The sequence below is a fragment of the Ruegeria sp. CDSA241 genome, assembly GCF_059611265.1.
Window position 1 is genome coordinate 56,033 of sequence record NZ_JBXWPF010000010.1, and the last position, 56,339, is coordinate 112,371.

Below are 56,339 nucleotides of genomic sequence, written 5' to 3' on the forward strand. Positions count from 1 at the left end.
AGGTTCTGGACCACGGTTTTGTGCGCGTGATCGACTATATGGGTGATGACGCTGCGATTTGTCAGGCCGCACGCGTGTCCTATGGCAAGGGCACCAAATCAGTGCAAAATGACGAAGGGTTGATCCGCTATCTGATGCGGCACTGGCACTCGACCCCGTTTGAGATGTGCGAGATAAAGTTGCACGTCAAGTTACCGGTTTTTGTCGCGCGACAGTGGATTCGGCACCGGACAGCGAATGTGAATGAATATTCGGCGCGCTATTCGATTTTGGACCGTGAATTCTATATCCCGGCACCCGAGCACGTGTCCGCGCAGTCCGAGATCAACAATCAGGGTCGCGGCGATACGTTGCAGGGCGAAGAAGCCGCGCGCGTCCTTGAGATTTTGAAAGCTGACAGCGCGCGTTGTTATGACAATTACGAGGCGATGATGGGTCAGGACGGGCAGCAAGGGCTTGCGCGTGAACTGGCGCGGATGAACCTTCCGGCGAATATCTACACGCAATGGTACTGGAAGGTTGACCTGCACAACCTGTTCCACTTCCTGCGTCTGCGCGCGGATCCTCATGCCCAATACGAAATTCGTGTTTACGCCGATGCCATGTGCAAGATCGTCGCTGATTGGGTGCCGGCCGCCTATAAGGCGTTTGAAGATTACCGCCTGGGTGCGGTCAATCTTTCCGCGCAGATGGTCGACAGCCTGCGTCGGATGTTGGCCGGAGAGACGGTCACGCAGGAAAACTCGGGCATGACCGGGCGGGAATGGCGTGAGTTCGAGGCGATCATCAAGGAAAGTTGAGTGCGCTTGCGGTCTGTCTATACGGGGCGTCATGAAATGGTTGCGATCGTTTCATGACACTTTCAGTTTTGATCAAAACCGGTTGTCTGACCCTGTTCCTGCCTCGCGTGGCACAGGCCGAGTCCCCCCATCGTCGATGGTGATTTGCGAACCCACGGCTACATGCACCAAAAACTTGCGCTCCAGTTCACCTCTGACCGGGCAAGAGCCGGGATGTGCGATCCTGAACAACTGATGGAAGTGTGGACTAGATAATCCGGCAACTGGACGATAGTGGTCACCTGTGCGACCAGTACGTCCTGAATCGTGCCATGTGGAAAAATTGAACCACGCGCCCCGAAAGCAGCAGGGCGCGAGAATAGGCACATCACTTTCGATGGCCAACGGCCTGAAATTGGCCGTTGTCCTGATTTTCGTACCCGCAGTAACGGGATTTTACAGTGGCTTCAAATCTGAAGCCATTTGTCGGCCGTCACGTCCGTCTTCCAGTTCGTAAGCGACCTTCTGATTGTCAGCGAGTCCGGTAAGACCAGATCTTTCAACGGCCGAGATGTGAACAAATACATCCTTGCCGCCTTCATCAGGGGCAATAAACCCATAGCCTTTGGTGGTATTGAACCATTTCACGGTGCCAGTTGGCATTTCCCGTGTCTCCTTCTACTTGCACGTTGTCCCACAAAATTGGTGGGGGTAGCGATTGACGTAACCGCAACACATCACCGTCTCGTCCACACGACACGGCCCGAATTACGTGTTTCGTCTTTTTCAACATTGCACGGTGAAGTAAAAAATCAAGAAATACCGGAATACACTGGCGAATTTGCCCATTATCAAGATCGAAACAGGAGCAGCCTGAAAATGCGCGTATATGGATTGAAGACTTGCGATACTTGCCGTAAGGCTTTGAAATTGCTTGAGGATTCGGATTTTATCGATGTTCGCGCGCAAGGTGTGCCGGATGCGGTACTGGCGCAGGCCCTAAAACGTTTCGGCGAGGCTTTGCTCAATACCAGGTCGACAACGTGGCGCGGGTTGGATGCAGAGCAGCGCAAAAAAGAGCCGCTGGAACTCTTGCAGGAACACCCAACCTTAATGAAGCGACCGCTTGTTGAGAAAGACGGTGCACTTTATCTGGGCTGGACGGCTGAAACGCAGGCAGCCCTTGGCGTTGGCTGAGTGGGTACTTATGTGGTTGGTCGCAAGCTAGAGGGTTCTAAATGCGTAACGCAGCGATGATTTTAGGGGTAGTTGCCGGTCTGATCGGCATGTTGGTCGGGTTTGTTGGCTATGGATATGTCGAGTTGATCGACAGGTTTGGCGAAATCGACGGGATTGCCGAGCAGGTGGACAATGCGCAGTTGATCCGAACCGCGGCGATCCTTGCGCCTTTATTGGCTATTGCGGGCGGGGCGATGGCACATGCCCGCGCTCTGATTGGTGGCGTGTTGCTGCTGATTTCTGCGGCTGGGATGTATTATGCGTTCGGGTTCAATGTGTTCACCATGTTCCCGGTCGCCTTTGCCGCCGTGGCGGGTCTCCTTGGGCTGGCCGCGGGTAAACCGGACGAGCCCAAGGCACATTTCTGAGTTACTTCAGGCGCAGGATGCGATCGATCGAGATCGGGCCTGCGCCGTTTATCGCGATGACCAGAAACAGGAAAGTCCACATCACGCGCTGATCCATCAAAGTAAGTGCGTTGTCGAACAGGCCTCCCAGTTTGACGCCATGACCGGTCACGTCGACAATGGTCTGGACCCAAACAAACCCAATCATCCCAAGGGCTGCCACCCGGGTCAGCAGGCCGATCAGCAACAAGGCTGGCAGGACAAATTCGGCGGCTGTTCCCAGAAAGATTACGACGCGTTGGAAAAAAGTCATCTGGGTTACGTCATAAAGTACGGCCTCTGCCGCTTTGGGGAAAATCTGCCCAAACGCCCCCGCTGACGGAGAGAAAATCGATCCGTCGATTTTCAGGGTGGCTGAGTTCCAGTAGTAGACAAGCAACACGGCAACAAAGACAAGACGCGCCAGGGTTGGTGTCAGCCAGTTGGCCGAGCTGTCGATCCGTCCCAGGACGTTGTTATGAAGAGAGATCAGGGCAGTCATGTTGCCAACCTTTCAATAGTCACAGAAGTGATAGCGCCGCCCTGTAACAGCAGCGCCAGAGTGGCCCCAAGATCAAAATCCGGGGTGGTTTCGGTAGTGTTTTCAAATGCCTGTCCGATTGTGTTTCCGGCCTGCATAGCGGCGATCCAACCCGCCCCGCCTTGCGGCAGGGCCTGAGGAACAGGATCATATTCGCGGCGCGTGATCAGGGTATCTTCAGCACCAGCTTGGGGTTTCGGTGCGCCGTCTTCGGTATTGAACCGCCATATCGAAAAGATGGGCCAGTCCGAGCGCAAGATCTGCATCGAAGGTGCGAATTCCAATCGGGCCCGGAAAAGATCTTCGGGTGGCACGGCTAATGCGTCGTCCGGCGCTGGCACGCTGTCCTCCGCGTGGTAAGATCGGCGAAGGGCCAGTTCCAGTCGCGCCACATCGGGCAGGTACCCGATATGCGACAGCTGATCCATCCCGGCCAGGAAATCCGGAAACGCTTCGCCATAGAACATCATCAACGGCGAGGTTGGTGGGTGGCTGCGCAGAAAAAGCCCGGCCAACCCGTCCATGTTTTGCGAACCCAGCAACTTGGCGATAACCGGGAAGGCCTTATGCATGGCTTCGGTCAGCGAAACGGCAACATTGTTGCGATAAACACTGAAACGCCGTCCCGCCGGCTGATCCGACGCGTCTACAAGGCCCTCAGGCACCGACATGGCTGGATCCAGCAAAGCCAGGTGAAACTCTTCTTGCGACACGCTCATGCTGGAATGCGGTCCAGTGCCGCTTGGGCGCGATCGGCTTCGGCACGCAAGACAGGCCAATCAGGGACGTCGGTATCCCATTCCACAAGAACAGGTTTTGGTCCCGATTGTTCAAGCACATAGTTCAGGAGCGCCCAAACCGGATCAACTACTTCTCGCCCGTGGCTATCGATCAGCAAGGGAAGCCCGTGGTCGTCTTCATCCTCATCATGCCCGCCAAGGTGGATCTCACCAACCTTGTCCAGCGGATAGGCGTCGATATAGCTCTGCGGTGAGAAGTCGAGATTTGTCGCCGATACGAAAACGTTGTTCACATCCAGCAAGAGCCCGCATCCGGTGCGGCCCGAAATTTCGCGCAGGAAGTCGGGTTCGGACCACGTGCTTTCATCAAACGCCAGATAGCTTGACGGGTTTTCAAGCAGCATCTGTCGCCTAACGACATTCTGAACTTGGTCGATATGATCGCAAATCCGTGCAAGGGTTGCGTCGGTATAGGGCAGGGGCAACAGATCATTCAGGAAGTGGCTGTCATGTGTCGACCAGGCCAGATGTTCGGAAAAGCTGGCGGGGTTGAGCCAGCCGACAAGGTGTTTCAAGCGGGCCAAGTGGTCGGTATCCAGCGGGCCTTCACCGCCGATGGACAGGCCAACGCCGTGGACGGAAATCGGGAAGTGTTCCGACAAGCGCCGCAGCTGTGCCAGCGGGCGGCCACCATCGCCCATGTAATTCTCGGCGTGGATTTCCAGCCATGCGACCGGTTGCGGGTGATCCAGAATCTGCTGGAAATGCTGAGGCTTATAGCCGACGCCTGGTGCCGCAGGCAGCCTGTTCGATCGGATTGTGCTGTCCAGCATCTGGTAACCTCGCGGTCTTGAAAAAAGAGGCGGGCGATTCTTGCCCGCCCCTCAGATTTGGCAAAAACTCAGGCTTATGCCGGCAGGTCGCGCTCCAGCGGCTCGAGCGATCCCTTGCGGGCAGCGCCGTCAGCTGACTGAGGCAGGTCGATATCGGCGCAGGTGCCGGCATCTACCAGTGTCCAGGCATTGCCCTGATAATCAACAGTCGAGGTGCCCGCGCACGTGGTGCCAGGACCGGCGGCACAATCGTTCTGACCGGCCAGAGAAACGCCATAGCACTTTTCTTTGGCTTGTGCGGATGCGGTTGTGGCCATGCCTGAAACGGCTGCGGCTACGGCGCTTGCGATGACAAGGGATTTAGCGGTGTTCGACATCTCGGTTATCCTTTTGATGACTGCGTATGTCTGTGTTCGACAATGACAAAGGTAATGGGTTGCAGGTCACAGTTGAATTCACGAGCCTGTGTCTCACGAGCCCGTCAATGACTGTCATGACATCTTGCAAACTAATAGTTTGTTTTAGAAGAGATAAAACGCAAATGTTTCAATCCGACCCCTCAGAGGGGGCCGGATTTTGTGCAATTTGCCGCTGATTGTTACAGCAGGTCGGGCGGCGTAGCGGCCCGCGACAGTTCATTTGTTACAGCCTCAAGCGGCTGCACTTGTGTCTGTTTCTCACCAAGACGACGGACACTGACCGTGCGGTCCTCAACTTCACGGTGACCGACGGCCAGAATGACCGGAACTTTGCCGACCGAGTGTTCACGTACCTTATAGTTGATCTTTTCGTTGCGGATGTCCGCCTCGGCTCGGATACCTGCGGCCTTGAGTGTCTCAACCACTTCCTGCACGTAACCGTCAGCCTCGGAGGTGATCGAAGCGACCACGACCTGACGCGGGGCCAGCCAGAAGGGCAATTTGCCCGCGTGTTCTTCGATCAGGATGCCGATGAACCGTTCGAACGAACCCAGCGTTGCACGATGCAGCATGAAGGGGCGGTGCTTCGATCCGTCCGCGCCAATGAAATTGGCGTCCAGCCGCTCGGGCAGGTTGGGGTCCACCTGAAGGGTGCCGCATTGCCAAGTACGGCCGATCGCGTCGGTCAGGGTGAATTCAAGCTTGGGTCCGTAGAAGGCGCCTTCGCCTTCGAGAAGCTCATAGTCGTATCCTGCGGCCTTGCAGGCGTCACCCAGGGCTTTTTCGACCAGATCCCAGCTTTCATCCGACCCGATGCGTTTTTCCGGGCGCGTCGAGAGCTTGATGGTCCAATCATGGAAACCGAGATCGGCATAGACCTTCGACAGAAACGCGATGAATTTTGCGGTTTCAGATTCGATCTGATCTTCGGCGCAGAAAATATGCCCATCGTCCTGGGTAAAGCCGCGCACCCGCATGATACCATGCAGCGCGCCAGAGGGTTCGTACCGCGCGCAAGACCCGAACTCGGCCATGCGCAGAGGCAGATCGCGATAGGATTTCAGACCCTGATTGAACACCTGCACGTGGCAGGGACAATTCATCGGCTTCAGGGCGTTCACGGCCTTTTCACGGGCATGTTCCTCGTCGACTTCGACGATGAACATGTTTTCCTGATACTTGTCCCAGTGGCCCGAGGCTTCCCACAATTTGCGGTCAACAACCTGCGGTGTGTTGACTTCGACATAGCCGTCACGTTCCTGCATGCGGCGCATATAGTCCTGCAGGGTGGTATAGATCTTCCAGCCATTCGGATGCCAGAAGATCTGGCCCGGAGCCTCTTCCTGCATGTGGAACAGGTTCATTTCGCGGCCCAGCTTGCGGTGGTCACGCTTGGCAGCCTCTTCCAGCATGTGCAGGTGCGCTTTCAGCTTTTCCTTGCCGGTAAAAGCCACGCCATAGATGCGTTGCAGCATCGCACGGTCGCTGTCACCGCGCCAATAGGCGCCGGCGATGGACATCAGCTTGAACGCATCGCCCGGAACCTGGCCGGTATGCTGAAGATGCGGGCCACGGCACAGGTCCTGCCAGTCGCCATGCCAGTACATGCGCAATGGCTCGTCGCCCGGTATGGCGTCGATCAGTTCGACCTTATAGGGCTCGTTGTTTTCGGTGTAGAAATCAATCGCGCGCTGACGGTCCCAGACCTCGGTGGTCACGGTGTCGCGTTTGTTGATGATTTCCTTCATCTTTTTCTCAATCGCGCCGAGGTCTTCGGGCGTAAATGGCTCGGCCCGGTCGAAATCGTAGTACCAGCCGTTTTCGATGACGGGGCCGATGGTGACTTTGGTATCGGGCCAGATCTCCTGCACGGCGCGGGCCATGATATGAGCCAGGTCGTGGCGGATCAGTTCGTTTGCCTGATCTTCATCTTTCATGGTGTGCAGGGCGATTTCGGCATCAGATTCAATGGGCCATTGCAGATCCCAATGCTGGCCATTCACCGTGGCTGAGATGGCCTTTTTGGCCAGTGAGGTCGAGATGTCGGCGGCCACCTGCGCAGGGGTTACACCCACGTCATAGGATCGTGCATTGCCGTCAGGAAAAGTGAGAGAGATTGACTGTGCGTCCAAGGCCATGGCTGGCTCTCCTCGTCGGTTTGGCGCCCACTGAACGCCCGGTTGCGGGTTATGTTGTGTTCGCTTCATTTGTCAGGTGGGGGTGAACCTGTCAAGGGCCGGCGCGAGGGGCCGGCCCCTCGCGCTCCCAGAGGTATTTTTGGCCAGATGAAGGGGGATCTGGGAATTGCACTTGGGGGTGGGGCGTGCATGATATCGGAAAAAGAAAAGAGGGTGTCATGGCAGCGACGAATTTTCTGGAAACGGCGCAGGGACGGCGGCTGGCCTATCACAAAAGCGAGGGCACCGGGCCGACCATCGTGTTTCTGGGCGGGCTCAAATCCGATATGGAAGGCACCAAGGCGGTGCATTTGGAGGCCTGGGCGAAGGGGCGTGGCCATTCATTTCTGCGGTTCGACTATTCAGGTCACGGTGAAAGCGGGGGCAAGTTCGAAGAAGGATGCATTGGTGACTGGCATGAGGATACGCTGGCCGCGATCACGGAATTGACGGATGGGCCGCTGATTGTTGTCGGCTCGTCCATGGGGGGGTGGCAGGCGCTGCTGTTGGCCAAAGCGCTGCCAGATCGGATTCAGGGAATGGTGACCATCGCTGCTGCGCCGGATTTTACCGAGGACGGGTATTGGGCTTCATTCTCGAAAAACCAGAAACAGGCACTGGAAACTGTTGGCCATGTCGAGCTGCCTTCGGACTATATGGAGCCTTACATCGTGACCAAACGGATGATCGAAGATGGTCGCCAACATTTGGTCCTGCGCAAGCCTCTGCATATGCCTTTTCCCGTGCGGTTTTTGCAAGGTACCGAAGACACAGCGGTTTCAATCGGAACAGCAGTGCGCCTGATTGAACATGCGTTCGGGCCCGATATGCGCCTGTCATTGATCAAGCACGCCGATCATCGCTTTTCGGATGGCCCATGCCTTGGGTTGATCGAACAAGCCGTTCTCGATGTGATGGCAGCCCAATAATGCGGATATTGGGTCGCGTTTTTCTGACATTGATCGTTGCGTTTGGCCTGATCTATTGGTTTGGCCCGCGTGAGAAGGTTGATCTGGCCCCAACATTTGACGCGCGCAAATTCGGTGAAGGGGTGCAGGTCTATTTCGAAAGTGTGGAATCTGCATTCGCCGACATCATTCCGGGGGTCGAAAAGCGAGTTATTTGGCAAGAGGGCTATAAAGAGCAGCGAACACCTGTTTCGATTCTATATCTGCACGGGTTTTCTGCATCATCCGAAGAGATCCGACCGGTTCCCGATCTGCTCGCCGAAACGTTGGGCGCCAATCTGGTCTACACGCGGCTGCAGGGTCATGGTCGCGGGGGGGATGCAATGGGTGAGGCGACGGCCTCGGGTTGGATGCAGGATCTTGCCGAAGGGCTGGCTGCTGCACGGGCGGTTGGGGAAAAGGTCGTGGTGATTTCGACATCAACCGGCGGCACGTTGGCAGCTGCGGCCGCACTGAATGAAGAGCTGAGCCAAAACGTTGCGGGGATCGTATTTGTTTCTCCGAATTTCGGCGTTAAAGCGGCCGGCGCATGGATACCCGGATTGCCTTGGGCGCGCATCTGGTTGCCCCTGATTATGGGTGAAACCCGGGGCGTCGCAGGGGTGAACCCGGAAATGAACAAATTCTGGTCGGCGGTCTACCCTTGGCAGGCCGTGGTGCCGATGACAGTGCTGGTGGATGTGGTCTATGCGCTGGATTTTTCAGACGCAAGGGTTCCCGCGTTGTTCTGGTTCTCGAATGAAGATCAGGTCGTGCGTGCCGACCTGACCCACGAGATTGCCAAAGCATGGGGCGCCCCTGCGTCGGTTGTGCTGGTAACAATGGGGCCCGGGGACGATCCTAATTCCCATGTGATCGCCGGGCGGTTGATGTCTCCGGGGCAGACCGACGATGTGGTGGCTGGTATTCTGAGATGGCTGAATACCTTGGGGATCGAGTGAGGAAGAAACAATGCGTAGACCAGGCAGTATGTGGAGCCTTGAAACCCTCGGTCGTGTGCGTCTGTCCCGTCATTTTTTCATGCGCGATTTTCTGTATTCGGAAATAGGCAATTTTCACGAAAAGCAGAATTTTCCTGACGATCCCGACCTTGCCATCGAAACCGGAAAGGCGCTTTGCGAAACCCTGCTGGACCCGCTTGAGGAGACCTTTGGCCGGATTGCCGTACGATCCGGCTATCGCTCGGCATCATTGAACCGTTTCGGTAATGAAAACCGGCTGAATTGCGCGCGAAATGATAACCCGCTGGAATGTCACATCTGGGATCGCGCGGTGGGTGATGATCGGATTGCCGGTGCATCGATCGTGATCCCATGGTTTGCGGATCAATATGAGGCGGGGCGGGATTGGCGGGATTTGGCGTGGTGGATGCACGACCATCTGGAATATTCCGAAATCTGGTTCTTTCCAAAACTCTGTGCTTTCAATCTGGTCTGGAGGCCTGTGCCTCATAAGCGCATCGACAGCTATATCGCGCCGCGGGGCTGCCTTCTGCGCCCAGGAGGCACGCCTGGCGAGGGTGAACTTGAGCGGCAAAGACGATATGCGGACTTCCCCGCTTTTCGCGGTATCCGCTACCCCTGAACTTTAACTTGCCGAACCATACAAAACCTCTCATCCTGAAACTAATGACGACGATTTGAGTGACTTTTCCAAAGGAGGCGTTGTTTGATCGAGCCGTTGGTTCTTTTGCCCGGTTTGATGTGTGATGCGCGGGTATTTGAGCATCAGATGCGCGCCCTGTCACGTGATCGCGCCGTGACGGTCGCTTCGGTTTCGACTGCTGAACGGATTGAAGAGATCGCGCGGGGCCTATTGGTTCAGTTGCCACAACGCTTTGCATTGGCGGGCCTAAGCCTGGGCGCCGTAGTCGCTTTGGAAATTGTCCGATATGCACCCGAGAGGGTGTCGCGCTTGTGTCTGATGGCTTCGGATGCGCATTCGGAATCGCCCCAGACCGCAGCCGCGCGGGAGGAGCTGTTGGTCGCCGCCAAGATGGGTCGGTTAGAGGAAGTGATGCGTCGGCTGATTGGATCGGATTCGCTGGCCCCGGGGCCTCGACGTATTCCCATTCTTGCTGATGTCATCTCGATGGCGTTGGATTTGGGCCCGCAGGTGTTCGAGCGTCAGATTCGTGCGCTGCAGCGTCGCCCGGATCAGCAGGGCAACCTGCACCGGATCACGGCCCCGACTTTGGTGCTATGTGGGGCGCATGACACGGTTGTTCCGGTGCGAAGGCATGCGTTCATGGCGGACCTGATCCCAAATGCAGAACTGCACGTCATCAAGGATGCAGGACATTTGCCTACGTTGGAATCGCCTGAAAATGTCACCGAGGCGCTGAAGACCTGGCTCAGCGTGAAGCCTGCGCTGGATTACGCGTAGAGCGCTTTACGCTGTTCTTTGCTGAGAATGACCGGGGTTGAGATCGTCTGGCCCGTATTCTGATCAAAGAACGGGGTGTCCCTCCAGCTGCCAGAAAGCCGGGATTTTAGTACCCGCGTAACAATCCCGGCGACAGCGTAACCCAGTCGCTTGTGTTTGTGTTTTCCATCGGCCTGGGGAATGAACCCTTGGGTCGTAACCGGCCCTAAACAGTCCGGGTCGGAAACTCGTTTCACATCAAAGCCCGCAAACGGAAATTTTGGAGTATTTGATGTCGTCGCCAGCGGCGCATTGCAGCAGCTGGCATACCAGCGCAGCATCCCCTTGGGGCCAAGGCGCATCGCGGCCAGGTGTTCGATGCCGCCGTCGATCCTTATTTCTTCAGGGGCCATTTGGAAAATCTCCACCGGTTCCGGCGCAGGGTCCGGTTGCCCGAAAGATATCTGCGCGGCCCGGCAATCACGGCAAAAGCAGACTACATGCGTTCCGTACTGAACGCCTCTGGCTGTAATGCTGCCAAAGAGTTTTCCACAGTTGCAGGCGAAAGCCGTCTGTTTGGCGACTTTCTTTCCCATCGGCGTTAGGCCACTTTGTTGCGGTTGGCCGCTTTGCGCGAGGGTTTGCGGGCGTTGGCGTTCATAAATTCGATCACCAATGGGCGGATATTGTCGCGCCAGCTACGGCCGGCGAAGATGCCATAGTGACCTGCGCCAGGTTCGACATGGCTGGCTTTTTTCGAGTCCGGCAGCCCTGTACACAGCTCGAGCGCAGCAATGCACTGGCCAGGGGCCGAGATGTCGTCATTCGCACCTTCGACTGTTTTGACTGCAACGTTTGTAATTTTGCCGATATCCACCTTGTGCCCCGCAACAACAAACTCGTTGCGCGCGATTTCGCGGTTTTTGAAGACGCGTTCGACGGTCGAAAGGTAGAACTCGGCGGTCATGTCCATGACGGCGAGATATTCATCATAGAATCTGTTATGGGCATCGTGATCCGAAGCCTCGTCCCGCATAACCCTCTGGATCTGCTCGGAAAACGCCTGAGAATGCCGGTCCGAATTCATCGACATGAACGAGGCCAACTGCAGCAGGCCGGGATACACCATGCGCCCGACGCCCTTATACTTGAAGCCGACGCGCTGAATCATGGTTTCTTCCAGCTGCCCCATTGTCACGCGACGGCCAAAATCGGTCACGTCGGTTGGTGTGGCATCCGGGTCAACAGGTCCGCCGATCAATGTCAGCGTACTGGGTTGGGCTTTGGGTTCGACCTCGGCCAGATAGGCTGTGGCGGCCAGAGTCAGCGGCGCCGGTTGGCAGACGGCTACAACGTGGGTGTCCGGTCCCAATTCTTTCATGAAATCGACAAGGTAAAGTGTATAATCCTCTACATCAAACTTACCTTCGGACACGGGGATATCGCGCGCATTATGCCAGTCAGTGATATAAACTTCGCAATTCACCAAGAGGCTCTTTACGGTGGACCGAAGCAAGGTGGCGTAATGTCCAGACATCGGGGCGACCAACAGCACCTTGCGGGGCTGTTCGGCGCGGCCATTGACACGTATATGTATCAAATCACCAAAAGGGCGTTCGATCACCGGGACAATATCGACCAGATGATCCTTGCCGTCTTCGCAAGTGAATGTACGGATTCCCCAGTCAGGTTTTACAACCATGCGCTGGAACGTCCGCTCAGTCACCTCGCCCCAGGCGGCCATCATGCTGAACGCAGGGTTGGGCACCATCGAAAACAGCGGATAAGAAGCTATGGCACTTGCCGTAGCACCCATCCACTGATTGGTGTTGCGCATCGTTTCCATCAGATCGTAGGTCATCATGTAGCGCATGAAATGGGCCTCCTGAGTGTCAGCCTGATAATTCGGACCATTCGTCGCTTTGCCCCCCGACGCCCACGACGTTATTCTGCATAGCAGCGAGGTTAGGGTGGAATTGTTAAAATGACAACAAGTGAAGATAACGCGCCAGAGCTGTCCGAGGAACACCTTGAACGGATTAGAGAAAATATGACGAAAGTCGAAGAATTGTCGAAAAGGCTGATCGATGTGATGGCTGGCAAAGAGGCACACACTCCCGCGTTGGACGGTCCGAATCAAGATCTTTTCGCAAGAGCAGCAACTTCGTATTTCGCCGAAGCGTGGCAGAATCCCGCCAAGCTTCTGGAACATCAGGTCGCCTTCTGGGGACAATCCGTTATGAACTTTGCTGAGGCTCAGCAGGCGCTGTCCGCCGGCGGGGTCGAGGACAGAGAACCCGGACCCAAGGATAAACGGTTCTCAAACCCTCTTTGGGACACCAACCCCTATTTCCGGTTTATTCGCCAGCAGTATCAGACAAATGCCGATGCAATCGCGCAGGCGGTTGCTTCGGTCGACGATCTGGACGGCAAGGACAAGCAGAGGCTGCATTTCTTTTCGCAACAGATCATTGACTTGATGTCTCCGACGAATTTCCTGGCCTCCAATCCCGACGCGCTGGAAAAGGCGGTCGAGACGGAAGGGCAATCGCTGATCAAAGGGCTAGAGAATCTAGTTGCGGACCTAGAAGCCAATAATGGTGAAATGGTTGTCAGACTGGCGGATGAATCCGCGTTCAAGCTTGGCGAGAATATCGCGACAACTCCGGGCGACGTGGTCTATCGCAACAGGCTTATGGAGTTGATCCAGTACAAACCCACGACCGAGACCGTACACGAGACCCCGATCGTTCTGTTTCCGCCCTGGATCAACAAATACTATATTCTGGACCTTAAGGCGCAGAACAGCCTCATCAAATGGGTGACCGAGCAAGGCTATACCCTGTTTGTTGTAAGTTGGGTTAATGCGGATGCTTCTCATGCCGAGGTCGGTATGGGCGACTATGTCGAAGAGGGATTTCTGACCGCCATCGAGACCGTCAAGTCGATCTGTAAGGTCAAGCAGGTCAATGCGGTGGGATATTGCATTGCCGGCACCACGTTGAGCTTGACGCTGTCCCTGATGAAGCAGCGTGGCGACAAATCCATCAAATCGGCGACCTTCTTCACAACCTTGACCGATTTCGGTGAACAGGGGGAATTCACGCCGTTCCTACAGAATGACTTTGTCGATGGCATTCAAGAACAAGTGACAAAAGACGGTATTCTAAAAGCATGGGTCATAGGTCGTACCATGTCGTTCCTGCGATCGAATGACCTGATCTACGGCCCTGCCATTCGAAGCTATATGATGGGCGAGACCCCTCCGGCGTTTGATTTGCTCTACTGGAACGGGGATGGCGCAAATCTTCCGGGCAAAATGGCAATCGAGTATTTGCGGGGGCTTTGCCAGAAAAATCAATTTGTGACCGACGGTTTCGATTTGCTTGGGCACAAACTGCATATCCGCGACGTTGATGTTCCTTTGATGGCCATCAGCTGTGAAACCGACCATATCGCCGCCTGGAAAGATTGTTATCGGGGTGTGCAGCAGATGGGGTCACGTTCGAAGACGTTTGTCGTTTCGGAATCCGGTCACATAGCAGGCATCGTGAACCCGCCGAGCAAGAAGAAATACGGCCACTACACCAACCCTGATCTGAATGCGGATGCCGATGCATGGATGAAAGAGTCCGATTTTCATAAAGGGTCCTGGTGGCCGCAGTGGGAAGCTTGGCTGAAGAAGAGATCCGGCAAGCAGATCCCCGCGCGCCAAGTGGGCGATTCGGGATACGCTTCCCTGGCCGAAGCACCAGGAACCTATGTTTTGGTGAAGGCAACAGATTGATTTTTAACAGTTTAGAAAAATATTGCTGCAGCGCAGCAAGAAAAAACTTGCAATGCTGCGATGCAGCAACGATATTGTCCTCAAGCTGATGAAGCCCGGGGTTGGCCCGGATCGGCAAGCAAAGGATTTGGACAATGGCAAAGACTCAAGACTTTACCGCGACCCTGAAAGACATGATGGGTGCATTCCCTGTTGACACCACCGCTCTGGAAGGTGCGTTCAACACCACCGCGACCCTGAACGAAAAGCTGTCGGGCGTTGCTCTGGAAGCGGCTGAGAAATCGGCTGAGATTTCGAACAAATGGACCAAGGAAACCCTGGCCAAACTGTCCGATATGTCGAAAGCGAAATCTGACCCTGCAGATTACGCAAAAGCTGCAACCGACTACGCAAGCGCGTCGGCTGAAGTTGCTGCTGAAAACCTGGCTGCTTTCGCTGAAATCGCGAAAAAAGTTCAGTCGGAAACCGTTGAGCTGCTGATGGCTGCTGGCAAAAACGCTGCAGAAGATGCAACTGCCGTTGTCAAAAAAGCAACCAACGACGTGTCCACTGCTGCGAAAAAAGCAGCTGGCGCCAAGTAAGGTAAGATAGCGAGGCGCACCCACTCCTCCCATTTGGTGCAATCGCGTTGGGCAGGTCGAAAGACCTGCCCTTTCTTTTTGTTCTGCACTCGCATAATCTCTGCTGCAATGCATCATTCCTTGGGGAGGGTAGACGGTGTCAGAACAAGAAAAACCGTTGCTAATCAAACGATATGCCAGCCGTCGGCTGTATAACACTGAAACCAGTGACTATGTCACGCTCGAAGATATTGCGGCATTCATACGTGACGGTCGCGAAGTTCAGATCATAGACCTGAAGACTGGGGATGATCTGACACGGCAATATCTGCTGCAAATCATTGCCGAGCATGAAAGCCGCGGTGAGAATGTCCTGCCGGTGAACGTGCTGAACGATCTTGTGCGCAGCTATATGTTGCCGGGCGGAGGAGTGATGCCGCAATTCCTGCAAAGCTCGTTCGAAATGCTGCGCGAAAGCCAAAGCAAAATGATGGAAAACATGTCTGCGATGAATCCGATGACCCAGATTCCGGGTTTCGAAGCGCTGCAAGCGCAGCAAAAGGCATTTCTGAAGGCGATGACCAGCGGCATTTCCGGCAGTTGGTCCGGTCCGGAAACGGATAGCGAGGCCAAACCCCAGTCGAGTGAGGATCTGGACGACATCAAGAAGCAGTTGGCGGAGTTGCAGCAAAAGCTGTCTAAACTGAACTGAATTTGTCCACACAATGAAATAGGCCCGCCGCTGGCGGGCCTTTTCGTTTGAATTCAGCTTGTTCAGGTTCCAAATGCGATTTTCGGGGCGGTAATTTCCCCTACTGAAGCCAACAGAATATCAGCGATCACATCCAGTTCCGCGCCTGTCAGGCGTACAGGCAGGCGCACGTCGCAAGCTTTCATCAGCATGTTTCGCGTTTGTGGCAGCTCGGTCTGTTCCGGCAGGAATTGCCAGTTCCAAAAGGCACGGGCGTTGTCTTCACTCAGGCCGAATACCTGAACTTTCACCCCGCGTGCCTCGGATGCTGCGGCAAAGGCGCGGATATCATCATCGCTTAGGTCAACCAGATTGAATTGGATCGAGTCCGGCGCCCGGCGTTCTGGCATCAGCGGGGCAGGCACGTTGATATAGGGTGATGAGTTCAGGCGCTCCGCCACATAGTCGTGGTTTTGCAACCCATCGCTGACACGACGTGCCAATTCAGGCATCTGGGGACGGATTACTGCAGCGCTCAGGTTGCTCATCCGCAGGTTATACAGCGGCAACTGGTTCTGCCAGCGGCCAAAGGCCTCTTCGAGTTCCGATGAGTTGTCGCCACGCGGACCTTTGTGTTTCTTCCAATTATGTTCGTAGGCGCCGGACATGATCACGGCACGCGCCACTAGATCAGCGTCGTCGGTTATCAGAATGCCACCTTCGCCCGCATTGATCATCTTGTAGGACTGAAACGAGAAACAGCCGATCTTGCCAATCGTCCCAATATTGCGGCCATGCCAAGTTGTCCCCAGCGAATGGGCTGCGTCCTCGATCACCGGAATGTCGCGCGCGCTGCACAGGGTCATGATCGCGTCCATATCCGAAGTATGTCCGCGCATATGGCTAATGATCACGGCCTGCACGTTATCCAGTTTGGCGGCAAAGTCATCCATGTCGATGCGATAATTGTCACCCACCTCACACAGTACGGGGATGCAATCCGCATGTATGACCGATGAGGGCACCGCCGCAAAGGTAAAGCCCGGTATCAGCACCCGCGCGTCCCGCGGCAAACCCAGCGCCTTGAGCGACAGGAACAGTGCCGCTGAGCAGGACGATACAGCCAGCGCGTATTTCGTGCCCAGCAGTTCCGCGAATTCCGACTCGAGCATCGCAACCGGAGCGTCCTGCGGCGCAGTGTAGCGGAACAGGTCGCCTGACTGCATCAAGGCATCAATGGCGTCGCGGGCGGCCGCGGGGATGGGTTCGGCGTCATGGACGTTAGGAGGCAGCGTCATATTTGGCATTCCTGAATTCTATCTTTGGGAAAGATAAAGCTAATGAAGTGTCAATCCAAGCCCTTAATCTTCAGGGTGGCGAAATTTCACTATTCTGTCGTAGTCAGAGAGACACAGGTTGGCTTACCCCGCGTAGCGGGAAATTCTTTTGAACTTGCAACTTTGGGGGAAGTAAGGTGGCAATGGATCTTCTTTGACGTTGTTCTCGTATGATGGGTTGGATCACTGCATTGACTATCAGTCATTTGGCCCTTTGTGGCGCGCTTTCAACTTTCGCTTCGGCGGTTCACGCAGATTATCTTCTGTCGGATGGCACTGAAGTTGCGCCGCTTGAGATGTTTCAGGAATGCGATGTTTGCCCTGAAATGATTGTCTTGCCTATGGGTGAGTTCATGATGGGTGGACCACCGGGAGAATCGAAACGAAACTTTCATTGGGATGAAAAAGGGCGCCGACCCGCGACAGCGGAAGAGCCGTATATCGCGCATAGTGAAGGTCCGGTTCATAGCGTCAGAATAGATCTGTCCTTTGCCATGGGACGTAACGAGGTTACCCGTGATGAGTGGATGGCCTGCGTTGAAGATGGGGGATGTAGCAAATATGTGCCGGAAGATTTTGTAATCGGCGATAGTTTTGAGCGCATAGATCTTACGGGCAATCATCCAGTGAATGATGTGTCTTATTTGGATGCTTTGGCTTACACGGATTGGCTGAACAAAAAACTCGGGATAGATGCCTACCGCTTACCAACGGAAGCCGAATGGGAATATGCCGCCCGTGCCGGAACGCAGACTCCTTTTGCGCAAGGAGAGGAAGTTACGACGGATCAGGCCAATTTCCATGCCAAACCGACAGAAGAGATGATTGGTGAAAAGCGGCCGGATTTAGTGTGGCGCGGTTACCCAGTTCGCGTTGATGAACTTGATGCCTCCAATGCTTGGGGTCTTCGGCATATGTCGGGGAATGTCGGGGAAAGAACGATGTCCTGCTGGACAGCGACGCACCCGGGTTGGTCGACTTCCAGCCAGCACTTAGAGATGGCGAGATCAGTCGATTGTCACAGGCGGGTTGTAAAAGGCGGTTCTTATCCATTTGCTATGGATTTTTCGCGCGCTGCAAGTCGCGGTGGGGCGGGCATTGATTGGCGGTCAAAATTGACGGGCTTTCGTATCCTGAGAGAGTTTAAGTGAGTTTCTCTGACAATCTCGAAATCAGAATCCCAGCCGGTCCCGCAGGGAAAACCATGTCATCGCCAGCACTAGCAACGGGCTGCGTAGGGCGGGGCCTCCGGGGAAGGGCAGGGCGGGTACGCGGGACATGGTGTCGAACCCTTCGGCTTGGCCCTGAATGGCCATCGCCATCAGTTGCCCGGCATGTGTAGCTGTGCCAACACCGTGACCCGAATAGCCAGAGGCTGACAGGATATTCGGGGCAACCCGTGTCAGGTAGGGCATTCGCCGCATGGTGATACCCAGAGTACCGCCCCACGCATAGTCGATCTTTACATCGCGCAGATGCGGGAAAATCTCGGTCATCGGTTTGCGCACCTTGGAGGCGATATCTGTCGGGAAACGGTAGCCATAGCTTTCCCCGCCGCCGAATAGCAGGCGGTTGTCGGCGCTGAGGCGAAAATAGTTCACCACAAACTTGGTGTCGGCGACGGCGACATCCCGGGTCAGGACGCGGGCGGCATCGGTGCCCAAAGGCTCGGTCGCGGCGATGAAATTGTTGATCGGCATGACGCGCGACGCCACTTTGCCGTTCAGGTCACCAAGATATCCGTTGCAGGCCAATATGACGTGGTTGGCCGTCACCTTTCCCTGCGGGGTTTGCACGATGGCCGGATCGACTTCGTCGATCCCGGTGACCTCGGTACCCTCAAAGATGCGCACGCCGGCCTTGGCTGCGGCTTCGGCCAACCCCAGGGCAAAGTTCAGCGGGTGCAGATGCGCCGCCCCCATGTCCAGATAACCACCGCGATAGGTGGGCGATGGGCAGAGACCATGCGCGGCGCCTTCGTCCAGCAGCTCCATATGGTCATACCCATATCGCGCCGACAGATGCGCGGCGTGATCGTGGAGGTCTTGCTGATCCCCGGTGCTGAGGCCCAGAACCGCCACGCCCGGTTTCAGATCACAGTCGATTTTGTGCTTTTCGATCAGCGATTTGACCAGATCCTTGGCATCTTCAGCCAGATCCCACAGCTTGGCGGCATCGTCATCGCCGACCAGGCGTTCAAGGTCTTCCTGATCCATCCGCTGGGCGCTGCCCAGCTGCCCGCCATTGCGGCCTGACGCTCCGAAACCAACGCGATGCGCCTCAAGCAGCACGACGTCGAACCCGGCCTCGGCCAGATGCAGCGCGGCGGACAGTCCGGTATAGCCGCCACCGACCACACAGACATCCGCTTTGGTATCCCCAGCAAGCGCAGGAAAACGGTCGAGCGTGTTGGCCGTCGCGGCATACCAGCTGGCCGGATACTCGGCCTTGCGGTCGTTGGAATAGAGGAGATTCATCGCGGCTTAAACGTTCATGAGCAGGTGCTCACGCTCCCACGGAGAGATGACCTGTAGAAATTCTTCATACTCGGCACGTTTGACAATGCCATAAACGCGGGCAAATTCCGGACCCAGCACCTCGTGCAGGGCGGTGGCCTCGTCGAACAGGTCCAGCGCATTGCCCATGACCTGCGGGATATCACCGTCACCTTCGTAGGCGTCGCCATAAAACTGACGGCGCGGACGTTCCTGCTGTGTCAGGCCGAGATAGCCGCAGGCAAGCGACAAGGCGATGCCCAGATAGGGGTTGCAGTCCATGCCTGCGATACGATTTTCAACGCGCCGCGCCTCGGGGCCGGACAGGGGAACACGGATGCCGGTCGTGCGGTTGTCACGAGCCCATTCCAGATTGATCGGCGCGGCATGGTCTTTCACATAGCGGCGGTACGAGTTCACATAAGGTGCCATGACTGCCAGGCCTGCAGGCAAGTGGTTTTGCAGCCCTGCAATGAAGTTATAGAATGCATCCGTTTCGCCGCCCTGAGGTCCGGAAAAGATATTCTGTCCGGTTTCGATCTCGGTGATCGAGTGGTGGATGTGCATGGCCGATCCGGGCTCATCCGCAATCGGTTTCGCCATGAAGGTCGCAAAGCAGTTGTGTCGCAACGCGGCTTCGCGGATCAGGCGTTTGAAATAGAACACTTCATCTGCCAACTTGACCGGATCACCATGGCGCAGGTTGATTTCAAGCTGTCCGGCGCCGCCTTCCTGGGTGATGCCGTCAATCTCGAATCCCTGATGTTCGGCAAAGTCATAGATGTCGTCGATCACCGGGCCGAATTCATCCACTGCTGTCATCGAATAGGCCTGCCGCGCGGCCGCCGGACGACCCGAACGGCCCATCATCGGTTTGATCCCCTGCGCGGGGTCGACATTGGGGGCGACCAGAAAGAACTCCATCTCTGGCGCGACAATCGGTTTCCAGCCTTTGTCGTGATACATTTTTACGACGCGCTTCAACACGTTGCGTGGGCTGAACGGGATCGGCTCTCCGTCCCGGTCATAGGCGTCGTGGATCACCTGCAGTGTCCAGTCACCCGTCCAAGGAGCAGCGGAAGCAGTCGAAAAGTCAGGCTTAAGGATCATGTCCCGTTCAATGAAGCCGTCCTCTCCGGCGGCTTCGCCCCAGTCCCCGGTGATAGTCTGGTAAAAGATACTATCGGGTAGATGGAAGTAGGACTGGCGTGCAAATTTGGTGGCCGGAACCGCTTTCCCGCGCGCGATGCCGGGCAGGTCAGAGATGATGCACTCGACCTCATCCAATCGGTGACCTTCAAAATAGGTACGGGCTGCCTGTGGCAGTTGTTCTGTCCAATCGGCCATCAGGCCCTCTCTTTCTTCAAAAACTCTGCCATGAACTGTCCGATCTTCGGACTGTCGTCGCGGGTGGGAAGGCGGTCGGCGGCGGCCTGCATCAGATTGTCTGGAACGACACCTTTGCCGCGTGTGTCCATCAGCCCTTCGATGAAGCTGTCGCCATACTCCGGGTGGGCCTGAACGGTCCAGATCGTGTCGCCATAGGCCAGCATGGCATTCTGGCAAAAGGCGTTCGAACCGGTTACTTGTGCACCGGCGGGCAGCTCTACCACCTGGTCCTGATGCCAGGCATTCAAAGTGACGGTCTGTCCGTCCAAATCGTAGTCCGTCCGCCCCACGGCCCAGCCCTGTTTGAACTTTTCAACTTTCCCGCCAAGGGCTTGCGCAATGACTTGATGACCAAAGCATATGCCGATCAGGGGTTTGCCGCTTTGATGGATGTCGCGGATCAGCGCTTCGAGCTTGCGAATCCAGGCATGGTCCTCATAGGCGCCATAGCGCGAGCCGGTGATGATCCATCCATCAGCATCGTCAAAACTTTGCGGAAAGTGATCGTCGACAACCGCATAGGTCACAAACTCAAAGCCGTTGCCATCCAGCAGCGCGCGAAACATGCCGTCATATTCACCGAACTGATCGTGCAATTCGTCAGGGGGGTGGCCGGCTACAAGGATACCGATTTTCATGGGTCACCAAATTTGATCAAATTTATTCTAGCTGAGCAGAACGAAGCGGGCAAGGGGGCTCAAACCGCCTCGAGATAACTTAGCCAATGCTCCTCGGGTGGGCGTTCGTCAAAGCGCAGGATCTCTTGTCGCTTTGTCATGGCAAGATTGCTGATCAGCGGGGCGGGAAAGATGCGCGCAACTTGCGGATCGGTTTCAAGGGCGGTGATGGCTGAAGCCCAGTCGCCAGCGAGTTGCGGCAGGCCGTCGATCTCATAGGCGTTGCCCGTGATCGGAGCTGGCGGTTCAGTTCCGTCCTCGATGCCGTTCAGCGCCGCACCGAGTACGGCGCTCAGCATGAGGTAGGGATTGATGTCACCACCTGCAACGCGATGTTCGATCCTGCGGGCAGAGGGCGCGCCGCCGGGAACGCGCAGCGCGGCAGTGCGATTTTCATAAGCCCAGCATGCCTCAGTTGGGGCATGGGCGCCGGGGACAAGCCGGGTGTAGGAGTTCCCGTGCGGTGCAAAAATCAGAGTTGAACCAGGCATTGCGGACAGACATCCGGCTATGGCCGAGCGCAAAAGATCAGTGCCTTCAGGCCCGCCATTGTCAAAGACATTTTGCCCATCCTGGTCGACGACCGAAAAATGGACATGCATCCCATTGCCCGCATCCTGGGCATAGGGTTTGGCCATGAAAGTTGCGGTAAACCCATGTTTGCGCGCAAGGCCACGAGTCAACACCTTGAAAAGCAACGTATCATCTGCGCAGCGCATGGCGTCCTGATGGTTCAGGTTGATTTCAAACTGGCCAATCCCGCTTTCGGAAATGGCGGTTTGAGCCGGGATGCTCATTGCCTCGCATCCGTCATAGAGGTCTGTGAAAAAGGCGTCGAACGCATCCATTTCCGCCATGGACAGGACTGCCTCGTCGACCAACCGTCGCCCCGTCAAAGGATTGATCGGAGGCACCGGCCGTGCACCTGATGAGTCCAATAGCGTGAATTCCAGCTCGGTCGCCGCAACAACAGACCAGCCACGCTCGGCATAGCGTTGCAGCACCGAGGTCAGAGCATGGCGAGGGTCGCCGGCAAAGGGCTTGCCCTGATCGTCATACAGGGACATCAACACCAGCGCTGTTTCGGTTTCAAGCCAGGGAACTGGGACGGGGCCACGCTCGGTTGGCAGTAATATGCCGTCCGCGTCGCCTGATTCAAACACAAGCGGGCTATCCTCGATATCCGCGCCCCACAGATCAACATTCAATGCCGAAAAGGGCATCCGCACCACACCTTTACTCAGCTTGTCAGCATAAGAAGGAGGCACGCGTTTGCCGCGCAGCTGACCGTTAAGGTCGCAGGCCGCTACGCGAAAACTGTGTAGGGCGTTCAGGTCCATCGGCGTCTCCATCACTCTGGTACTCCGAGGTTTAATCGACACAAAGCGCCTTGTCACGAAATTTGATCAAATTATCCCCGCGCCGTTTTTTTCGGCGCGGGGTCGGGACCTTATGCAAAGCTTATGCCGTTCTCGGCCATCGGCAGATCGGCAATCAAGGTCCCCGACATTGCCTTGATTGCGTTCGCGAGCGCGGGGGCCGAGGGCGGCGTGCCGGGTTCGCCCACGCCTGTGGGGGCCTCGGCCGAGGGCAGGATGTGGACGTCGATTGTAGCTATATCGCCGATCCGAAGGGGCTCGTAATCCGGGAAGTTGTATTGATCCACGGAACCGCCGGTCAGTGTGATCTGATCGCGCATCACATGCCCGATGCCATAGCCGATGCCACCTTCCATCTGGGCACGCACCACGTCGGGGTTCACCGCGATACCGCAATCGACAGCACAGGTGACCTTTTCGATCTTGATACCGTCATCCGGATCGCCCGAGATTTCGACCACCTCAGCCACATAAGAACCAAAGGATTTGTGCACCGCAATACCTTGCGCTCGACCGGCAGGGACGTTGCCCCAATCTGCTTTCTCGGCCGCAAGTTTCAGAACTGAGGCCTTGCGCTGTTGGTCTGCATTACCCGCATCCGCCAGATGTGCGAGACGGAACTCAACCGGGTCACGGCCCGCGGCGGTGGCGGCCAAATCCATCATTGTTTCCATCGTATAGGCAGTGTGGGTATGTCCTACCGACCGCCACCATAGGACCGATGTGGCCTTGGGTGTGTCGGTCAGTCCAAGCGCCATCCCCGGAATATCATAGGGGCTGTCTGCGATGCCCTCGATCGAGCTGTGGTCGACGCCGTCATGCACTGCAACCGCTTCGAACGGGGTGCCCTTCATGATCGATTGCCCAGCAACCTGATGCTGCCATCCCACGATATTCCCCTCCGCATTCAACCCGACACGAACTTTGTGGCCGAAGGCCGGGCGGTAATACCCGCTGCGAATGTCGTCTTCCCGCGTCCAGACCAGTTTGACCGGGCGCGAGCGGTCAGTGACAACAAAGGCCAACGCGGCCTCAACCTGATAGTCCGCATCCGGTGTTGCGCGACGCCCGAAAGACCCGCCGGCCAGCATCGTTCTGATGTGGATTTTCTCGGGTGGCAGCTGAAAGATTTGCTGATACGCCATGTGCGGGCCGGTTGGCATCTGAGCGCCATCATGCAGAACGATGTCACCCTCTGCTGTCTGTTCGATTGTGCAGTTCAGTGGCTCCATCGGAGCATGGGCGAGAAGCGGGTAGTAAAAAGTTTTTTCTACGACCGTATCCGCCGCGTCGATCGCCGCCGAAACCGTGGCAACATCTGCCTTGTTCACGTTATAGGCGGGCTCGGCATTCAGCGCGTCCATGATCTCGGCCTTGATCTGATCCGAGTGGCGGGTTTCAGCGCCGGACATGTCCCATTCGACCTCAAGCGCGTCACGCGCCTGAATCGCGGCCCAGGTATCTTCGGCATAGACCGCAACGCCCGCCTGATTGGGCAATGCAGCGGCGCTGATATAGCCTTTGATCTCTTTCGAGGCGCTGTCGTCAAAGCTGATGACAACACCACCGCGCGACTCCGGACGTTTGATCATCGCAACCATCTGGTTGGGCAGGTGGACATCCATGGCGTACATCGCTTGTCCGTTGCCCTTGATGGCCGAATCCGTGCGACGCACGGCCTCGTTTCCGATCAGGCGGAATTCCGAGGGGTCTTTCAGGCGTGGCTCGGTCGGCGCTTCCATCTGCGAAGCGGCTGCCACGAAATCGGCAATCGGTGCAGATTTCTCGTCTGCTTTGACGATGCCTTCCTCAATGGTGATGCCTGATGCATCGACGCCCCATCTTTGGGCGGCGGCGTTGATCAGCATCTCACGGGCAGCAGCGCCAGCCTGACGGTATTGCAGCCAGGAATTCGCCATCGCGGTTGACCCGCCGGTGCCTTGGAAGGGGCCAAACAGCAGATTGTTATAGACTTGGGGGTTAGAGGGCGCGAATTCGTATTCGATCTGCTCCATGGATACACCGATCTCCTCGGCGATCAGCGTCGGCAGGCCGGTCGCAGGGCCCTGACCCTTTTCGAAATGCTTGACGATGGCGGTCACGGTGCCGTCGGCGTCAATTTTCACAAACGGGTTGAGTTGCGTCGTCTCAGATGAGGCCGCAGCCAGAACGCCATCGGGGCGGGAACCAACCAGCAAGACGGCACCGGTCGCAGCAGCGCCTTTCAGAAAACCACGGCGAGAGGTATTGATGGTCATGGATCAGGCCTCCAGAATTTCGGATGCGCGTTGGATACCGGCGCGGATGCGTTGATAGGTGGCACAGCGACAAGCGTTGCCAGACATGTAGTCATCGATTTCTTCAACGCTGGGCTTTGGATTCTCGGACAGCAACCCGACCGCCGACATCACCTGACCCGACTGGCAATAGCCGCATTGAACCACGTCCAGTTCGACCCAGGCCTGCTGAACAGCAGCGCCGATATCATTGTCGCCCACGGCTTCAATCGTGGTGATTTCGGCATCTTCAACATCCTCGATATACGTCTGGCACGAGCGCACCGGCTCTCCGTCCAGATGCACTGTGCAGGCCCCGCAGGATGCGACACCGCAGCCGAATTTAGTTCCTGTCATCTTCAGTTCGTCCCGGATCACCCACAGCAGGGGTGTGCCGGGCTCGGCCTCGACCGTGTGGGTCTGGCCGTTCAGTTTCAATGTTAAAGCCATTGGGGGGTCTCCTGTTGGGCTGGCTACCTGAATTAGTAAACTCATGGGTTTACTCTATTTAGGCGAGGGAGGAGTGTAAACCCGAGAGTTTACCTGACGTTTGACCGGCTCATGTCAAAGGGTCTATAGCTTTGAAGCATGAATGATCTCAGCGCACCGAAAGCATCAAAGCATGCCCAGATCATCGAGGCTGCCGTGGCCGAATTCCAGGAAAAGGGATTTTCGGCGGCCAGTATGGATCGGATCTCGGCCCGGGCCGAGGTGTCCAAACGTACATTGTACAAGTATTTCGAAAGTAAGGAAAACCTGTTCCGCTCGATCGTGGTTGAGCTGTCGAACCGCTTCTCTAAGGTTCAGGATATCAGATATGAAAAGGGCAGAGATATCCGCGCGCAACTGACAGATTTGGCTTGGGCCGAGGGGCGCATTCTCATGTCACCCGAGGTGATGGCGATGTCGCGTATGGTGATCAGCGAAACCTTGCGCAATCCCGACCTTGCGGTCGCCGCGCAGGACAAATTGGACAAAACTGCCATCTTCTCGGCCATGCTTAAAGATGCGGCAGAGGATGGTCAGCTACGCATCGATAACCCCGACATCGCGGGTCGTGAGTTCATCGGATTGATCAAGAGCAGGGCATTCTGGCCCATGGTTTTTTGCGGGACCGTACTTAGTCAGGACGAAATGTCTGATACCATTCAGCGCAGCGTCGAAATGATGATTTGCCGGTACGGTGTCGACAATCGGTAACGCGGTTGGCAGACACAAGGACGGCCCCTTTCGAATATGCTAAACCCCGGGCTGCCCGATTCGATGGGCAGGAATTTGCGGTTTCGATCCGTCTGATTGGATACCGGGTGCGACGAGGACTCAGCATTGAATGACAAGGTAAGACAAGCCGCACGCCTGAGCGTCGCCCCTATGATGGATTGGACGGACAGGCATTGTCGCTATCTGCATCGGTTGCTGAGCACCGAGGCGCTGCTGTACACTGAAATGGTAACAGCGCCTGCGTTAGTTCGGGGTGGTGCGCTGCATTTGCTGGACTACAACCCGCAGGAGCATCCCGTGGCCCTGCAACTGGGCGGGTCGAACCCTCAGGAATTGGCACAAGCGGCCCGGTTGGGGGCGGATGCTGGTTATGATGAGATCAATCTGAATTGTGGCTGCCCGTCTGATCGAGTGCAATCTGGCACTTTTGGTGCGGTGCTGATGAAATCCCCTGACCGCGTTGCGGATTGTGTTGCCGCAATGCGCGAAGCCGTGGACGTAGATGTCACGGTCAAATGCCGCATTGGAGTCGACGACCAACAGCCCGAAGACATTTTGCCTGAGTTTCTGAGCCAGATCAGGCAAGCGGGATGCTCTCGGGTCACAATTCACGCGCGCAAAGCCTGGCTGCAAGGGCTCAGCCCCAAGGAAAACCGGGATATACCGCCTTTGGATTATGATCTCGTGCATCGGATGAAGGCGGAATTCCCGGATATGCACATCTCTATAAATGGTGGCATTGCTGATCTGGAACAGGCGCGCGGGCATCTGGATGCAGGGCTGGATGGTGTGATGATCGGGCGGGCTGCGTATCATCAGCCGTCAGATGTTCTGTCCACAGCGGATCCTGTGATTTTTGGGGTCGGTCAGGCCGCCGACCCGTTTGCTGTTGTCCGGAAAATGGTGCCTTATATCGAATGCCATCTTGCTGGCGGAGGGCGCTTGCACCAGATTACGCGACATATGCTTGGCCTGTTCGCAGGACGGCCGGGTGCGCGGGCTTGGCGACGGACCCTGTCTGAAGGTGCGGTGCATGACGGGGCGGGCCCCGAGGTTATGTTGCAGGCACTGGATCATGTCGCGCCTCTGACCGAGGCCTGAATGGTGGCAATACGGCAAAAGGTCGGTTGGGGGGAATGATGCCCGAAGTAATGTTGCTTGCTCAGATGCTGGTTCTTCTGCTGGTGATCGGAGCGCTGGCAGGCGTTTTGGCGGGTCTGTTGGGTGTCGGTGGAGGCATCGTGTTGGTCCCTGCTTTTTTCTATGCGTTTCAGACCCTTGGGTATGGCGGCCCGCAGTTGATGCAGCTGTGCCTCGCCACCTCACTGGCAACGATTATCGTAACCTCACTGCGGTCGGTTCTGGCACATAACAAAAAGGGTGCCGTTGATTGGGATATCCTGCGCAGTTGGGGTCCGGGCATCGCCATCGGTGCGGTGTTGGGCGTGATGGTGGCATCCGCTCTTCGGACCGAGGCATTGCAAGCCCTGTTCGGTGTATTGGGTATGGTGATTGGTGCCTATCTTGGTCTGGGTAAATCCGAATGGCGGCTTGGAGACGCCATGCCCAAGGGCCTGAAACGCGCTCTCCTGTCGCCCTCGGTCGGCTTCCTATCCGTTCTGATGGGTATCGGCGGCGGCAGCTTTGGCGTGCCGTTAATGAGCTTGTTCAACACGCCAATTCACCGGGCTGTCGCCACGGCGGCCGGGTTTGGCGTGATCATCGCTGTGCCCTCGGTCATGGGGTTCCTGTTTCTCGAAATTGCCCCTGAACACCGCCCGCCCTTTACCATCGGCGCCGTCAATCTGATTGCCTTTGGGATTGTGGTCGCCATGACCATGATCACTGCGCCCTGGGGCGTAAAGTTGGCCCATGCGATGGATCCAAAGCCGCTCAAGCGGATATTCGCGGTCTTCCTGACTCTGGTCGCCCTGAATATGTTGCGCAAGGCGTTGGGTTTTTGAGTTCTTTCGAGGAAAAGGGTTGGGTGAAATTTCCCCACGACCGGGCTATTCTGGACTGGGTATCTTATGCGCTGCCTGCAGCACGCGCTGCTGCGACGGATCCGGAATTCGCGCATTGGATGGACTGTGAAGGGACCTGGTTCATTGGGGTCGACGCGCTGAACAACGACACCGAGGGCAGGGTCCAGGGGTCCCCGGTTCTGACCGGGGCCGTCATGGATTTCATAGTGTCGCGTTATGGGTCGTTGCCGTTGCACAAAGCCCAGGTCTCGGTCATTTACCCCGGCTACCCGTTGCCCCGACGCGGAGAGGGCGAGGCTGCTGCCCAGTATCGAGCAAAGCGGGATGCGGCCCATGTGGATGGTTTACGCCCGTCCGGCCCGGACAGGCGCCGCAGGGTCGAGGAACCGCATGCGTGGATTCTGGGCATTCCATTGACCGATGCCAGCGCGAATGCGTCCCCGATGGTTCTTTGGGAAAGTAGCCACAAGATCATGCAGGCTGCATTTGCGGATGCACTTGAAGACAAGCGCCCGGACACTCTGGATCAGGTGGACATAACAGATGTTTATCAGGCTGCCCGTCGTGAGGTCTTTGATACTTGCCGTCGCATCGTACTGCCCGCACGTCCGGGCGAGGCCTATCTGCTGCACCGCCACTGCCTGCACGGGGTAGCGCCATGGGGCAGCGGGGCTGAGGCTGGGTCGGATGGCCGGATGATCGCCTATTTTCGGCCTGAATGCGCTGGCGGTGTGGCCGAATGGATCAAATCCTCCTAACGTTCTGTCATTATACAGATTTGGAGGATTTTTTGATGATTGCTGTCCACAAAAACTCTGACGGAGCATTGATTGAAATCGAGCTTTCCGGCGAAGTGACAGGTACGGACTATTCCACAACATTGATCCCGGCGATTGAGGCCGCACTGGCCGAACACGATACAGTGCGGTTGTTGGCGATCGTGCAGCCAGAGTTCAAAGGGTACGATCTGAATGCGGTTTGGTCGGATACAAAATTGGGCCTCAGCCACTGGCGCGGCTTTGACCGAATTGGAGTGGTGGCGGATCAGGGTTGGGTTCAGACCAGTATCCGGCTTGCGGCTCCGCTTTTCCCTTGCCCTGTGCAGGTATTCGATCACGCGAATATTGAAGAAGCGCGCCGATGGTTGCGCGAATCTCTGGGCTCTATTCACGTTATGGATCTGGGCGGCCCCTGCGTGCAGGTCAGCCTGATGGGAAAACTCGACCCTGACGAATTCAAAAAGGCCGAAACCGATCTGGACTACATTTTGCAGGAGAAACAGGGGTTTCGCCTGCTGATTGATCTGTCCAAGTTTGACGGATGGCAAGGCCTTACGGCGCTTGCCTCGCATTTTCGGCTGGCCCGGGGGCATATTGGTAATCTGGATCGGGCAGCGGTTGTTGGCGACAAAGCCTGGCAACATCTGGCCCAACGGGTGGCCAGCCACATCCTTGGCACACGCACTCAGTTCTTTCCCGCCGAGGAAATTCAGAACGCCAAAACATGGCTTGCGTCTGGGTAGAAACGCAGCGGCTTGAGCCTGCTGTGACATTTACGTCAGGGCACAGAAATATCAGCGAGGATTTTTCTTGATCGATTGGTCAAAAAAGACGTACACAGATCGAACTCCTCTGCCGAACCACTGCAGAGGATCGATTGTTGAAACGCGCCGCTGTGGGTTGCCACTCACTCACCAGTTGTCAACGAACTTGACCCCCTCGTAGTTCAGACCAGCCCGCAGCGGTGCAGATTCAGCAATCACATCCTTTTGTGGAAATCTCAGGCCTTGTTGAGCCGCCCCGCCCGGCCGCCGCGCCGTTTGGCAAGCAGCGGTTTGCGAGACGGTAGGTCTGCCATGATATCGGCGCGCTCAGAGCTGTCCATTTTCGACCAGCGAGAGATTTCGTCGATCGTGCGGTAGCAACCGGTACAAATACGCTCGGTCGGGTGCACAACGCAGATCTGGATGCACGGGCTTTCGACCTCGTTCCTTTTCCAAACCATGTTCGACATCAGCGTTTTCCGATCCTTAAAGAAAGCGCATTCTGTCCAGCGCGCCTTGCAGAATATAGCCTGCCGCGACGTGGTCGATAACCTGTCCGCGACGCTTTCGTGTCGTATCCGCCTCAAGCAGTGCCTTTTCTGCCGCAACCGTGCTGAGCCGTTCGTCCCAGAACCCGATCGGAACTTCGGTCAAACGGGACAGGTTTCGGGCAAAGGCACGGGTGGACTGGCAGCGTGGCCCTTCGCTACCATCCATGTTTTTCGGCAGACCCAGTAGGATGCCCCCGATCTCACGGTCGGCTATGATTTCCAGCAGACGGGCAGAATCCAGAGTGAATTTCTTGCGCCTTACGGTCTCCAGCGGGCTAGCAACACCGCGCATCCGGTCCGAGACTGCAACCCCGATAGTCTTTTCTCCCAGATCAAGACCGATCAACGCGCTCATAGGCGCAAGCGAGCCTGCAAATTCCTCAAAAATGTCATGGATCATCGGGTCACCCCAGCCTGAGCTGCTGCCGCACCAAGGATATCCAGTGCGTTGTCATTGTCCGAGAATACGGATTGGGCTTCGGCGTAGATCGCGGTGGCCCGGTCGATGTCGCCAACCACCCCAAGGGCACCGATCAGCCGGGCCCATTCTTCGGGGGAGCCGCCTTCGGTTGCAAGCCTATCTGACAGTTGCTCGACCATGCCAAGGATCATCTCTTGGCGCTCTTGTGCGGTCAGAGATGCAGCGGCCTCGATGTCATCCTCACCGGGGCCTGGGTTCCCTGCTGGTATAGGGGCGGCATTGAACACACCCGCACGAAAGGCCAGATCGTCCATCTGTGCGCGAATGGCCGTTGCCCAGGGGGCATTTGTCGGCGCGCTTCCAAGTGCATCCACCCAGACCCTGTAACCGATATCAGGTCGTCCGACCTGTACCATCATCTGTCCCAGGTAATACAAGGCCGGACCGTGGCGTGGATCACGCTGCAATGACTGTTTCAATGCGTCTTCAGCTTCGGGCGAGATATATCCGTTGGTAGCAAGGATCATCATCTCGGCAAGATGCGAATAGGCATCTGCAGGTGCCGTGTTCCCAGACAGTTCGATCACACGTTGCTGCGCTTTGTAGGCGGCATGGAAGTTACCTGCGTTCGCCTCGTGCTGGGCAAGAAGGATATGTCCTTGTAGGTCATCAGGACGACCGGAAACGGTTTCGCGAAGTTGCCCGAGAAGAGAGGCATAGCTTTCGTCAAGCTGTGGCAGTGGTGCGGGTGGCGTGGCGGCTTCTGCCTCGGCCTGACTGGGGCGCTCTGTGCGCAGAGCATCGGCCATTTCTAGCCGCAATGACAGGGGCTGATCGGGGAGCCCGGCTGCACCAAGCTTCAGATAAATCCAGGATCCTCCGCCTACCAGGATGGCCGCGACAAATATGGATGCCGTAACCGAGATCCATTTGGAAGGCCCTTGCGGTTCAGACAAAGATTGCATCTGCGCATCAGCCGCAAGAATGCGGCGTGAAATTTCCGTGCGAACTCGCTCGGCATCTGCGTCAGCGATGACACCACGGGCCAGGTCTCGATCTACGCTGGCCAACTGTTCACGATAGACCTGCAAGTCATACGCAGTGGATGGTTCGCGCGTATCTCGCCTACGCAGTATCGAAATCCCAAGAAAAACCGCTATCAGGACGGCGGTGGCTATGATGAGGGCCCAGAAGGTCATGATAACTCCAAGATGGCTGTCCTGACTTAGACCTGTGGCGGGGCGGAAAAAAGGGACAAATGGCCGCGAGGGGGCTTCATGTCGCAATAATAAGGGCGATGTCGCAATAGTGCGATATTATGGCGTTGCACGGCAGGGGCCAAAGGCGGTTACGCGGCATACCTGCGCCAATCACCGAACCGGATGGATTCGCTTATGAAACACTATTCAGCCTTTGCTGTGGCGCGCGAAGCGCTGCGCTATCATACCGGATGGGAACGCGCCTGGCGTTCGCCCGAGCCCAAGAAACGCTATGACGCCATCATTGTGGGGGCGGGTGGCCATGGTCTGGCAACCGCCTATTACCTGGGTAAGAACTATGGCATCCAGAATGTCGCTGTGATCGAAAAAGGCTGGTTGGGCGGTGGTAATACCGGTCGGAACACAACCATCATCCGCTCGAACTATCTGCAGGATCCGTCTGCCGCGATCTACGAAAAGGCGCGCAGCCTTTATGAGGATCTGAGCCAGGACCTGAATTATAACGTCATGTTCAGCCCGCGCGGCGTGATGATGCTGGCGCAGACCCAGCATGAAATCCGCGGCTATCAGCGCACGGCTCATGCGAATGCGCTGCAGGGTGTAAAGACTGAATGGATCACACCTGAACGGGTCAAGGAACTGGTGCCAATCATCAATCTCGAAGGCCCGCGCTATCCGGTTCTGGGTGCGCTGTGGCAGGAACGCGGTGGCACCGCCCGTCACGATGCGGTGGCTTGGGGCTATGCGCGCGCTTGTTCCGCTATGGGCATGGATATCATCCAGCAATGCGAAGTGACCGGGGTTCGGTCACAGGATGGTCGTGTTGTCGGTGTTGACACCACCAAAGGTGCGATCGACTGTGACAAGCTGGGCATCGTGGTTGCGGGCCATTCCGGTCAACTGGCCGAAATGGCGGGCTTCCGTCTGCCGCTTGAGGCGATTGCTCTTCAGGCGCTGGTGTCTGAGCCGATCAAACCCTGCATGGACGTGGTCGTGATGGCCAACACGGTGCATGGCTACATGTCGCAATCCGACAAGGGAGAGATGGTGATCGGTGGCGGCACCGACGGGTTCAACAACTACACCCAACGCGGCAGCTTCCACCATATCGAAGAAACTGTGCGCGCGTTGGTCGAGACCTTCCCGATGATCTCACGTCTGAAAATGCTGCGGCAATGGGGCGGGATCGTGGATATGACCGGCGACCGCTCGCCCATCCTGTCAAAAACACCCCTGGGGAACTGTTTCATCAACGGTGGCTGGGGCACCGGTGGCTTCAAGGCCATTCCGGGGTCCGGCTGGGGCATGGCACAGCTGATGGCCACGGGTCATTCACCGCTGACCGAGGCGTTCTCGTTGGATCGTTTCAAAGAAGGCCGCTTCATCGACGAAAGCGTCGCGGCCGGGGTGGCGCACTGATGGAGATTTTTCGGCGAAAAATCTCGCGCACCCGTTACTTAGATTTCGCATGCAGCATGGTCTCGCCTGCTGCCGAGAGGATGAACATATGCTGATCCTGAATTGCCCCTATTGCGGTGTCGATGCCGAAGAAACCGAACTGGCCGCCGGTGGCGAGGCGCATCTGAAGCGTTTCGGTCCGGGCTCATCAGATGGTGATTTCCACGATTACCTGTTCATGCGTGAAAACCCTAAAGGCGTTCATTTCGAACGCTGGCGCCATGCGAATGGATGCGGCAAGTGGTTCCACGCGGCGCGCTGCACGCAAACGCTCGAAGTTTTCGGCACCTACTCTGCCCAGGTGTTTGAGCCGCCCAAAGAAATTCGCGAGGCGATTACCGCCAAGCGCCCTGGCTGGACGTGGAGAGAATACAAATGATCCGCGCCACCACCCGTAATTCCGCCTGCGAAAGGTCCGCATCATGAGCACCCGTCTCGCAAATCAAGGCCGGCTGATTGACCGGTCGAAACAGGTCACATTCTCCTTCAACGGCACTTCGATGCAGGGCTACGAAGGCGACACGCTTGCCTCGGCCTTGCTGGCTAATGATCAGATGATGATGGGCCGGTCGTTCAAGTATCACCGCCCACGTGGTGTTGTCGCCAGTGGTGCGGAAGAACCCAACGCTCTGGTCGGTCTGGGGCAGGGCAATCGGTTCGAGCCGAACCAGCGCGCCACCACGACCGAGCTGTTCAACGGTCTGACCTCGATCTCTCAGAACCACTGGCCGAACCTGGAATTTGATATCGGTGCGATCAATACGCACCTGTCGCGGTTCTTGCCGGCTGGCTTCTATTACAAGATGTTCATTCATCCCAAGCCGTTCTGGAAACATGTCTACGAGCCGTTCATCCGCCAATCTGCCGGTCTAGGCAAAGCCCCCGACAAGGACAGCCGTGATGCGGATACCTATGAGCATTTCTACAACTTCGTCGATGTGTTGGTGATCGGTGGCGGCGTGGCCGGTTTGCAGGCTGCCAAAGTGGCCGCTCAGTCCGGTGCAAAGGTCATGTTGATTGAGCAGACCGCGCATTGGGGTGGCCGTGCCCCAGTTGATGGCAGCACAATCAATGATGAGCCTGTGGATAAGTTTGTGGAACAAATTGTTTCCGAACTTGAAACAATGGGCAACGTCATCTTGCGCAACCGCTGCATGGGTGCAGGGGTCTATGACCATGGCTATGTGCTGGGCTATGAACGCCTGACAGACCACAAGCCTGGTGCACAGGGCCCGCGCCATCGTCTCTGGCGTATTCGGGCGAAACAGGTCGTGACTGCTACCGGTGCGATTGAGCGTCCGTTGTCTTTTGCGGGTAATGATGTGCCGGGTGTCATGCTGGCCTCGGCCATGCGGGATTATGTCGTGAACTGGGGTGTGACACCCGGTGAAAAGGTGATTGTGGCCACCAATAATGACGACGCCTACCGGACTGCGATCACCTTGAAACAGGCCGGTGTCGATATCTTGCGTGTGGTTGACGCAAGGGCTACCTCCGGCCCTCTGGCTGAAGAGGCGCGCCAACTGGGTATCCGCGTCGATGTGGGCAAGGCCATTGCCAAAGTCAAAGGCGGCAAACGCGTCAAGAAAGTTGCCATCTGCAATCAGGACGGCATCGGTGGCGCCCGTGAAGAGGTGGAATGCGATGCGGTTGCGATGTCGGGCGGTTGGTCTCCGGTCGTGCATATGTGGTCGCACTGCGGCGGCAAGCTGATCTGGGACGATGCCAATGCGCATTTCCGGCCGGATCCTGCGCGACCCCCGCTTGGGGCCGATGGCGAAGGGTTCGTCGTAGCCGCCGGGGCATCGAATGGCCCGATGGCGCTGGGCGATGTGCTGGCCGATGCCGATGCAGCCGGTAAGGCCGCAGCCAAAGCGGCTGGATTCAAAACCAAACGCACCAAAGCGCCTGTCGGGGAAACTACGTCAGAGGCACCTATGGCTGCGGTCTGGTTGATGCCTGCGAACGCGGATATTCAACTGCGGATGAAGTCCTGGCTGGACTTCCAAAACGACGTCAAAGTTTCGGACGTGCAACTTGCTGCGCGTGAGGGGTATGAGAGCGTTGAACATACCAAGCGTTACACCACTCTGGGCATGGCAACCGATCAGGGTAAACTGAGTAACATCAACGGATTGGCGATCCTAGCTGATGCGTTGGACTCCGAAATCCCGAAGGTTGGAACAACAACGTTCCGCCCGCCTTACACCCCAATTTCAATGGCATCTATCGGCGGTGAGGCACGTGGTGAGGTGTTCCAGCCAATCCGTCAAACCCCGATGCACAACTGGCACGACAAGAACGGCGCCGATTGGGAGCCGGTCGGCCACTGGCGCCGGACTTATGCCTATGTTCGTCCGGGTGAATCCGTGCATGACGCCGTGAATCGTGAGGTGAAAAATACCCGCGAGAACCTCGGCCTGCTGGATGCCTCGACCTTGGGCAAGCTGATCGTCAAAGGGCCGGACGCAGGCAAGTTCCTGGACATGATGTACACCAACATGATGTCTACTCTGAAGGTCGGCAAATGCCGCTATGGCCTGATGTGTTCCGAGAATGGCTTTCTGATCGACGACGGTGTTGTTGCCAGGATCGACGAAGACACATGGTTGTGCCACACCACCACCGGCGGGGCCGAACGTATCCACGGTCACATGGAAGAATGGCTGCAAACCGAATGGTGGGACTGGAAAGTCTATGTTGCCAACGTGACCGAGCAATATGCGCAGGTCGCCGTTGTTGGCCCCAACGCCCGCAAGGTGCTTGAAAAGCTCGGCGGCATGGATGTGTCGAAAGAGGCGCTGCCCTTCATGGAGTGGCGCGATGGCAAGATCGGCGACTTTGATTGCCGGGCTTATCGCATCTCGTTCTCGGGTGAGCTGTCGTACGAGATCGCCGTCCCTGCATCACAAGGGCAGGCCTTCTGGAATGCGCTGATGGATGCAGGCAAGGAATTCGGCGTGATGCCCTATGGCACTGAATGTCTGCACATACTGCGGGCCGAGAAGGGCTTTATAATGATCGGCGACGAAACCGATGGAACCGTGATCCCGCAGGATCTGGGGCTGCATTGGGCGCTTTCGAAAAAGAAAGAGGATTACCTCGGCAAACGTGCCCATTTGCGCAGCCATATGGCCGATCCCGAGCGTTGGAAACTGGTGGGTCTTGAGACTGTGGATGGTTCTGTCATCCCGGATGGGGCTTACGCAGTGGGAGAGGGCGTCAACGCCAACGGTCAGCGCAACATGATCGGTCGTGTGACCTCAACCTATTATTCGGCCAATCTGGGCAAAGGCATCGCCATGGGCTTGATCAAGCATGGTCCTGACCGCATGGGCGAGATTGTCGAGTTCCCGGGCACCGATGGCAAATCCTACAAAGCAAAGATCGTGGATCCGATCTTCTTCGACAAGGACGGGGAGAAGCAGAATGTCTGAACCCATCAGCGCACTGAACCACGCCAGCTATGAGGGCATCGCCAAGGTTGAAGAATGCGGCCTGCAGGGCATGATCACCCTGCGCGGCGACCTGTCCGACAAGGTTCTGGTGAAGGCCGTCAAAGACGCCACCGGCCAGAAAGTACCCGGCCAGCGCGAGGCATTTGTCGACGGAGACAGCGGTGTTTGCTGGATGTCCACCGACGAATTGCTTGTGCTTGTCCCATATGCCGAGGTCGAGGCCAAACTGGCCGCGATGACCAACGCGCTAAGCGGTGTGCATGCCCTGGCGGTCAACGTCTCGGATGCCCGCGCGGTGTTCAGCATCTCGGGCTCGAACGCTCGCGAAGTTCTGGGCAAACTGGCCCCGGTAGATCTGTCGGCTGACGCCTTCCAACCCGGCCAAATCCGCCGCTCGCGCTTGGCGCAGGTTGCCGGTGCGTTCTGGCTGGATGACGCCGAAACTCTCCGCGTCGTCTGCTTCCGGTCAACCGCAGACTACGTGTTCAAACTGTTGAAGGTCGCAGCGCAGCCGGGCAGTGAGGTCGGGGTTTATTAGGTTCCGAAGCTAGGAAAAAAAGCCCCGGATTTTCCGGGGCTTTTGCGGTCTAACCGAAGCTTAACCATCGATCACTTTGCATTTGCCTTACCCTGAAGGCTTGTTGACAAAGTTGGCATTCACCCAGTTGCCTCTCAGTTTCACGGTGTTGTCAGAAGGGTCAATGCGGGCCGTGTAATTTACCCGGACTTTTTGGCCGCCAAACTCTGTCAACTCAACGCGCCAATCCAGCTTGTAACGCTTCTTTCTATCAATTTTCAGCTTAGCGGACTGCATTTCGTTGTGCCCGCTGGCTGTTTGCGCACTAACGCCGTCCTTATCAATAACAAAGATATAGCGGGGCGCGACCCACCCGGTTCCGTCGCGGTCGCGAACGGCACAATCGTAAGTAATTGTTTCCGCCGCCGCTGCCTGTGCAAAAACGGTAAAAATGGATGCTAAGAAAAGATATTTCATGGTTCCTCGTTTAATCGGTCTATCCAGAAGGGAAGACACCAAACAACGCGAGAGTTTCAAGCGCATATGCAACTAATGCACGAAAAAAATTCTGCACATTCTATTCACGCAACACAACGGCGCGATACCGCTTCAACTCTTGAGGTTGCAGCAATTCTTCGACCTTTAGTGGGTGCCCGTTTTCGTCTTGAATTTCAGTGTAGAAGGCAAGGCTTTCTAAGAGTTGAGATGTCCGTATAAGCCGGTCTTCCTCGGCCAGAAGGGGCGAGTGGAGCGAAATATACAGGGCCGGGCGATGCTTTTTCAGAAAGGGCAAAAGGCTCGGCAGAACCGCAAATTCCGCCCCTTCGATATCCATCTTGACCAAGGAGACACGGGACAGGTCATTTACGGCCTCGAACTGATCCCACTCGATGGTCAATGCATCTGTCCCATGCACCCCGTCATGCAACAGTGAACTGGTGGAATCCCCGGGTTCACCGCGAACGGATGCCATACGGGCCACGCCGAATTGATCCGACAATGCGACGCCAAATGCCGAAACATTGCGAATGTCGTTCAGGTCCAGATTCCACGCCAGATGCCGAAACGCGGTGGGGTCTGGTTCGAAACACCAGACGTGGCGGGCTTTGCGGGCACCGTACAGCACCGTTGGGCCGATCCATGCCCCGATGTCCAGATAGTCGCTGTCCGGCGTTAGATATCTATCCAGCACGGCAAAAGTCTCGGGCTCCCACGCGCCGGCCGAGGCCTTGCGCCAGAACTTCGAGTGGTAGGGATCCAGCCGGAAAGGCTCGCCATTCAGGCTGCCCGCATAGTATCCGCGGGCGCGGTAAAACATCTTGCGCGCCTGAGTTAGCATCGCGGACCTCCGGGTTTTATGATCTCTGCCCTTGACCTGCGGCACTTGCCAAAGCATTTAACCTTGGGAACCGCAACTTACATTTTAAACAGGGGGCCGAGATGGCTTTTGAACTTCCTGATCTTCCTTATGCACACGACGCGCTGGCAGCCAAGGGCATGTCCGCCGAAACATTGGAATTTCACCACGACCTGCACCACAAGGCCTATGTCGACAACGGCAACAAGCTGATCGCTGGTACCGAGTGGGACGGCAAGTCGCTGGAAGAGATCATCACCGGCACCTACGACGCAAATGCCGTCGCGCAAAACGGCATCTTCAACAACATCAGTCAGCTTTGGAACCACAACCAGTTCTGGGAGATGATGGGCCCCGGCGACAACGCCATGCCTGGCGAGCTGGAAAAGGCGCTGGTCGAATGCTTTGGCTCGGTTGACGAGTTCAAGTCGCAGTTCAGCGCGGCTGGTGCCGGTCAGTTCGGTTCGGGCTGGGCGTGGCTGGTCAAGAATGCGGACGGTTCGCTGGCCGTGACCAAGACCGAAAACGGCGTGAACCCGCTGTGCTTTGGCCAGACTGCTCTGTTGGGCTGCGACGTGTGGGAGCATTCATATTACATAGACTTCCGCAACAAGCGTCCGGTGTACCTGTCGAACTTCCTCGACAATCTGGTGAACTGGGAAAACGTCGCTTCGCGGATGTGATCCAGTGACCCGTAGAGGGTTCATAAAGGGCCTGCTGGCAGTGATGCTGGCAGGCCTTTTTGCTGCCACGTATGGTTTCTTCATCGAACCCGCGCTGCGCCTGCGTGTTCGTAAGTGGCGGATCCGGCGCGCGGACTGGACCGCACCGCCGCTGCGGATCGCGGTGCTGGCTGATCTGCATGTTGGTGAGCCCTATGTGGGGTTGAAAAGAGTCCAGCAGATCGTTCGGCGCACAAACGCTCTGTCACCTGACCTTATCCTGCTGTTGGGGGACTATGCCGCCGGGCACAGGATAAATTTACAACCGGTTAAAATTGCCGATCTGGCGCCGGTGTTGTCCGGGTTGCAGGCAAAGCATGGTGTCTATGCGGTTCTGGGAAATCACGATTGGTGGGATGACCGGTCAGCCCAAAAGCGCAGGGGCGGGCCGAATCTGTACGGCGATGCGCTGAGACGGAATGGTATCCGGGTGCTTTCAAACGAGGCCTTCAAACTGGATGGTGCCGGGATTTGGCTTGCAGGCCTCGAAGATCAGTTGGCGATTTATACGGGCAATGGTCGATACCAAGGGCTGGATGACCTGCCTGCGACGCTTGGGCAGATCACGGATGATGCCCCGGTGGTGATGATGGCGCATGAACCGGATATCTTCCCCAAAGTTCCCGATCGCGTGACCCTGACCCTGTCAGGTCATACTCATGGAGGGCAGGTACGGCTGTTTGGCTGGTCGCCGGTGGTGCCCTCGAAATTCGGCAATCGCTATGCCTATGGTCACGTGCGCGAAGGCAATCGTGATCTGGTCGTGTCCGGGGGTATCGGATGTTCGATCCTGCCCGTGCGTTTTGGTGTAACGCCCGAAATTACGGTAATCGAACTGTTCTCCTAACCGGTGAAAACCCGCCTATAGCCGCAGTTTCGCGGTCCGGCCGGATTGTAAGACGGCGCGCAGTGCTTACTTTAAGTGTGGCGGAGGAGAGAGCCGCAAATCACTTGAAAAAATTCCAGGCGGCGCAGCGAAAAACAAAGTTGCGCAAATGGTTAGCCGTGCCTGAAAGATGAGGGATGGTCTCAGAAAACCAAATCAGGAGATCACAATGGTCGCATTAACGCAGGGAACATGGATTGTCATCGCCGACGGGGAAAAGGCGCTGTTCATGGAGAATATCACGGATGCCGAAGACCCCAATCTGGTGGTTGTCTCGGTCGAAGAAAGCGATGTCCCAAACGCTAGGCCCTCTGATCGGGCGGGGCGGCGCTCTGACAATGGGCCCAATCAGAAATCTGCCGTTGAAGAACCCAAGTGGAAATCGCAGGCCAAGTCTCTGTTCGTGCAGGATGTGGCAAATCTGTTGAATCGCAAAGGTTTGAAGGGCGCATATAAACGCCTGGTTTTGGTCGCCAGCCCCCATGTTCTGGGCCTTCTGCGTCGCCGCCTGCACAGCGAAGTCTTAAGGAAAGTGGTTGCAGAGGTTGATAAGACCCTGACCAACCACCCGCTGAACAAAGTGGAACAGGTTCTGATCAGCCGTCTAAAACCAGCCAGTTGAGTATCCGGCGATCTGCGGACGGACCATACTGCCCGACTAGCCCTTATGCGGGACCAGCATCGCCCTCAGTGTCGACATAGCCGTTTCCGGGCTGTCGACCCACGTTATGAAATCGGCCAGAGATGTGTCCGCAAATCCCTGGCCGATGACCTGCTGCACAAGATCATGAAGGGCATCCCAATATCCATCAACATTCATGACCAGAATGGGTTTGTCGTGCAGACCCAACTGTCGCCATGTCAGGGCTTCGAACAATTCGTCCAGTGAACCCGGACCACCCGGCAGGACGACCACGGCATCGGCGTTCATGATCATGACCTTTTTCCGCTCGTGCATCGTTTCGGTAATCACGAAACGGGTCAGGTCGGTCTTGCCGACCTCGCGCTTTAACAGGTGAACGGGAATTACGCCGAATGTGTCGCCTCCGGCGGATTGCGCTGCGCGCGCAACTTCGCCCATCAGGCCCACATCGCCAGCACCATAGACCAGCCGCCAGTCCTCCTGCGCCAGAAGCTGGCCAAAGGACCGGGCGGCGTCGGAATAGCTGGTTTGGGCGCCATTGCGTGACCCGCAATACACACAGACGGATTTCTGAGACATCGGGAGGGTTCTCCGGGGTTGTATCTGGGGTTTTGACCCGTGATAGCGGTATTGATAGATTGGCTCAACCGTCAGGCAGATTGCGTTGCAGATAAGGCATTTGCGCTGCGGAGTGAAAGGAAGAGTATGGATTCCAATTCGGGTAGCGAAGGCTCCGGATCTTTCACCTGGGGGGTGATCGCCGGTTTGCTGGTTCTGTTAGGCGCAGGCGGCGCGTATTTTTCCGGCGCGTTTGATCGCACACCTCTGGACCCAGCGCCGCAAACAGATGTGGCGGAGGATGCGTCAGAGAACACCTCTGTAGCTTCCGACACAGGGGATGCCCCGCAGACCGACGATACGGATACGGATACGATAGAAGCCGAGGCGTCGACAGAAGGGGCGGACGAAACTGCTGAACCGGTAGCGGATGTTGCCGAAGTTGCACCTCCGGCCCTTGACCAGATCTTCGTCGAGCCTGATGGGAATGCGGTTCTGTCCGGTAACGCAGAGCCCGGCGTTGAGGTGCGAGTGTTGCTGGATGGCGAAACACTGCACAGCTTTACCGTCGATGACAGCGGCCAGTTTGCAGAATTCGTGTCCATTCCGTTTTCCACCGCCGCACGCGGTCTGACGCTGGAAACCGATGGGGTCGATCAACCTGTACGCTCTGATGACTATCTGATTGCGGCATTGCCCGAACCTGAACCAGAGGTCGCATCGGTCGATACTGCAGAAACCACCGCAGCCGACGAATCCGCAGGCGGCGACGAAACCGAGGCGGGGCAGGTCGCTCAAACCGACGACACATCTTCCGAAGAAACGACAGATTCCACGCAAGGACAACAGGTTGCGATCCTGCGATCGGGGGAAGACGGGGTCGAGCTTGTCCAACCTGCGACGCCTCAGAGCACCGAACCTGATCAGGTTGCGTTGGATACGATCGGGTATTCAGACAAGGGTGAGGTCGAGCTGACCGGCCGCGTGGCTGATGGTTCCGCGGTACGCGTGTACCTGGACAACCAACTGGTCGCCGATATGCAGCCCACGGATGATGGAAAATGGCGCAGCGAGATCGAAGGCATTGATCCCGGTGTGTATACGCTGCGTGTGGATGAGGTTGCCTCGGACGGCACGGTTAAAAGCCGTCTGGAAACCCCGTTCAAGCGTGAGCCTCTAGAAGTTCTGAGCGTGGCCGAAGTGGACGATGGGCCTGCACCCTCTCAGGAAACACCGGCCATCCGTTCGGTTACAGTACAAAAGGGTGATACGCTTTGGGCTATCTCTCGGGAACGATTTGGCGATGGTGTCTTGTATGTCAAACTGTTCGAGGCCAACCGAGGCGCGATCCGCGACCCGGATCTGATCTATCCGGGGCAGGTATTCACCATTCCGGAATAATCCTGTACCTCTGACCTTCCGGGGTCAGGGGCACTCTCTGACCGCAGTTCCGGTACGTGAAGAGACGAGTAGCCCCGATGAATTCCGACAATATCCCAAAATTGGACGCGCGCAGCTCTGGCTGGCGTACAATCCGGAAAGTTGCGCCTTATCTCTGGCCCGAGGATGAGCCCTGGGTTAAGCGCCGCGTTCTGATTGCTATGGGCATGTTGGTTCTGGCCAAGTTGATCGCGGTCTACACCCCGATTTTGTACAAAGGCGCGGTTGATAGCCTGGCGGGCGAGGGCGTTCCCCCCGTAGCGCTGGGTGCTGTTGGGTTGACGGTGGCATATGGTGTCGCGCGCATGATGACTGTTGGTTTGCAGCAGTTGCGGGATGCGGCCTTTGCTCCTGTCGGGCAGCGGGCATTGCGCGCACTGGCATTGGAAACTTTCCAGCATATCCACCAGTTGTCGATGCGCTATCACGTGACGCGGCGCACGGGCGGTCTGAGCCGTATTATCGAGCGCGGCGTAAAAGGGGTCGAGTTCCTCTTGCGTTTCCTGCTGTTTTCCATCGGGCCTTTGATCCTTGAACTGCTGCTTGTTGCGATCATTCTGATGTGGCTGTTTGATGTCTGGTATCTGGTGGTCGTCGCGGCAACGATCGCGCTGTATATCTGGTTCACATTTGCGGTGACCGAGTGGCGCGTGAAACTGCGCCGCGAGATGAATGATCAGGATACCGAGGCGAACCAGCGCGCCATCGACAGCCTGCTGAATTTTGAAACCGTCAAGTATTTCAATGCCGAAACGCGTGAAGCTGAACGGTATGATGTGTCAATGAAAGCCTATGCGGGGGCGGCTCTCAAGACGGCGTATTCTCTGGCGTTTCTAAATTTCGGGCAGTCCTTTCTGATCACCTGCGGATTGATCGGTGTAATGGTCTTGGCAGCCATTGGGGTGCAGGCCGGGACGCTGACCGTGGGCGATTTCGTTATGGTCAACGCCTATATGATCCAGATTACCGTACCGCTGAATTTTTTGGGTACGGTGTATCGGGAAATCCGCCAATCTCTGGTCGATATGGGCCAGATGTTTGACCTGTTGGAACAACCCGCCGAAGTGGTCGACAAGACCGATGCACCGGATCTGGATGTAACAGGGGGTGAGGTTACCTTGCATGATGTACAATTCGGATATGATGCTGAGCGGGAAATTCTCAAAGGTGTTTCCCTAACCATTCCTGCGGGCCAAACCGTAGCGATTGTGGGTGCGACGGGGTCGGGTAAATCCACCATCGGTCGGTTGCTGTTCCGGTTCTACGATGTCACCGGGGGCGCGCTGAAAATTGATGGGCAGGATGTGCGCGACGTCACGCAGACCAGCCTGCACGCGGCAATCGGAGTGGTGCCGCAGGATACCGTGCTGTTTAACGATACCATTCGCTATAACATTGCCTATGGACGCGACGGGGCCACGCAGGAAGATGTCGAAGCCGCCGCCCGGGCTGCCCAGATCCACGATTTCATAGTCACGTTGCCCGAAGGCTATGACACCACAGTCGGTGAGCGCGGGCTAAAGCTGTCGGGTGGGGAAAAGCAGCGGGTCGGTATTGCCAGAACGCTGCTGAAAAACCCGCCGATCCTTTTGCTGGACGAGGCGACATCGGCGCTGGACACAGATACCGAACAAGACATCAAGGATGCTTTGGCCCATGCGGGCGAGGGGCGTACGGTTCTGACGATTGCCCATCGCCTGAGCACAATCGCCGAAGCAGACAGTATTGTAGTGCTAGAGCGTGGCAAAATCCTGGAGCAAGGCACGCATGATGAATTGCTGAAACGTGAGGGGCGTTATGCCCAGCTTTGGAATCGCCAGCAATCGGATATGCAGGCGGCCTGATAGGCGGCCCAAACTATGTTACACTACAGATCACTCATCTGAGGTTTTGTTATGCATAAATATTTCCGCAAGTTCATTGTGCCAGCCATAGCGGCAGTTGCCACACTTACACCGGTCTATGCGCTTGGAGACCCCATCATCGGAATTTGGAAGACCGAGCCGGACCGGAAGAACCTCGTCTCTGACATCAAAATTACAGCCTGCGGTGACAAGTTCTGTGGTCAGATTTTATCTGCATATGACGCCAGCGGAAAAGCAGTACAGACGCCGAATATCGGAAAGAAACTGTTCTGGGATGTCAGCAGCCAAGGCGGTGGTAAATATGGCGGGGGTGAATTCTGGGTGCCGTTAGTGGATGTTGATGCAGTTCCGCAAATGACGCTGAAGGGTGACACTCTGATGGTCAAAGGGTGTGAACATCACATTTGTGCGCATCAAACCTGGACGCGCGAGTAAAACAGGGCTGGATTGCCCAACCCTGTTGCTTTTTATTCGGCTGCTTTCAGCGGTGAACCGGTCGGTTCTTTCCCGGAACTGTCAGCGCTCGCATCGTCGGTACGCAGCTCATCATCCCAGACCATTTCGGTTGCCTGAGCATTCATCGCGGCTTTACCGATGGCCATATCCAGCGCCACCTGGCTGGATTTTCCTGCTGTAGCGCGGGCCAAAATCTTACCCAACCAGATGGCATAGGTTGTCACCCAGACCCGCATAGCCAAAAGCGAAGGCGTCACGATCAGCGTCAGTACCGTCGCGATACCAAGGCCAAAGACAACTGCGGTTGCCAGCTGTTTCCACCACAGCGCTGTGGGGCTGTTGATCGAATACCCGCCGTTGATAAAGTCCAGCGACAGCCCGAACATCATCGGGGTAAGGCCAGCCATCGTGGTGAGTGTGGTCAACAGAACCGGACGAATGCGTGCCTCGGCGGTGCGTATGATCGCCTCGATCCTTGGCATGTACTGGCTATATTCCTGATAGGTGTCGATCAGAACAATGTTGTTGTTCACCACGATCCCCGCCAGAGCCACAATACCCGTTCCTGTCATGATGATCGAGAAGGGCTGTTGCATCACCATCATACCGATCAGAACACCTGTTGTGGACAGTACCACGGCCAGCAGAACTAGGATCGAATTGTAGAACGAGTTGAACTGCGCGAGCAGAATAACGAACATCAGCCCCAACGCGCCCATAAAGGCATTCACAAGAAACGCCCCGGATTCGGCCTGATCCTCCTGATCACCTGTCCATGTCCAGCTGACGGAACTACCAAAAGGATCGGTTTCCAGCCATTCAGTCAACACAACAATCCGTTCGTTCGGGTTAATCAGACTGGTGCGCGCGTCACCGGATTCGATCAGCGTGCGCAAATCATCGGTGCTTTCTGCCTCGGTCAGCATGATCAGTTCGAACTGAGTCCCATCGGGAAATGCCAATGCGGTAGCTGTTGGGATTTCATCCTCTGCGAGTTCACGCACCACTGCCAATCTTTGATCGGCGCCATCCGGTCCTGTGACCACAACATTGCTCAGGCCGGGCTCAACATCCGCCTTCACGTCAAAATAACGTTCCTGATCGACACGGTTGATTTCGGCCAGTTTGGCGACTGGTTTGCGCGAGACAAAGTTGGACAGTGGCACCAAACCATCGACCGTGCGGACCTTGAGCGTGTCAAGCGTTGACAAGACACGATCCTGATCAGGCAGGCGAACACGGATTTCGATTTCATCATCCACGTTGTCCGGGCGCATTTCGCCCAGCAAAAGGCCACGCGTAACAAGCTGTACCATCGCACCGACGGTGGCTACGTCTGCGCCAAATCGGCCTGCTTTGGCGACATCAACGTCAATCTGCCAGTCGATGCCGGGCAAGGGCAGCGTGTCCTCGATCTTGATAAGGCCCGGGGTGGCGTCGAATACCTCACGCGCGGCCAGGGTGGCTGATGTCAGCTCTTGCCAGCCATCGGCCTTGATCCGCAGATGGACAGGTTTGGAAGAGCCTGGCCCTTGCTCAAGCGGCAAGGTCTCAACGATGATCCCCGGTAGCTGCGCAAGCTCCCTGTTCAACTCTTCCAGAACATAGTCGCCGTCATAGTCTGGCGCCACTGTGTGCCGGTCCAACAATCCTCCGAAAATCGGTTCCGAGACGTTCGGTCTGTCTTCCCAAGGGATGATTTCGAACTGAACCTGACCAACGGTATCCGCCGGGGATTGGCCACCAGGTCCACCGGTGTCCAAACCACCTTCACCAGCGAATGCAAAGACGTTGATAACAGCCGGGTGCGCACTGATAATCTCTTCTGCGGCGAGTACCATCTGGTCCTTTTCGGCCAAAGAGATATTGCCGCGCGCACGGACATAGGCCGTGGCCTGCTCTGGTTCGCTTTCAACGAAGAATTCAACACCGCGGTTGTTTTTCCCAAATGCGGTCATGACTGAAGCTACAGCAAGGCCAATCACCACAATTGATACAATCGGCATGATCGGGTTGCCCACAAGGAATTTCACCACATGCCCAAAGCGTGTGTGTTCGCGGCTGGTCTGCACATGCTCAACCGGGGCGCGTTCGATTTTTGCCGCGCTCAGGGTGACCGACCCGGCAAACGCACCTAGCATGAACAGGATCATTCCAAGAACCGAACTACCTGAATCGACCAGGTAGTCCGGGTTCAATGTCTGCATCGCCCCCAGGAAGATCAGGTATAACGACGGGGGAACCATCGCTGCCCGAACCCACCAGGCTGTTCGCGCCCTCAGCCAGTTCGACGACCGGTCAAACACGCGGCTGAGGCGGCCGGAAACGCCGCCCATCACGGGCAGGTAGATCAATGCAACGATCAACGACGCCGACAAAACGAATATCAGCGTAACTGGTAGCATCCCCATGAATTCGCCCGGAACGCCGGGCCAAAAGAGCATAGGCAAGAAGGCGCATAATGTCGTAGCTGTCGAGGATACGATCGGCCAGAACATCCGTTGTGCGGCTTCGACATAGGCATGCATGGGACCCACGCCCTCGTTGATCCGCTTGTCGGCATATTCAACCACCACGATGGCCCCGTCGACCAGCATTCCGACCGCAAGAATCAAACCGAACATGACGATGTTCGAAATGCTGACCCCCATCACCGCAAGGAATGCAAAGCACAGCAGGAATGAGGTTGGAATCGCAAAACCCACCAGCAGGGCGGCACGGGTCCCAAGCGAGGCCAGAATGACAATCATAACCAGCGCAATAGCGGTAAGAACCGAACCCTCAAGCTGGCTGACCATCGACCCTACGATCCGGCTCTGGTCGTTCGAGGTGCCCAGTTTGATCGCCGCCTGCATCTCGGCTGGCCATTTGGATTGGGCCGCTGCGATAGAGGCTTTGACCTCGTCGACCGTGTCGATCAGGTTATAGCCTTTGCGTTTGACGACCTGCAGTGCCACGGTGGCCTCGCCGTTGAAGCGGGCGGTGCCTTCGCGATCTTCGAAAGTATAGTTGATTTGCGCCAGCTCGCCCATGGTCACGACGCGGTCGCCATTGACCTTGACGGGTAGGTCATACACGTCCTGGGCGGTCTTGAAAGACGAAGGGATCTTGACCGAGAAGGTGCCTTGATCGGTTTCCACCTCACCAGCGGCGATCAGCTGGTTGTTGTTCTGAACAACATTGATCAGCTCGGCGGCGGTAACGTTATACGCTTCCAGCCGCAGCGGGTCGATGATCACCTCTAGCAATTCGTCTCGATTGCCGGCTATCCCTGCCTCAAGCACGGAATCCAATGCTTCCAGATCATCCTGCAAATCTTTGGCGACACGGGCCATTGTTCTTTCAGGAACAGCCCCGGTCAGATTGACAATCACAATCGGGAATTCAGAAAAGTTGATCTCGGTCAGGGTATATTGCTCAGCCCCTTCAGGAAAATCGGCCTGGGCGCTGTTCATGGCGTCGCGGACATCGGCCATGATCGCCGTCTTGTCCCATCCAAAATCGAATTCCAGCGCGACACCGGCATAGCCTTCGGCAGCCGTCGACGTCATTTCTTTGAGACCGTCCAGATCAGCCAGCTCGGTTTCCATCGGCTTGACCAGCAGGTTTTCCGAGTCTTCAGCGGAAATGCCGGGGAACTGAACCGAGACGAAAAGCGCAGGGATTTCGATATCCGGCTCACCTTCTTTCGGCAGGCCAACATAGGCGTATCCACCTACGATCAAGGAAATCGCGATAAATGCCAGAACCATTCGGGCTCGGCCAGCGGCCCAGCTTACTATTCCGGTCATTGCACTGCATCCCGATAAGTTGGCTCAACCATCACGCCGCGAGTCACGAATTCTTGCCCGACAATGATGATGTCCGCCGTTTCCGGCAACCCGTCAACCCAGACACCTTCGGAGGTGTCGCGCAACAAAGTGACCGGCAGGAAATCCACAATGTTCCCATTTCCAACGGTCCGTACACCAACTTTGCCATCGTTATTCAGCGTCAGTGCGGACTGAGGCAGCAGATGTGCCTTGGTCCCTTCAGCCGAGATTCGGATGTCCGCAGTCTGACCGTCCCGAATTGTCAGGTCGGGGTTAGAAACGGTAATCTCGACCTCAAAGGTCCGGGTGGTCTCATCGGCCGACCGGCTAAGGAAGGTGACCCGCCCAGAGACCTGAAGCCCCGAGATCAGCTGGGCCGAAGCCTCGGACCCTACGATGATCCGGTTCACATCTGCCTCGGGAACAAACCCGACCAACTTGATTGGGTCCAACTGGATCACAGTCGCACACAGCGACCCTGGTTGCATAAGGCTTCCAAGCTCAGCTGTGTCACTTTCTAACAGACCCTTGAATGGAGCTTCGATCGTCTGGCGTTCGATTTCACGTTCGGCGGCCTCGACTTCGGCTGATGCCGCTTCGATACCGGCGCGTGTTGCTTCCAGCCCGGCTTCGGCGCTTTTGATACCAGCCTGGGCTGTACTCATTTCCGCCTCGCTGGAAATCCTGCGGGTTTCCGACCCAAAACCGGTCTCTGATAGCTTTCGTGCGGCTTTCAAGTTGATTTCGGCTTCGGCTACGCGCGCATGTGCCTCCAGCAGACGCGCTTCGGCTTCGGGCACCCGGCTTTTGGCTTCAAGCTTGGCGGCTGTTGCTTCGGCCAGGCTTGCCGGACGGGTGCCTGGATCCAGCTCACATAACAAATCACCGGCTTCGACAAAACTGCCCTTGCGCTTGGGTTCTGATACGACAGTTGACGTCGTTTCGGCCAGAACTTCGACCTCGCGGTTTGCTCTGGTTTGTCCACGCAGAGTCACTGCACTGTCTACTTCGCGGGCGACAGAGCGCTGTGCAACTACACGGATTACGTGCCGATCCTCTGCGGGAATTTCAGAAGATTCTGCCTCGGACGTAGTGCCCGGGTTTGAATCATCGCGGCCGGCGAATGCTAATAATGCATCCCTTTCGAATACCAAATAGAACAAGGCAACAATCACCAAAAAGGCGTTTACGAATGAAATCAAACGCATACAGGGTCTCTCCCAGAATTCTTTGCCGACTGTCCCTCGGCGCGCATGCTTAGAAATGGGGGCGGGGCCTCATCTTTTCCACACTAAACTGAATAGTTCGGTTCACTTTTTTCTGCAAGGGTATCCGCAGGTGGGGGAATTGTATGAAATCGGACCCTTGGCTTGGCAATGGCAGCGGGGTATGACATTGCCCATTATCACAGAACACAAGCCCGGGGAGCAGGGATGAGCGACGTCGACAGTTTCATTGATGAGGTGACCGAAGAGGTGCGCCGCGACCGTCTGTTCTTGCTTTTGCGCCGTTGGGGTTGGGTTGGCGTAGTGGCGGTTGTTCTGATCGTTGGTGGTGCCGCGTTCAACGAACTGCGCAAGGCGCGCGCAACCAGTCAGGCACAGGATCTGGGAGATGCGATTCTGGCCGCTATGGCACAGAATGAGTCCGCCGATCGTGCCGATGATCTTGCCTTGGTACCTGCACCAACACCCGGTGGAGATGCGATTGTAAAGATGCTCCTTTCTGCCTCGCAGACCGAAATCGAGTCCGGGCAGGGCGCTGTTGAGAGTCTGAACGCCATTGCGGTTCAGGGTGATCTGCCTGAAATTTACCGGGCCATCGCGACCTTCAAGGCTTTGCTGCTGCAAAGCGAGACAATGCCGGTAGCAGACCGGCGTCAGCAATTCGAAGCGCTGGCCGTGCCGGGAGCCCCATTGCGGTTGCTGGCAGAGGAGCAACTGGCACTGATCGAAGTGTCCGAAGGTCAAGTCGATGCCGCCATTTCCCGTTTGCAGGCAATGCGGCAGGACGCTGAAATCGGCGTAGATCTGCAGCAACGCGCAACACAGTTGATTGTTGCGCTGGGTGGTGAACCGGAACCGCTGGTCGCACGGCAAAGCTGAACCGGTAGAAAATAAATGACAGGCAAGTTCGGAGTATCATGGTGATTAGTCTCTTCCCCCGTATTGGGTTGCCGGTCGCGGTTGTTTCCCTGACATTGCTGGCGGCTTGTCAGGAGCCCGAGGTCATCCTGCCCGGAGCTCGTGAGGACATCCGACCAACATCCGACAATGAAACGGTTGAGACCCAGGGAGCCAAGCCGATCAGCCTTCCTGCCCAGACGGCCAATGCCAACTGGTCACAAAGCCCGGGAACCGCTGCGTATCGGACGACAAATGCCTCTTTGCGTAATACTCCACAGAAACTGTGGTCAACGTCGATCGGTGATGGAGATTCGCGCAAGCAGCGCATCACGGCCGAGCCGGTCGTTGCAGGTGGTTTGGTCTACACGCTGGATTCCGGAGCGACCGTTTCAGCGGTCTCACCGCAGGGGCAGGTTGCCTGGAGTACAGATCTAATCCCTGGCACCGACGGAGATTCAGATGCAACTGGCGGTGGATTGGCCTATGCTAATGGCGTTCTTTATGTGTCTTCTGGTTTTGGTCGCCTGACCGCTCTGGATGGCAAAACCGGTGCCATTCGTTGGCAAAAGCGCCTGAATGCTACGGGCAGCGGCTCACCTCTGATCAATGATGGCCTGCTGTATCTTGTCGCCGGAGATGAAATCGGATGGACGATTGATACAAAAGATGGGCGCATCCTCTGGCAGGTTCAGGGCACCCCAAGCGTTGGCAATGTGTTGGGCGCGCCTGCGCCGGTGATTGCCTCGGATTTCTCGGTGTTTGCATTTGGCTCGGGCGATATAGCTGCAACGTTCCGCAGAGGTGGTATTCGCCGCTGGAACGCGTCGGTTGCTGGTGGGCGTCGCGGGCGCGCCGCAGCGCAGATCGTTGACGTAACAGGCGGCCCGATGGTGGTCGGCGATACCATCTATATCGGCAACCATTCGGGCCGCACCGTGGCATTCGATTCCACTTCGGGTGAGCGGAGATGGACCGCGGATGAAGGCGCAGTTGATACGGTTTGGCCGGCTGGAAACAGCATCTTCCTGATTAGTGATCGCAGTCAGTTGGTGCGTCTGGATGCCTCGGATGGCTCGATTGTGTGGGCGCAGGACTTGCCTGGATTCGTCAAGGACAAGCCCGGTCGGCGTGGCGCAATCTATGCGCATTACGGGCCGATCATGGCTGGTGGGCGTATCGTTGTTGCATCGAACGATGGTTATCTAAGGTTCTATAACCCGCTCGACGGCACGCTGGTTCACCGCGTCGAGGTTCCCGGCGGTGCCACTACGGCGCCAGTTGTTGCCGGGCAAACCTTGTACGTCGTTTCGACCAAAGGTGAACTGCACGCTTTCCGTTGACGACAAGATGCGCTAAAGGGCGCGTCTGAGTCTTGAAAGTTGAGTATCATGTCCCTGACCCTCGCTATCGTGGGGCGCCCCAATGTGGGCAAATCCACTTTGTTCAACCGCCTCGTCGGCAAACGACTGGCATTGGTCGACGACCAGCCAGGTGTTACGCGCGATTTGCGCGAAGGCGAAGCGCGTCTGGGCGATCTGCGCTTTACCGTTATTGATACGGCGGGTCTTGAGGATGCGACAGACGACAGCCTTGAAGGCCGGATGCGACGCCTGACCGAGCGCGCCGTGGACATGGCTGATGTGTGCCTGTTCATGATCGACGCGCGTGTGGGGTTGACGCCCACAGATGAGATGTTTGCCGAGATTCTGCGCAAACGATCGAAACACGTGATCCTTGCGGCCAACAAAGCCGAAGGTTCGGCGGCTGATGCCGGTGTGCTCGAAGCTTATAATCTGGGTCTGGGCGAGCCGGTCCGCCTGTCGGGTGAACATGGCGAGGGGATGACCGATCTTTACGCACATCTGATGCCTCTGGCGGATGCTGCTGCGGAAAAAGCGATCGAAGAAGCGCCCGTAACTGATATCGAGCTTGATGAAGACGGCGAAGCCGTAACCCCGTTGATCACCGACGCCAAGCCGTTGCAAGTTGCCGTTGTTGGTCGCCCGAATGCCGGAAAATCCACCCTGATCAACAAGATCGTTGGCGAAGATCGCTTGTTGACCGGACCCGAGGCCGGGATCACACGCGATGCAATTAGCCTGCGGATCGACTGGGCCGACCCCGAGGGTGAAAGCACGCCGATGCGGATCTTCGATACGGCGGGGATGCGCAAAAAAGCCAAGGTACAGGAAAAACTTGAGAAGCTTTCTGTATCGGATGGTTTGCGTGCAGTAAAATTTGCCGAGGTTGTGGTGGTGTTGCTGGATGCGGCGATTCCGTTTGAACAGCAGGATCTGCGCATCGCGGATCTGGCCGAACGCGAGGGCCGAGCCGTCGTTGTCGCCATTAACAAATGGGATATCGAAGAGGACAAGCAGGAAAAACTGCGCGATCTGAAAGAATCGTTCGAACGTCTTCTGCCGCAGTTGCGCGGCGCTCCACTGGTCACGGTTTCCGCCAAAACAGGGCGGGGGCTTGAGCGCCTGCGTGCTGCTATCCTACGCGCCCATGATATCTGGAACCGGCGTGTGCCGACTGCTGCTTTGAACCGTTGGTTGATCGCAATGCTGGAACAGCACCCGCCGCCAGCGCCGCAGGGTCGCCGGATCAAGCTGCGGTATATGACACAGGCCAAAACCCGCCCCCCTGGATTCGTGGTTATGTGTTCGCACCCCGACAAGATGCCTGAAAGCTATAACCGTTATCTGGTCAACGGCCTGCGTGAGAGTTTCGATATGCCCGGGACCCCCATCCGACTGACCTTGCGCGGGCAGGGAGACAAGAACCCTTATAAGGGACGGCGTAAGAAAAACGCAGGTGCCTTGGCCAAACATTTGAAGGGACGCGCGTAACTGCGCCAATCTGTTGCATTTTTCATCTCGGGGCGTGACAGCCCTTTGATGGCGCGCTAGCATTCGCTGGCGCGCTTTTGTTTCCAAGCGTGTCGCTTGTTTGCGGGAAGACCGCACCCATTTTTAGAATCACATTGCAACGGGCCATTGTGGGGAGCCGACGGAATGGATTTGAGAGAATACACACGTCAATACGCGGTTCAGGACAATGGATTGGCCGCGATCAGCTACTTTGGGACTTTCGCGGTTTATTTCTCATCGTTGGCATTAGCCATCATCTATGTGGACCGCTGGTATGTTATGATGCCTGCCGGGGTGGTTTTCGCGTTTTCCGCTGTTCGCCTTTACGTGCTGCAGCACGATTGCGGCCATCATTCGCTATTTGAAACGCGTGCACAGAATGAATGGGCAGGGCATGGGCTGTCCCCGTTCACTTTCGCTCCATTCGAAGTGATGAAGCAAAACCACAACCTGCATCACTCCGGCATCGGCAATCTGGAACATCGTGAGACCGGCGAAATTCATACCATGACCGTGAGGGAATGGAATGCGGCGAACTTGTGGTCGCGGCTGTATTATCGCCTATACCGCAACCCGTTTGTGCTGGTACCGGTCGGAGCATTGTTTACTTATTTCATTCGCTACCGCTGGCCCAAGAATACGGTGCGGTTCGGCGTCAAAGGCGTGCTGCTGCACAACCTGTCGATCCTGATTTTCCTGGGCCTGCTGTATCTGATCGCCGGTGCGACCGGTATTTTGGTTTGGGTGGCCTTTTCCTTCCTTGGCGGGATGCTGGGAGTTTTCCTAGTCTATCTTCAGCATAATTTCGAAGACACATACTGGGACCGTCGCCCAGATCTGGATCCGAAATTGGCCGCGCTGCAGGGGTCGTCGGCGCTGGATTTCGGCTGGTGGTTTGATAATGCGGTGGCCTGCATCACATTGCACGACATACACCACTTCAACGCGCGCATCCCCTCTTACCGGCTGCGGGAATGCCACTATAACCTCCCGTCCGAGTATACGCCGCGCCGGATCAAATTCCCCGAGGCGGTAGCGGCTTTGAATCTGAAACTTTGGGATGAGGACAACAAACGGCTTGTACCTTTCCCTCCTAAGGATCAATCCCGGGGGCTGGCCCGTAGCAGCTAGCCGGTATTCCGGCCCGATGTGAGAAGGAAAGGAACTCTGATGACCGCAGTGACCGATGTAAAGGGTGTAGGCGAGGCGCTTGGGCAAGCGTTGATTGCCAATGGCTTCAAGACCGCAGAAGACCTTGCGAGCGCGAAACCCGCAGAGCTCGTCAAAGTTCCCCGCATTGGTGTGGCACGGGCACCGGTTCTTATTGCGGCGGCGAAAGTAGCCGTTTCAGCCAAAACCACGACTGCGCGCGCAGCAACCAAGCGCCCAGCTGCTCGGAAGGGCGTTACTGCTGCCTCCCGGAAGCGGGCTGAGGAAACCGCCCAGAAGGCTGCTGAAGAGAAAGCCGCTGCTGAAGCCAAAGCGCGAAAAAAGGCCAAGGCAAAAGCCAAGGCTGAGAAAGCTGCCAAAAAGCTGCTGGAAATGGAGGCCGCATTCTCAAAGGCAAAGGACAAGGTGAAAGCCAAAGCCAAAAAGGATAAAAAGTCCAAAAAGGACGACAAGAAAAAAGATCAAAAAAAACAGGACGCCAAAGAGAAAGTGGGCAAGAAGAAGAGTAAGAAAAAAGATAAGAAAAAGACGAAGAAGTAGACCTCCTCCGCCTTTTGATTTTCTCAGGACCGGCGCAGTTGGTTAGCGCCGGTTTTCTTATGCCAGCGTGCCGTCCCGCTGTAAGGTCAGTTTACCGCCAAGATAGGGGGCCAGAACCTTGGGCAAGGTCACGGTACCATCGGCGTTCTGACCATTTTCCAGTACGGCGATCAAGCAACGACCGACAGCCAGGCCGGAGCCGTTCAGTGTATGGACGTATTCCGGTTTGCCACCCGCTTCGGGGCGGAACCGCGCGTTCATGCGGCGGGCCTGAAAATCACCACAAGTCGAGACCGAGCTGATCTCGCGATAGGTATCCTGTCCGGGCAACCATGCCTCGATGTCATAGGTACGGCGCGCGCCAAAGCCCATGTCGCCCGTACACAGGATCACCGTGCGATAGGGTATGCCCAATTTTTCTAGAATACCTTCGGCGCAGCGTAACATGCGCTTTTGTTCCTTATCCGATTTGTCCGGATG

55 protein-coding genes (2 of these 55 running past the window's edge) are annotated in these 56,339 nt (G+C 56.6%); 31 read left to right on the forward strand and 24 right to left on the reverse strand.

Translation table 11 applies throughout. The features are described from left to right. A protein-coding gene (gene thyX / locus AC2FJV_RS10865) for an FAD-dependent thymidylate synthase (RefSeq protein ID WP_281971864.1) crosses the window boundary here: on the forward strand, positions 1-800 show its 3' portion. The gene continues 112 nt to the left of window position 1, outside the view; 800 of the gene's 912 nt are visible here — the last part of the coding sequence; its start codon lies off the left edge, out of view; the stop codon is at positions 798-800. Between the two features lie 435 nt (positions 801-1,235). On the opposite strand, the gene AC2FJV_RS10870 is transcribed toward thyX, so the two are convergent. Continuing rightward, the gene (locus AC2FJV_RS10870) at positions 1,236-1,442 is read right to left on the reverse strand and encodes a cold-shock protein (RefSeq protein ID WP_142632979.1); all 207 of its coding nucleotides are present in this window, start codon (positions 1,440-1,442) and stop codon (positions 1,236-1,238) included. Between the two features lie 216 nt (positions 1,443-1,658). On the opposite strand from AC2FJV_RS10870, the gene AC2FJV_RS10875 reads away from it, so the two are divergent. Together AC2FJV_RS10875 and AC2FJV_RS10880 are read left to right on the forward strand one after the other, a co-directional pair. After that, positions 1,659-1,976, forward strand: coding sequence for an ArsC/Spx/MgsR family protein (locus tag AC2FJV_RS10875; RefSeq protein WP_496713770.1), 318 nt, complete (start codon positions 1,659-1,661; stop codon positions 1,974-1,976). 41 nt (positions 1,977-2,017) lie between these two features. Beyond that, positions 2,018-2,386 (forward strand): hypothetical protein, encoded by a 369-nt coding sequence (locus AC2FJV_RS10880; RefSeq protein ID WP_142632981.1) that lies wholly within the window; start codon positions 2,018-2,020, stop codon positions 2,384-2,386. A gap of 1 nt (position 2,387) precedes the next feature. On the opposite strand, the gene AC2FJV_RS10885 is transcribed toward AC2FJV_RS10880, so the two are convergent. The 5 genes from AC2FJV_RS10885 to thrS all read right to left on the reverse strand — a co-directional run bounded on the left by AC2FJV_RS10885 (position 2,388) and on the right by thrS (position 7,075). Beyond that, on the reverse strand, positions 2,388-2,906 hold the full coding sequence (locus tag AC2FJV_RS10885; protein ID WP_281971865.1) for a DoxX family membrane protein: 519 nt from the start codon (positions 2,904-2,906) through the stop codon (positions 2,388-2,390). Continuing rightward, entirely contained in the window at positions 2,903-3,664 is a 762-nt protein-coding gene (locus AC2FJV_RS10890; RefSeq protein ID WP_496713708.1) for an HvfC/BufC N-terminal domain-containing protein, read from the reverse strand. The genes AC2FJV_RS10885 and AC2FJV_RS10890 overlap by 4 nt, the downstream gene beginning before the upstream one ends. Then, positions 3,661-4,518 (reverse strand): MNIO family bufferin maturase, encoded by an 858-nt coding sequence (bufB, locus tag AC2FJV_RS10895; RefSeq protein WP_496713710.1) that lies wholly within the window; start codon positions 4,516-4,518, stop codon positions 3,661-3,663. Before bufB ends, AC2FJV_RS10890 begins: the two co-directional genes overlap by 4 nt. 74 nt (positions 4,519-4,592) lie before the next feature. Beyond that, positions 4,593-4,895: a BufA1 family periplasmic bufferin-type metallophore gene (locus AC2FJV_RS10900; RefSeq protein ID WP_142632987.1), complete on the reverse strand. Its 303-nt coding sequence runs from the start codon at positions 4,893-4,895 to the stop codon at positions 4,593-4,595. A 221-nt stretch (positions 4,896-5,116) separates the two neighbouring features. After that, the gene (gene thrS, locus AC2FJV_RS10905) at positions 5,117-7,075 is read right to left on the reverse strand and encodes a threonine--tRNA ligase (protein WP_282027329.1); all 1,959 of its coding nucleotides are present in this window, start codon (positions 7,073-7,075) and stop codon (positions 5,117-5,119) included. A 218-nt stretch (positions 7,076-7,293) separates the two neighbouring features. Here thrS and AC2FJV_RS10910 point away from each other — a divergent pair, with 218 nt between their 5' ends. From AC2FJV_RS10910 to AC2FJV_RS10925, 4 genes are all read left to right on the forward strand, one after another. Further along, a complete protein-coding gene (locus AC2FJV_RS10910) occupies positions 7,294-8,043 on the forward strand; it encodes an alpha/beta fold hydrolase (RefSeq protein WP_282027330.1) in 750 nt (249 codons plus the stop codon). Continuing rightward, a complete protein-coding gene (locus tag AC2FJV_RS10915) occupies positions 8,043-9,023 on the forward strand; it encodes an alpha/beta hydrolase (RefSeq protein WP_496693370.1) in 981 nt (326 codons plus the stop codon). Before AC2FJV_RS10910 ends, AC2FJV_RS10915 begins: the two co-directional genes overlap by 1 nt. A 28-nt stretch (positions 9,024-9,051) precedes the next feature. Further along, on the forward strand, positions 9,052-9,666 hold the full coding sequence (locus AC2FJV_RS10920) for a hypothetical protein (protein ID WP_281994992.1): 615 nt from the start codon (positions 9,052-9,054) through the stop codon (positions 9,664-9,666). Positions 9,667-9,750: 84 nt separating this feature from the next. Continuing rightward, on the forward strand, positions 9,751-10,467 hold the full coding sequence (locus AC2FJV_RS10925; protein WP_496688537.1) for an alpha/beta fold hydrolase: 717 nt from the start codon (positions 9,751-9,753) through the stop codon (positions 10,465-10,467). Here the strand turns inward: AC2FJV_RS10925 and AC2FJV_RS10930 are convergent. Together AC2FJV_RS10930 and phaZ are read right to left on the reverse strand one after the other, a co-directional pair. Then, positions 10,458-11,042 (reverse strand): DUF6151 family protein, encoded by a 585-nt coding sequence (locus tag AC2FJV_RS10930; RefSeq protein WP_496713712.1) that lies wholly within the window; start codon positions 11,040-11,042, stop codon positions 10,458-10,460. The genes AC2FJV_RS10925 and AC2FJV_RS10930 overlap by 10 nt on opposite strands. Positions 11,043-11,047: 5 nt before the next feature. Continuing rightward, a complete protein-coding gene (phaZ, locus tag AC2FJV_RS10935; RefSeq protein WP_496688533.1) occupies positions 11,048-12,319 on the reverse strand; it encodes a polyhydroxyalkanoate depolymerase in 1,272 nt (423 codons plus the stop codon). A gap of 111 nt (positions 12,320-12,430) precedes the next feature. On the opposite strand from phaZ, the gene AC2FJV_RS10940 reads away from it, so the two are divergent. The 3 genes from AC2FJV_RS10940 (at position 12,431) to phaR (ending at position 15,505) form a co-directional block, all read left to right on the forward strand. Beyond that, positions 12,431-14,233 (forward strand): PHA/PHB synthase family protein, encoded by a 1,803-nt coding sequence (locus tag AC2FJV_RS10940; RefSeq protein ID WP_496713714.1) that lies wholly within the window; start codon positions 12,431-12,433, stop codon positions 14,231-14,233. 134 nt (positions 14,234-14,367) lie between these two features. Beyond that, a complete protein-coding gene (locus AC2FJV_RS10945) occupies positions 14,368-14,814 on the forward strand; it encodes a phasin family protein (RefSeq protein WP_142633002.1) in 447 nt (148 codons plus the stop codon). A gap of 136 nt (positions 14,815-14,950) precedes the next feature. After that, positions 14,951-15,505 carry a polyhydroxyalkanoate synthesis repressor PhaR gene (phaR, locus tag AC2FJV_RS10950; RefSeq protein WP_142633004.1) on the forward strand — a complete coding sequence of 185 codons (555 nt, stop codon included), beginning with the start codon at positions 14,951-14,953 and terminating at the stop codon, positions 15,503-15,505. A 62-nt stretch (positions 15,506-15,567) separates the two neighbouring features. Here the strand turns inward: phaR and AC2FJV_RS10955 are convergent, their stop codons facing one another. Further along, positions 15,568-16,782, reverse strand: coding sequence for a DegT/DnrJ/EryC1/StrS family aminotransferase (locus tag AC2FJV_RS10955; protein WP_496688530.1), 1,215 nt, complete (start codon positions 16,780-16,782; stop codon positions 15,568-15,570). Between the two features lie 209 nt (positions 16,783-16,991). Here AC2FJV_RS10955 and AC2FJV_RS10960 point away from each other — a divergent pair, with 209 nt between their 5' ends. Further along, complete coding sequence (locus AC2FJV_RS10960; RefSeq protein WP_496713716.1) at positions 16,992-17,972, forward strand: formylglycine-generating enzyme family protein; 981 nt, start codon at positions 16,992-16,994, stop codon at positions 17,970-17,972. Positions 17,973-17,993: 21 nt separating this feature from the next. Here AC2FJV_RS10960 and AC2FJV_RS10965 read toward each other — a convergent pair whose 3' ends face one another. The 6 genes from AC2FJV_RS10965 to AC2FJV_RS10990 all read right to left on the reverse strand — a co-directional run bounded on the left by AC2FJV_RS10965 (position 17,994) and on the right by AC2FJV_RS10990 (position 25,487). Further along, positions 17,994-19,298 carry an NAD(P)/FAD-dependent oxidoreductase gene (locus AC2FJV_RS10965; RefSeq protein ID WP_496688527.1) on the reverse strand — a complete coding sequence of 435 codons (1,305 nt, stop codon included), beginning with the start codon at positions 19,296-19,298 and terminating at the stop codon, positions 17,994-17,996. A 6-nt stretch (positions 19,299-19,304) separates the two neighbouring features. Further along, a complete protein-coding gene (locus AC2FJV_RS10970) occupies positions 19,305-20,663 on the reverse strand; it encodes a glutamine synthetase family protein (protein ID WP_496688525.1) in 1,359 nt (452 codons plus the stop codon). Then, a complete protein-coding gene (locus tag AC2FJV_RS10975; RefSeq protein WP_496693373.1) occupies positions 20,663-21,343 on the reverse strand; it encodes a type 1 glutamine amidotransferase in 681 nt (226 codons plus the stop codon). The genes AC2FJV_RS10970 and AC2FJV_RS10975 overlap by 1 nt, the downstream gene beginning before the upstream one ends. A 59-nt stretch (positions 21,344-21,402) precedes the next feature. Further along, on the reverse strand, positions 21,403-22,722 hold the full coding sequence (locus tag AC2FJV_RS10980) for a glutamine synthetase family protein (protein WP_496713718.1): 1,320 nt from the start codon (positions 22,720-22,722) through the stop codon (positions 21,403-21,405). A gap of 110 nt (positions 22,723-22,832) precedes the next feature. Continuing rightward, complete coding sequence (locus AC2FJV_RS10985; RefSeq protein ID WP_496713720.1) at positions 22,833-25,019, reverse strand: molybdopterin cofactor-binding domain-containing protein; 2,187 nt, start codon at positions 25,017-25,019, stop codon at positions 22,833-22,835. A gap of 3 nt (positions 25,020-25,022) precedes the next feature. Beyond that, the gene (locus AC2FJV_RS10990; protein ID WP_281994420.1) at positions 25,023-25,487 is read right to left on the reverse strand and encodes a (2Fe-2S)-binding protein; all 465 of its coding nucleotides are present in this window, start codon (positions 25,485-25,487) and stop codon (positions 25,023-25,025) included. A gap of 138 nt (positions 25,488-25,625) precedes the next feature. Between AC2FJV_RS10990 and AC2FJV_RS10995 the strand changes: the two genes are divergently transcribed. The 5 genes from AC2FJV_RS10995 (at position 25,626) to AC2FJV_RS11015 (ending at position 29,765) form a co-directional block, all read left to right on the forward strand. Then, on the forward strand, positions 25,626-26,237 hold the full coding sequence (locus tag AC2FJV_RS10995) for a TetR/AcrR family transcriptional regulator (protein WP_496713723.1): 612 nt from the start codon (positions 25,626-25,628) through the stop codon (positions 26,235-26,237). Between the two features lie 126 nt (positions 26,238-26,363). Then, a complete protein-coding gene (dusA, locus tag AC2FJV_RS11000) occupies positions 26,364-27,359 on the forward strand; it encodes a tRNA dihydrouridine(20/20a) synthase DusA (RefSeq protein ID WP_282027334.1) in 996 nt (331 codons plus the stop codon). A 38-nt stretch (positions 27,360-27,397) separates the two neighbouring features. Next, complete coding sequence (locus AC2FJV_RS11005; protein ID WP_281971883.1) at positions 27,398-28,222, forward strand: sulfite exporter TauE/SafE family protein; 825 nt, start codon at positions 27,398-27,400, stop codon at positions 28,220-28,222. A 23-nt stretch (positions 28,223-28,245) separates the two neighbouring features. Next, positions 28,246-29,001 carry a hypothetical protein gene (locus AC2FJV_RS11010; RefSeq protein ID WP_496713725.1) on the forward strand — a complete coding sequence of 252 codons (756 nt, stop codon included), beginning with the start codon at positions 28,246-28,248 and terminating at the stop codon, positions 28,999-29,001. A 35-nt stretch (positions 29,002-29,036) separates the two neighbouring features. Next, positions 29,037-29,765, forward strand: coding sequence for a SpoIIAA family protein (locus AC2FJV_RS11015; protein ID WP_142633029.1), 729 nt, complete (start codon positions 29,037-29,039; stop codon positions 29,763-29,765). A 257-nt stretch (positions 29,766-30,022) separates the two neighbouring features. On the opposite strand, the gene AC2FJV_RS11020 is transcribed toward AC2FJV_RS11015, so the two are convergent. Genes AC2FJV_RS11020 through ccmI form a run of 3 tightly spaced genes read right to left on the reverse strand, consistent with a single transcriptional unit; the run spans position 30,023 to position 31,957 of the window. Then, positions 30,023-30,256, reverse strand: a complete 234-nt coding sequence (locus AC2FJV_RS11020) for a DUF1289 domain-containing protein (protein ID WP_142633031.1) — start codon at positions 30,254-30,256, stop codon at positions 30,023-30,025. A gap of 16 nt (positions 30,257-30,272) precedes the next feature. Beyond that, on the reverse strand, positions 30,273-30,737 hold the full coding sequence (ruvX, locus tag AC2FJV_RS11025; RefSeq protein WP_271947775.1) for a Holliday junction resolvase RuvX: 465 nt from the start codon (positions 30,735-30,737) through the stop codon (positions 30,273-30,275). Beyond that, a complete protein-coding gene (gene ccmI / locus AC2FJV_RS11030) occupies positions 30,734-31,957 on the reverse strand; it encodes a c-type cytochrome biogenesis protein CcmI (protein WP_496713727.1) in 1,224 nt (407 codons plus the stop codon). Before ccmI ends, ruvX begins: the two co-directional genes overlap by 4 nt. A 195-nt stretch (positions 31,958-32,152) precedes the next feature. On the opposite strand from ccmI, the gene AC2FJV_RS11035 reads away from it, so the two are divergent. From AC2FJV_RS11035 to AC2FJV_RS11050, 4 genes are all read left to right on the forward strand, one after another. Then, positions 32,153-33,397: a sarcosine oxidase subunit beta family protein gene (locus AC2FJV_RS11035; protein ID WP_271947765.1), complete on the forward strand. Its 1,245-nt coding sequence runs from the start codon at positions 32,153-32,155 to the stop codon at positions 33,395-33,397. Between the two features lie 88 nt (positions 33,398-33,485). Then, positions 33,486-33,815, forward strand: coding sequence for a sarcosine oxidase subunit delta (locus tag AC2FJV_RS11040; protein WP_142633040.1), 330 nt, complete (start codon positions 33,486-33,488; stop codon positions 33,813-33,815). 43 nt (positions 33,816-33,858) lie between these two features. After that, positions 33,859-36,873, forward strand: coding sequence for a sarcosine oxidase subunit alpha family protein (locus AC2FJV_RS11045; RefSeq protein WP_496713729.1), 3,015 nt, complete (start codon positions 33,859-33,861; stop codon positions 36,871-36,873). Continuing rightward, on the forward strand, positions 36,866-37,432 hold the full coding sequence (locus AC2FJV_RS11050; protein ID WP_281971888.1) for a sarcosine oxidase subunit gamma: 567 nt from the start codon (positions 36,866-36,868) through the stop codon (positions 37,430-37,432). The genes AC2FJV_RS11045 and AC2FJV_RS11050 overlap by 8 nt, the downstream gene beginning before the upstream one ends. Before the next feature lie 87 nt (positions 37,433-37,519). On the opposite strand, the gene AC2FJV_RS11055 is transcribed toward AC2FJV_RS11050, so the two are convergent. Next, positions 37,520-37,888, reverse strand: a complete 369-nt coding sequence (locus tag AC2FJV_RS11055) for a hypothetical protein (protein WP_496713731.1) — start codon at positions 37,886-37,888, stop codon at positions 37,520-37,522. A 100-nt stretch (positions 37,889-37,988) separates the two neighbouring features. Beyond that, positions 37,989-38,750, reverse strand: coding sequence for an FkbM family methyltransferase (locus tag AC2FJV_RS11060; RefSeq protein ID WP_281971889.1), 762 nt, complete (start codon positions 38,748-38,750; stop codon positions 37,989-37,991). A gap of 101 nt (positions 38,751-38,851) precedes the next feature. On the opposite strand from AC2FJV_RS11060, the gene AC2FJV_RS11065 reads away from it, so the two are divergent. The 3 genes from AC2FJV_RS11065 (at position 38,852) to AC2FJV_RS11075 (ending at position 40,998) form a co-directional block, all read left to right on the forward strand. Further along, positions 38,852-39,451, forward strand: a complete 600-nt coding sequence (locus tag AC2FJV_RS11065) for a superoxide dismutase (RefSeq protein ID WP_142633050.1) — start codon at positions 38,852-38,854, stop codon at positions 39,449-39,451. A 4-nt stretch (positions 39,452-39,455) separates the two neighbouring features. After that, positions 39,456-40,337 (forward strand): metallophosphoesterase, encoded by an 882-nt coding sequence (locus AC2FJV_RS11070; RefSeq protein ID WP_496713733.1) that lies wholly within the window; start codon positions 39,456-39,458, stop codon positions 40,335-40,337. 208 nt (positions 40,338-40,545) lie between these two features. Next, complete coding sequence (locus AC2FJV_RS11075) at positions 40,546-40,998, forward strand: host attachment family protein (RefSeq protein WP_142633052.1); 453 nt, start codon at positions 40,546-40,548, stop codon at positions 40,996-40,998. Between the two features lie 36 nt (positions 40,999-41,034). On the opposite strand, the gene AC2FJV_RS11080 is transcribed toward AC2FJV_RS11075, so the two are convergent. Further along, positions 41,035-41,598 carry an LOG family protein gene (locus AC2FJV_RS11080; RefSeq protein ID WP_281994432.1) on the reverse strand — a complete coding sequence of 188 codons (564 nt, stop codon included), beginning with the start codon at positions 41,596-41,598 and terminating at the stop codon, positions 41,035-41,037. 126 nt (positions 41,599-41,724) lie between these two features. Between AC2FJV_RS11080 and AC2FJV_RS11085 the strand changes: the two genes are divergently transcribed. From AC2FJV_RS11085 to AC2FJV_RS11095, 3 genes are all read left to right on the forward strand, one after another. Next, on the forward strand, positions 41,725-42,978 hold the full coding sequence (locus AC2FJV_RS11085; RefSeq protein ID WP_496713735.1) for a LysM peptidoglycan-binding domain-containing protein: 1,254 nt from the start codon (positions 41,725-41,727) through the stop codon (positions 42,976-42,978). 77 nt (positions 42,979-43,055) lie between these two features. Further along, on the forward strand, positions 43,056-44,861 hold the full coding sequence (locus AC2FJV_RS11090) for an ABCB family ABC transporter ATP-binding protein/permease (RefSeq protein ID WP_142633058.1): 1,806 nt from the start codon (positions 43,056-43,058) through the stop codon (positions 44,859-44,861). A 51-nt stretch (positions 44,862-44,912) separates the two neighbouring features. Next, positions 44,913-45,317 (forward strand): DUF2147 domain-containing protein, encoded by a 405-nt coding sequence (locus tag AC2FJV_RS11095; protein ID WP_496688503.1) that lies wholly within the window; start codon positions 44,913-44,915, stop codon positions 45,315-45,317. Between the two features lie 32 nt (positions 45,318-45,349). Here the strand turns inward: AC2FJV_RS11095 and AC2FJV_RS11100 are convergent, their stop codons facing one another. Together AC2FJV_RS11100 and AC2FJV_RS11105 are read right to left on the reverse strand one after the other, a co-directional pair. Continuing rightward, a complete protein-coding gene (locus AC2FJV_RS11100; RefSeq protein ID WP_496713737.1) occupies positions 45,350-49,129 on the reverse strand; it encodes an efflux RND transporter permease subunit in 3,780 nt (1,259 codons plus the stop codon). After that, entirely contained in the window at positions 49,126-50,358 is a 1,233-nt protein-coding gene (locus tag AC2FJV_RS11105; RefSeq protein WP_496713739.1) for an efflux RND transporter periplasmic adaptor subunit, read from the reverse strand. The genes AC2FJV_RS11100 and AC2FJV_RS11105 overlap by 4 nt, the downstream gene beginning before the upstream one ends. A gap of 225 nt (positions 50,359-50,583) precedes the next feature. On the opposite strand from AC2FJV_RS11105, the gene AC2FJV_RS11110 reads away from it, so the two are divergent. The 5 genes from AC2FJV_RS11110 (at position 50,584) to AC2FJV_RS11130 (ending at position 55,859) form a co-directional block, all read left to right on the forward strand. Beyond that, positions 50,584-51,255, forward strand: a complete 672-nt coding sequence (locus AC2FJV_RS11110; protein WP_142633066.1) for a hypothetical protein — start codon at positions 50,584-50,586, stop codon at positions 51,253-51,255. A 38-nt stretch (positions 51,256-51,293) separates the two neighbouring features. Next, on the forward strand, positions 51,294-52,616 hold the full coding sequence (locus tag AC2FJV_RS11115) for a PQQ-like beta-propeller repeat protein (RefSeq protein WP_142633068.1): 1,323 nt from the start codon (positions 51,294-51,296) through the stop codon (positions 52,614-52,616). 48 nt (positions 52,617-52,664) lie between these two features. Beyond that, complete coding sequence (gene der / locus AC2FJV_RS11120; RefSeq protein ID WP_142633070.1) at positions 52,665-54,128, forward strand: ribosome biogenesis GTPase Der; 1,464 nt, start codon at positions 52,665-52,667, stop codon at positions 54,126-54,128. Between the two features lie 165 nt (positions 54,129-54,293). Beyond that, positions 54,294-55,280: a fatty acid desaturase gene (locus AC2FJV_RS11125; RefSeq protein WP_496688496.1), complete on the forward strand. Its 987-nt coding sequence runs from the start codon at positions 54,294-54,296 to the stop codon at positions 55,278-55,280. Positions 55,281-55,319: 39 nt separating this feature from the next. After that, the gene (locus AC2FJV_RS11130; protein WP_496713741.1) at positions 55,320-55,859 is read left to right on the forward strand and encodes a helix-hairpin-helix domain-containing protein; all 540 of its coding nucleotides are present in this window, start codon (positions 55,320-55,322) and stop codon (positions 55,857-55,859) included. 57 nt (positions 55,860-55,916) lie between these two features. Here the strand turns inward: AC2FJV_RS11130 and serS are convergent, their stop codons facing one another. Then, positions 55,917-56,339: the 3' portion of a serine--tRNA ligase gene (gene serS, locus AC2FJV_RS11135; RefSeq protein ID WP_496713743.1), read on the reverse strand. Its footprint extends 870 nt past the window's final position; only the last 423 of its 1,293 coding nucleotides appear in the window; its start codon lies beyond the right edge, outside the window; the stop codon is at positions 55,917-55,919.

Excerpts from the sequence above, each read along its gene's own strand:
- AC2FJV_RS10870 (WP_142632979.1), bottom strand. The coding sequence starts at position 1,442 with ATGCCAACTGGCACCGTGAAATGGTTCAATACCACCAAAGGCTATGGG.
- AC2FJV_RS10875 (WP_496713770.1), top strand. The coding sequence starts at position 1,659 with ATGCGCGTATATGGATTGAAGACTTGCGATACTTGCCGTAAGGCTTTG.
- AC2FJV_RS10880 (WP_142632981.1), top strand. The coding sequence starts at position 2,018 with ATGCGTAACGCAGCGATGATTTTAGGGGTAGTTGCCGGTCTGATCGGC.
- AC2FJV_RS10885 (WP_281971865.1), bottom strand. The coding sequence starts at position 2,906 with ATGACTGCCCTGATCTCTCTTCATAACAACGTCCTGGGACGGATCGAC.
- AC2FJV_RS10890 (WP_496713708.1), bottom strand. The coding sequence starts at position 3,664 with ATGAGCGTGTCGCAAGAAGAGTTTCACCTGGCTTTGCTGGATCCAGCC.
- bufB (WP_496713710.1), bottom strand. The coding sequence starts at position 4,518 with ATGCTGGACAGCACAATCCGATCGAACAGGCTGCCTGCGGCACCAGGC.
- AC2FJV_RS10900 (WP_142632987.1), bottom strand. The coding sequence starts at position 4,895 with ATGTCGAACACCGCTAAATCCCTTGTCATCGCAAGCGCCGTAGCCGCA.
- thrS (WP_282027329.1), bottom strand. The coding sequence starts at position 7,075 with ATGGCCTTGGACGCACAGTCAATCTCTCTCACTTTTCCTGACGGCAAT.
- AC2FJV_RS10910 (WP_282027330.1), top strand. The coding sequence starts at position 7,294 with ATGGCAGCGACGAATTTTCTGGAAACGGCGCAGGGACGGCGGCTGGCC.
- AC2FJV_RS10915 (WP_496693370.1), top strand. The coding sequence starts at position 8,043 with ATGCGGATATTGGGTCGCGTTTTTCTGACATTGATCGTTGCGTTTGGC.
- AC2FJV_RS10920 (WP_281994992.1), top strand. The coding sequence starts at position 9,052 with ATGTGGAGCCTTGAAACCCTCGGTCGTGTGCGTCTGTCCCGTCATTTT.
- AC2FJV_RS10930 (WP_496713712.1), bottom strand. The coding sequence starts at position 11,042 with ATGGGAAAGAAAGTCGCCAAACAGACGGCTTTCGCCTGCAACTGTGGA.
- phaZ (WP_496688533.1), bottom strand. The coding sequence starts at position 12,319 with ATGCGCTACATGATGACCTACGATCTGATGGAAACGATGCGCAACACC.
- AC2FJV_RS10940 (WP_496713714.1), top strand. The coding sequence starts at position 12,431 with ATGACAACAAGTGAAGATAACGCGCCAGAGCTGTCCGAGGAACACCTT.
- AC2FJV_RS10945 (WP_142633002.1), top strand. The coding sequence starts at position 14,368 with ATGGCAAAGACTCAAGACTTTACCGCGACCCTGAAAGACATGATGGGT.
- AC2FJV_RS10955 (WP_496688530.1), bottom strand. The coding sequence starts at position 16,782 with ATGACGCTGCCTCCTAACGTCCATGACGCCGAACCCATCCCCGCGGCC.
- AC2FJV_RS10960 (WP_496713716.1), top strand. The coding sequence starts at position 16,992 with ATGATGGGTTGGATCACTGCATTGACTATCAGTCATTTGGCCCTTTGT.
- AC2FJV_RS10965 (WP_496688527.1), bottom strand. The coding sequence starts at position 19,298 with ATGAATCTCCTCTATTCCAACGACCGCAAGGCCGAGTATCCGGCCAGC.
- AC2FJV_RS10970 (WP_496688525.1), bottom strand. The coding sequence starts at position 20,663 with ATGGCCGATTGGACAGAACAACTGCCACAGGCAGCCCGTACCTATTTT.
- AC2FJV_RS10975 (WP_496693373.1), bottom strand. The coding sequence starts at position 21,343 with ATGAAAATCGGTATCCTTGTAGCCGGCCACCCCCCTGACGAATTGCAC.
- AC2FJV_RS10980 (WP_496713718.1), bottom strand. The coding sequence starts at position 22,722 with ATGGACCTGAACGCCCTACACAGTTTTCGCGTAGCGGCCTGCGACCTT.
- AC2FJV_RS10985 (WP_496713720.1), bottom strand. The coding sequence starts at position 25,019 with ATGACCATCAATACCTCTCGCCGTGGTTTTCTGAAAGGCGCTGCTGCG.
- AC2FJV_RS10990 (WP_281994420.1), bottom strand. The coding sequence starts at position 25,487 with ATGGCTTTAACATTGAAACTGAACGGCCAGACCCACACGGTCGAGGCC.
- AC2FJV_RS10995 (WP_496713723.1), top strand. The coding sequence starts at position 25,626 with ATGAATGATCTCAGCGCACCGAAAGCATCAAAGCATGCCCAGATCATC.
- AC2FJV_RS11005 (WP_281971883.1), top strand. The coding sequence starts at position 27,398 with ATGCCCGAAGTAATGTTGCTTGCTCAGATGCTGGTTCTTCTGCTGGTG.
- AC2FJV_RS11015 (WP_142633029.1), top strand. The coding sequence starts at position 29,037 with ATGATTGCTGTCCACAAAAACTCTGACGGAGCATTGATTGAAATCGAG.
- AC2FJV_RS11020 (WP_142633031.1), bottom strand. The coding sequence starts at position 30,256 with ATGTCGAACATGGTTTGGAAAAGGAACGAGGTCGAAAGCCCGTGCATC.
- ruvX (WP_271947775.1), bottom strand. The coding sequence starts at position 30,737 with ATGATCCATGACATTTTTGAGGAATTTGCAGGCTCGCTTGCGCCTATG.
- ccmI (WP_496713727.1), bottom strand. The coding sequence starts at position 31,957 with ATGACCTTCTGGGCCCTCATCATAGCCACCGCCGTCCTGATAGCGGTT.
- AC2FJV_RS11035 (WP_271947765.1), top strand. The coding sequence starts at position 32,153 with ATGAAACACTATTCAGCCTTTGCTGTGGCGCGCGAAGCGCTGCGCTAT.
- AC2FJV_RS11040 (WP_142633040.1), top strand. The coding sequence starts at position 33,486 with ATGCTGATCCTGAATTGCCCCTATTGCGGTGTCGATGCCGAAGAAACC.
- AC2FJV_RS11045 (WP_496713729.1), top strand. The coding sequence starts at position 33,859 with ATGAGCACCCGTCTCGCAAATCAAGGCCGGCTGATTGACCGGTCGAAA.
- AC2FJV_RS11050 (WP_281971888.1), top strand. The coding sequence starts at position 36,866 with ATGTCTGAACCCATCAGCGCACTGAACCACGCCAGCTATGAGGGCATC.
- AC2FJV_RS11055 (WP_496713731.1), bottom strand. The coding sequence starts at position 37,888 with ATGAAATATCTTTTCTTAGCATCCATTTTTACCGTTTTTGCACAGGCA.
- AC2FJV_RS11060 (WP_281971889.1), bottom strand. The coding sequence starts at position 38,750 with ATGCTAACTCAGGCGCGCAAGATGTTTTACCGCGCCCGCGGATACTAT.
- AC2FJV_RS11065 (WP_142633050.1), top strand. The coding sequence starts at position 38,852 with ATGGCTTTTGAACTTCCTGATCTTCCTTATGCACACGACGCGCTGGCA.
- AC2FJV_RS11075 (WP_142633052.1), top strand. The coding sequence starts at position 40,546 with ATGGTCGCATTAACGCAGGGAACATGGATTGTCATCGCCGACGGGGAA.
- AC2FJV_RS11080 (WP_281994432.1), bottom strand. The coding sequence starts at position 41,598 with ATGTCTCAGAAATCCGTCTGTGTGTATTGCGGGTCACGCAATGGCGCC.
- AC2FJV_RS11085 (WP_496713735.1), top strand. The coding sequence starts at position 41,725 with ATGGATTCCAATTCGGGTAGCGAAGGCTCCGGATCTTTCACCTGGGGG.
- AC2FJV_RS11090 (WP_142633058.1), top strand. The coding sequence starts at position 43,056 with ATGAATTCCGACAATATCCCAAAATTGGACGCGCGCAGCTCTGGCTGG.
- AC2FJV_RS11095 (WP_496688503.1), top strand. The coding sequence starts at position 44,913 with ATGCATAAATATTTCCGCAAGTTCATTGTGCCAGCCATAGCGGCAGTT.
- AC2FJV_RS11100 (WP_496713737.1), bottom strand. The coding sequence starts at position 49,129 with ATGACCGGAATAGTAAGCTGGGCCGCTGGCCGAGCCCGAATGGTTCTG.
- AC2FJV_RS11105 (WP_496713739.1), bottom strand. The coding sequence starts at position 50,358 with ATGCGTTTGATTTCATTCGTAAACGCCTTTTTGGTGATTGTTGCCTTG.
- AC2FJV_RS11110 (WP_142633066.1), top strand. The coding sequence starts at position 50,584 with ATGAGCGACGTCGACAGTTTCATTGATGAGGTGACCGAAGAGGTGCGC.
- AC2FJV_RS11115 (WP_142633068.1), top strand. The coding sequence starts at position 51,294 with ATGGTGATTAGTCTCTTCCCCCGTATTGGGTTGCCGGTCGCGGTTGTT.
- der (WP_142633070.1), top strand. The coding sequence starts at position 52,665 with ATGTCCCTGACCCTCGCTATCGTGGGGCGCCCCAATGTGGGCAAATCC.
- AC2FJV_RS11125 (WP_496688496.1), top strand. The coding sequence starts at position 54,294 with ATGGATTTGAGAGAATACACACGTCAATACGCGGTTCAGGACAATGGA.
- AC2FJV_RS11130 (WP_496713741.1), top strand. The coding sequence starts at position 55,320 with ATGACCGCAGTGACCGATGTAAAGGGTGTAGGCGAGGCGCTTGGGCAA.